Origin of the sequence: Streptomyces sp. S.PNR 29 (genome assembly GCF_030386795.1) — a bacterium.
Classification (GTDB): domain Bacteria; phylum Actinomycetota; class Actinomycetes; order Streptomycetales; family Streptomycetaceae; genus Streptomyces.
The window spans coordinates 1-57,538 of sequence record NZ_JANUQM010000002.1 but is presented as its reverse complement, the minus strand read 5'-3'; the positions used below and the strand labels follow the sequence as shown (position 1 = coordinate 57,538).

Annotated in this window: 47 protein-coding genes; 26 read left to right on the top strand and 21 right to left on the bottom strand. The window is 71.3% G+C overall.

What is annotated here, in order from left to right:
- Positions 1 to 2: 2 nt before the first annotated feature.
- From dnaG to NW895_RS04910, 4 genes are all read right to left on the bottom strand, one after another.
- Entirely contained in the window at positions 3 to 1,910 is a 1,908-nt protein-coding gene (gene dnaG / locus NW895_RS04925) for a DNA primase (RefSeq protein ID WP_289934018.1), read from the bottom strand.
- Positions 1,911 to 1,948: 38 nt separating this feature from the next.
- Positions 1,949 to 3,214, bottom strand: coding sequence for an FAD-dependent oxidoreductase (locus tag NW895_RS04920; RefSeq protein WP_289934017.1), 1,266 nt, complete (start codon positions 3,212 to 3,214; stop codon positions 1,949 to 1,951).
- A 135-nt stretch (positions 3,215 to 3,349) separates the two neighbouring features.
- On the bottom strand, positions 3,350 to 4,624 hold the full coding sequence (locus tag NW895_RS04915; RefSeq protein ID WP_289934016.1) for a deoxyguanosinetriphosphate triphosphohydrolase: 1,275 nt from the start codon (positions 4,622 to 4,624) through the stop codon (positions 3,350 to 3,352).
- Between the two features lie 141 nt (positions 4,625 to 4,765).
- On the bottom strand, positions 4,766 to 5,605 hold the full coding sequence (locus NW895_RS04910; RefSeq protein ID WP_289934013.1) for a sirohydrochlorin chelatase: 840 nt from the start codon (positions 5,603 to 5,605) through the stop codon (positions 4,766 to 4,768).
- Between the two features lie 213 nt (positions 5,606 to 5,818).
- Here NW895_RS04910 and NW895_RS04905 point away from each other — a divergent pair, with 213 nt between their 5' ends.
- From NW895_RS04905 to NW895_RS04895, 3 genes are all read left to right on the top strand, one after another.
- The gene (locus NW895_RS04905; RefSeq protein WP_289934012.1) at positions 5,819 to 6,568 is read left to right on the top strand and encodes an ElyC/SanA/YdcF family protein; all 750 of its coding nucleotides are present in this window, start codon (positions 5,819 to 5,821) and stop codon (positions 6,566 to 6,568) included.
- Between the two features lie 66 nt (positions 6,569 to 6,634).
- Positions 6,635 to 7,468 (top strand): NAD(P)H-binding protein, encoded by an 834-nt coding sequence (locus NW895_RS04900; RefSeq protein ID WP_289934011.1) that lies wholly within the window; start codon positions 6,635 to 6,637, stop codon positions 7,466 to 7,468.
- A gap of 147 nt (positions 7,469 to 7,615) precedes the next feature.
- Positions 7,616 to 9,823 carry a molybdopterin oxidoreductase family protein gene (locus NW895_RS04895; RefSeq protein ID WP_289934010.1) on the top strand — a complete coding sequence of 736 codons (2,208 nt, stop codon included), beginning with the start codon at positions 7,616 to 7,618 and terminating at the stop codon, positions 9,821 to 9,823.
- A 49-nt stretch (positions 9,824 to 9,872) separates the two neighbouring features.
- On the opposite strand, the gene NW895_RS04890 is transcribed toward NW895_RS04895, so the two are convergent.
- Positions 9,873 to 10,289, bottom strand: coding sequence for a gamma-glutamylcyclotransferase family protein (locus tag NW895_RS04890; protein ID WP_289934009.1), 417 nt, complete (start codon positions 10,287 to 10,289; stop codon positions 9,873 to 9,875).
- Positions 10,290 to 10,448: 159 nt separating this feature from the next.
- Between NW895_RS04890 and NW895_RS04885 the strand changes: the two genes are divergently transcribed.
- Positions 10,449 to 12,098, top strand: a complete 1,650-nt coding sequence (locus tag NW895_RS04885) for a M4 family metallopeptidase (RefSeq protein ID WP_289934008.1) — start codon at positions 10,449 to 10,451, stop codon at positions 12,096 to 12,098.
- Between the two features lie 55 nt (positions 12,099 to 12,153).
- On the opposite strand, the gene NW895_RS04880 is transcribed toward NW895_RS04885, so the two are convergent.
- Positions 12,154 to 13,152, bottom strand: coding sequence for a LuxR family transcriptional regulator (locus tag NW895_RS04880; protein ID WP_289934007.1), 999 nt, complete (start codon positions 13,150 to 13,152; stop codon positions 12,154 to 12,156).
- Between the two features lie 166 nt (positions 13,153 to 13,318).
- Between NW895_RS04880 and NW895_RS04875 the strand changes: the two genes are divergently transcribed.
- The 6 genes from NW895_RS04875 to NW895_RS04850 all read left to right on the top strand — a co-directional run bounded on the left by NW895_RS04875 (position 13,319) and on the right by NW895_RS04850 (position 18,319).
- Positions 13,319 to 13,681 carry a hypothetical protein gene (locus tag NW895_RS04875; protein ID WP_289934006.1) on the top strand — a complete coding sequence of 121 codons (363 nt, stop codon included), beginning with the start codon at positions 13,319 to 13,321 and terminating at the stop codon, positions 13,679 to 13,681.
- Between the two features lie 109 nt (positions 13,682 to 13,790).
- Positions 13,791 to 13,961: a hypothetical protein gene (locus NW895_RS04870; protein ID WP_289934005.1), complete on the top strand. Its 171-nt coding sequence runs from the start codon at positions 13,791 to 13,793 to the stop codon at positions 13,959 to 13,961.
- Between the two features lie 50 nt (positions 13,962 to 14,011).
- The gene (locus NW895_RS04865) at positions 14,012 to 15,019 is read left to right on the top strand and encodes a phosphoribosylaminoimidazolesuccinocarboxamide synthase (RefSeq protein ID WP_354670070.1); all 1,008 of its coding nucleotides are present in this window, start codon (positions 14,012 to 14,014) and stop codon (positions 15,017 to 15,019) included.
- Complete coding sequence (locus NW895_RS04860; protein WP_289934004.1) at positions 15,016 to 16,239, top strand: MFS transporter; 1,224 nt, start codon at positions 15,016 to 15,018, stop codon at positions 16,237 to 16,239. The genes NW895_RS04865 and NW895_RS04860 overlap by 4 nt, the downstream gene beginning before the upstream one ends.
- Positions 16,236 to 17,549, top strand: coding sequence for a glycosyltransferase family 4 protein (locus NW895_RS04855; RefSeq protein ID WP_289934003.1), 1,314 nt, complete (start codon positions 16,236 to 16,238; stop codon positions 17,547 to 17,549). The genes NW895_RS04860 and NW895_RS04855 overlap by 4 nt, the downstream gene beginning before the upstream one ends.
- A 41-nt stretch (positions 17,550 to 17,590) precedes the next feature.
- The gene (locus NW895_RS04850; protein ID WP_289934002.1) at positions 17,591 to 18,319 is read left to right on the top strand and encodes an HAD-IA family hydrolase; all 729 of its coding nucleotides are present in this window, start codon (positions 17,591 to 17,593) and stop codon (positions 18,317 to 18,319) included.
- Between the two features lie 193 nt (positions 18,320 to 18,512).
- Here NW895_RS04850 and NW895_RS04845 read toward each other — a convergent pair whose 3' ends face one another.
- Complete coding sequence (locus tag NW895_RS04845; protein ID WP_289934001.1) at positions 18,513 to 19,097, bottom strand: NAD(P)H-dependent oxidoreductase; 585 nt, start codon at positions 19,095 to 19,097, stop codon at positions 18,513 to 18,515.
- 274 nt (positions 19,098 to 19,371) lie between these two features.
- Here NW895_RS04845 and NW895_RS04840 point away from each other — a divergent pair, with 274 nt between their 5' ends.
- On the top strand, positions 19,372 to 19,890 hold the full coding sequence (locus tag NW895_RS04840; RefSeq protein WP_289934000.1) for a hypothetical protein: 519 nt from the start codon (positions 19,372 to 19,374) through the stop codon (positions 19,888 to 19,890).
- 106 nt (positions 19,891 to 19,996) lie between these two features.
- Positions 19,997 to 20,617, top strand: coding sequence for a class F sortase (locus NW895_RS04835; protein ID WP_289933998.1), 621 nt, complete (start codon positions 19,997 to 19,999; stop codon positions 20,615 to 20,617).
- Here NW895_RS04835 and NW895_RS04830 read toward each other — a convergent pair.
- Positions 20,555 to 20,962 carry a helix-turn-helix domain-containing protein gene (locus NW895_RS04830; protein WP_289933997.1) on the bottom strand — a complete coding sequence of 136 codons (408 nt, stop codon included), beginning with the start codon at positions 20,960 to 20,962 and terminating at the stop codon, positions 20,555 to 20,557. The two genes, NW895_RS04835 and NW895_RS04830, sit on opposite strands and share 63 nt — an antisense overlap.
- Before the next feature lie 181 nt (positions 20,963 to 21,143).
- On the bottom strand, positions 21,144 to 21,926 hold the full coding sequence (locus tag NW895_RS04825; protein ID WP_289933995.1) for a TSUP family transporter: 783 nt from the start codon (positions 21,924 to 21,926) through the stop codon (positions 21,144 to 21,146).
- Positions 21,927 to 22,120: 194 nt separating this feature from the next.
- Between NW895_RS04825 and NW895_RS04820 the strand changes: the two genes are divergently transcribed.
- The 5 genes from NW895_RS04820 (at position 22,121) to NW895_RS04800 (ending at position 27,776) form a co-directional block, all read left to right on the top strand.
- Positions 22,121 to 23,347 (top strand): FAD-dependent oxidoreductase, encoded by a 1,227-nt coding sequence (locus tag NW895_RS04820; protein ID WP_289933994.1) that lies wholly within the window; start codon positions 22,121 to 22,123, stop codon positions 23,345 to 23,347.
- Positions 23,347 to 25,956 (top strand): nitrite reductase large subunit NirB, encoded by a 2,610-nt coding sequence (nirB, locus tag NW895_RS04815; protein WP_289933993.1) that lies wholly within the window; start codon positions 23,347 to 23,349, stop codon positions 25,954 to 25,956. The genes NW895_RS04820 and nirB overlap by 1 nt, the downstream gene beginning before the upstream one ends.
- A complete protein-coding gene (nirD, locus tag NW895_RS04810) occupies positions 25,953 to 26,303 on the top strand; it encodes a nitrite reductase small subunit NirD (RefSeq protein WP_289933992.1) in 351 nt (116 codons plus the stop codon). The genes nirB and nirD overlap by 4 nt, the downstream gene beginning before the upstream one ends.
- Positions 26,304 to 26,349: 46 nt before the next feature.
- Complete coding sequence (locus NW895_RS04805; RefSeq protein WP_289933991.1) at positions 26,350 to 26,934, top strand: TetR/AcrR family transcriptional regulator; 585 nt, start codon at positions 26,350 to 26,352, stop codon at positions 26,932 to 26,934.
- A 71-nt stretch (positions 26,935 to 27,005) separates the two neighbouring features.
- Positions 27,006 to 27,776: a glucose 1-dehydrogenase gene (locus tag NW895_RS04800; protein ID WP_289933989.1), complete on the top strand. Its 771-nt coding sequence runs from the start codon at positions 27,006 to 27,008 to the stop codon at positions 27,774 to 27,776.
- 157 nt (positions 27,777 to 27,933) lie between these two features.
- On the opposite strand, the gene NW895_RS04795 is transcribed toward NW895_RS04800, so the two are convergent.
- The gene (locus NW895_RS04795; RefSeq protein ID WP_289933988.1) at positions 27,934 to 28,395 is read right to left on the bottom strand and encodes an excalibur calcium-binding domain-containing protein; all 462 of its coding nucleotides are present in this window, start codon (positions 28,393 to 28,395) and stop codon (positions 27,934 to 27,936) included.
- A 145-nt stretch (positions 28,396 to 28,540) separates the two neighbouring features.
- Between NW895_RS04795 and NW895_RS04790 the strand changes: the two genes are divergently transcribed.
- Positions 28,541 to 29,368: a maleylpyruvate isomerase family mycothiol-dependent enzyme gene (locus tag NW895_RS04790; protein ID WP_289933986.1), complete on the top strand. Its 828-nt coding sequence runs from the start codon at positions 28,541 to 28,543 to the stop codon at positions 29,366 to 29,368.
- 84 nt (positions 29,369 to 29,452) lie between these two features.
- Here NW895_RS04790 and NW895_RS04785 read toward each other — a convergent pair whose 3' ends face one another.
- From NW895_RS04785 to NW895_RS04770, 4 genes are all read right to left on the bottom strand, one after another.
- On the bottom strand, positions 29,453 to 30,154 hold the full coding sequence (locus tag NW895_RS04785; protein WP_289933985.1) for a VOC family protein: 702 nt from the start codon (positions 30,152 to 30,154) through the stop codon (positions 29,453 to 29,455).
- A gap of 114 nt (positions 30,155 to 30,268) precedes the next feature.
- The gene (locus tag NW895_RS04780) at positions 30,269 to 31,195 is read right to left on the bottom strand and encodes an oxidoreductase (protein ID WP_289933984.1); all 927 of its coding nucleotides are present in this window, start codon (positions 31,193 to 31,195) and stop codon (positions 30,269 to 30,271) included.
- 48 nt (positions 31,196 to 31,243) lie between these two features.
- Positions 31,244 to 33,193 (bottom strand): SulP family inorganic anion transporter, encoded by a 1,950-nt coding sequence (locus NW895_RS04775; protein WP_289933983.1) that lies wholly within the window; start codon positions 33,191 to 33,193, stop codon positions 31,244 to 31,246.
- Complete coding sequence (locus tag NW895_RS04770) at positions 33,190 to 33,795, bottom strand: carbonic anhydrase (protein ID WP_289933982.1); 606 nt, start codon at positions 33,793 to 33,795, stop codon at positions 33,190 to 33,192. Before NW895_RS04770 ends, NW895_RS04775 begins: the two co-directional genes overlap by 4 nt.
- A gap of 217 nt (positions 33,796 to 34,012) precedes the next feature.
- On the opposite strand from NW895_RS04770, the gene NW895_RS04765 reads away from it, so the two are divergent.
- From NW895_RS04765 to NW895_RS04755, 3 genes are all read left to right on the top strand, one after another.
- Entirely contained in the window at positions 34,013 to 34,867 is an 855-nt protein-coding gene (locus tag NW895_RS04765; RefSeq protein ID WP_289933981.1) for a response regulator transcription factor, read from the top strand.
- Positions 34,864 to 36,345, top strand: coding sequence for a HAMP domain-containing sensor histidine kinase (locus tag NW895_RS04760; RefSeq protein WP_289933980.1), 1,482 nt, complete (start codon positions 34,864 to 34,866; stop codon positions 36,343 to 36,345). The genes NW895_RS04765 and NW895_RS04760 overlap by 4 nt, the downstream gene beginning before the upstream one ends.
- A 159-nt stretch (positions 36,346 to 36,504) precedes the next feature.
- Positions 36,505 to 37,665 carry an alkaline phosphatase PhoX gene (locus NW895_RS04755; protein ID WP_289933979.1) on the top strand — a complete coding sequence of 387 codons (1,161 nt, stop codon included), beginning with the start codon at positions 36,505 to 36,507 and terminating at the stop codon, positions 37,663 to 37,665.
- Between the two features lie 27 nt (positions 37,666 to 37,692).
- Here the strand turns inward: NW895_RS04755 and NW895_RS04750 are convergent, their stop codons facing one another.
- The 3 genes from NW895_RS04750 to NW895_RS04740 are packed head-to-tail and all read right to left on the bottom strand — an operon-like array spanning position 37,693 to position 39,123.
- On the bottom strand, positions 37,693 to 38,079 hold the full coding sequence (locus NW895_RS04750; RefSeq protein ID WP_289933978.1) for a VOC family protein: 387 nt from the start codon (positions 38,077 to 38,079) through the stop codon (positions 37,693 to 37,695).
- On the bottom strand, positions 38,076 to 38,369 hold the full coding sequence (locus NW895_RS04745; RefSeq protein ID WP_289933977.1) for a metalloregulator ArsR/SmtB family transcription factor: 294 nt from the start codon (positions 38,367 to 38,369) through the stop codon (positions 38,076 to 38,078). The genes NW895_RS04750 and NW895_RS04745 overlap by 4 nt, the downstream gene beginning before the upstream one ends.
- A 40-nt stretch (positions 38,370 to 38,409) precedes the next feature.
- On the bottom strand, positions 38,410 to 39,123 hold the full coding sequence (locus NW895_RS04740; protein WP_289933976.1) for a TioE family transcriptional regulator: 714 nt from the start codon (positions 39,121 to 39,123) through the stop codon (positions 38,410 to 38,412).
- 69 nt (positions 39,124 to 39,192) lie between these two features.
- On the opposite strand from NW895_RS04740, the gene NW895_RS04735 reads away from it, so the two are divergent.
- Positions 39,193 to 40,398: an erythromycin esterase family protein gene (locus NW895_RS04735; RefSeq protein ID WP_289933975.1), complete on the top strand. Its 1,206-nt coding sequence runs from the start codon at positions 39,193 to 39,195 to the stop codon at positions 40,396 to 40,398.
- Positions 40,399 to 40,547: 149 nt separating this feature from the next.
- Here NW895_RS04735 and ppdK read toward each other — a convergent pair whose 3' ends face one another.
- Positions 40,548 to 43,295: a pyruvate, phosphate dikinase gene (gene ppdK / locus NW895_RS04730; RefSeq protein ID WP_289933972.1), complete on the bottom strand. Its 2,748-nt coding sequence runs from the start codon at positions 43,293 to 43,295 to the stop codon at positions 40,548 to 40,550.
- A 394-nt stretch (positions 43,296 to 43,689) separates the two neighbouring features.
- Positions 43,690 to 44,892 carry an ROK family protein gene (locus tag NW895_RS04725; RefSeq protein WP_289933971.1) on the bottom strand — a complete coding sequence of 401 codons (1,203 nt, stop codon included), beginning with the start codon at positions 44,890 to 44,892 and terminating at the stop codon, positions 43,690 to 43,692.
- Between the two features lie 122 nt (positions 44,893 to 45,014).
- Between NW895_RS04725 and NW895_RS04720 the strand changes: the two genes are divergently transcribed.
- From NW895_RS04720 to NW895_RS04710, 3 genes are all read left to right on the top strand, one after another.
- Positions 45,015 to 46,436, top strand: coding sequence for a hypothetical protein (locus NW895_RS04720; protein WP_289933970.1), 1,422 nt, complete (start codon positions 45,015 to 45,017; stop codon positions 46,434 to 46,436).
- Complete coding sequence (locus NW895_RS04715; RefSeq protein WP_289933968.1) at positions 46,433 to 48,370, top strand: glycogen debranching N-terminal domain-containing protein; 1,938 nt, start codon at positions 46,433 to 46,435, stop codon at positions 48,368 to 48,370. The genes NW895_RS04720 and NW895_RS04715 overlap by 4 nt, the downstream gene beginning before the upstream one ends.
- Before the next feature lie 144 nt (positions 48,371 to 48,514).
- Positions 48,515 to 50,311 (top strand): sulfatase-like hydrolase/transferase, encoded by a 1,797-nt coding sequence (locus NW895_RS04710; protein WP_289933967.1) that lies wholly within the window; start codon positions 48,515 to 48,517, stop codon positions 50,309 to 50,311.
- 1 nt (position 50,312) lies between these two features.
- Here the strand turns inward: NW895_RS04710 and dusB are convergent, their stop codons facing one another.
- The gene (gene dusB, locus NW895_RS04705; protein ID WP_289933966.1) at positions 50,313 to 51,446 is read right to left on the bottom strand and encodes a tRNA dihydrouridine synthase DusB; all 1,134 of its coding nucleotides are present in this window, start codon (positions 51,444 to 51,446) and stop codon (positions 50,313 to 50,315) included.
- 78 nt (positions 51,447 to 51,524) lie between these two features.
- On the opposite strand from dusB, the gene NW895_RS04700 reads away from it, so the two are divergent.
- Positions 51,525 to 52,982 (top strand): MFS transporter, encoded by a 1,458-nt coding sequence (locus NW895_RS04700; RefSeq protein ID WP_289933964.1) that lies wholly within the window; start codon positions 51,525 to 51,527, stop codon positions 52,980 to 52,982.
- A 359-nt stretch (positions 52,983 to 53,341) separates the two neighbouring features.
- On the opposite strand, the gene NW895_RS04695 is transcribed toward NW895_RS04700, so the two are convergent.
- Positions 53,342 to 57,538, bottom strand: a 4,197-nt coding sequence (locus NW895_RS04695) for a cation-translocating P-type ATPase (protein ID WP_289933963.1), incomplete at its 5' end; no start/stop codon positions are given.

Sequence of the window (57,538 nt, the reverse complement as noted above, 5' to 3'; positions counted from 1 at the left end):
CGTCACAGCGCCGCCGCACCATGCTCCCGCAGGGCCTGGTCGTACTGCTGCAGCACCCACAGTTCGTTCTGTACGGCGGCCAGCTGGGCCGGGTCGCCGTGGGTGCCGAGGCGGGTGAGCTGGCTCTGGATGTCGCGGACGCGGCGTTCCACGGCACGGCGCCGGACCCGGACCAGTACTTCGCCCGCATACGCCTCGTCGACCACGCGCCGCATGATCGCCTCCACCGCCAGCTCGGTGACCATGGCGCGTACGGAGTCGTCCGGGGCGGCCTCACGGACCCGGACCAGGTAGTCCTGCGGGTCGTGGGCGCCGAACTCGGCGCCGCCCGCGTCCAGGACGGCCTGACGTACGGCGGCGTAGGGCGGGGCGGTGAACTCGTCGACGCCGTACGCGTCGAAGGCCGGGGAGACCAGCTCCGGGCGCTGGAGGGCCAGTTTCAGCAGCTCGCGCTCGGTGGCGTAGACGGGGTTGCGGAGATTCAGCGCGGGGCCGCGCGGGGCCGCCTGGGCAGGGGCGGCGTACTGCTGCGGGGCGCGCTGCTGGTGGGTCGGGGCGGGGCCCTTGCCGCCTCGCTCCCGCGCCCAACGGGCCAGCTGAGCGACCCTCTTGACCACGAACTGGGTGTCCAGGATGCCGAGCATGCCCGCGAGCTGCACGGCCACCTCGTGCTGCGCGCCGCTGTTCTTGATGCGGGCGACGATCGGGGCCGCTTCGTCCAGCGCGGCCGCGCGGCCCGCCGGTGTGTCCAGGTCGTAGCGGACGACGATCTGGCGGAGGGCGAACTCGAACAGCGGGGTGCGGGGTTCGACCAGGTCCAGCACCGCTTCGTCGCCCTTCGCCAGGCGCAGGTCGCACGGGTCCATGCCGTCCGGCGCGATGGCGATGTACGTCTCGGCGGCGAACTTCTGGTCGTCCTCGAAGGCGCGCAGGGCCGCTTTCTGACCGGCGGCGTCGCCGTCGAAGGTGAAGATGACGCGGGCCGAGCCGTTGTCCATGAGCAGCCGGCGGAGGATCTTGATGTGCTCGCCGCCGAAGGCCGTGCCGCAGGTCGCGATGGCGGTGGTCACTCCGGCGAGGTGGCAGGCCATGACGTCGGTGTAGCCCTCGACGACGACCGCCCGGCTGGTCTTGGCGATCTCCTTCTTGGCGAGGTCGATGCCGTAGAGGACCTGGGACTTGCGGTAGATCGCCGTCTCGGGGGTGTTGAGGTACTTGGGGCCGTTGTCCGCCTCGTACAGCTTGCGGGCGCCGAAGCCCACCACTTCCCCGCCGATGTCGCGGATGGGCCACATCAGCCGGCCGCGGAAGCGGTCGATGGGGCCGCGGCGGCCCTCCTGGGACAGGCCGGACAGGAGCAGTTCCTTGTCGCTGAAGCCCTTGCCGCGCAGGTAGCGGGTGAGGTGGTCCCAGCCCTGGGGGCTGTAGCCGACGCCGAAGTGGACGGCGGCGGCCTGGTCGAAGCCGCGCTCGGCGAGGAAGACGCGACCGGTCTCGGCCTCGGGGCTGGTGGCGAGCTGCTCCGCGTACCACTCGGCGGCGATCTTGTGGGCCTCGATCAGGCGGATGCGTTCGCCGCGCTGGTGGGAGGGGTTGTACCCGCCCTCCTCGTACCGCAGGGTGATGCCGGCCTGGGCCGCGAGGCGTTCGACCGCCTCCGAGAAGGAGAGGTGGTCGATCTTCATCACGAACGTGATGGTGTCGCCGCCCTCCTGGCAGCCGAAGCAGTGGAACAGCCCCTTGCTGGGGCTGACCTGGAAGGAGGGCGACTTCTCGTCGTGGAACGGGCACAGACCCTTGAGGTTGCCTCCACCCGCGTTGCGCAGCTGGAGGTACTCGGAGACGACGGCGTCGATCGGGACCGCGTCCCGAACCGCCTTCACGTCCTCGTCGTTGATCCGTCCTGCCACGCGTGAATTCTACGGGGCCGGACCGACAGTTCCGGCGGCTACGAGGCGAGGCCGGTCAGCGGGACGTGCGGGTCGGCGAGCGCCTCCGTGTCCACCTGAGCCCTGGAGCGGATCAGCTGCTGGATCGGCTCTGTGACGTCCCACACATTCACGTTCATTCCGGCCAGCACCCGGCCCTCCTTCACCCAGAAGGCGATGAACTCCCGTTTCCCGGCGTCCCCGCGGATCACCACCTGGTCGTACGACCCGGGCGGCGCCCAGCCGGAGTACTCCATTCCCAGGTCGTACTGGTCGGAGAAGAAGTAGGGCACCCGGTCGTACGTCAGCTCGCGCCCCAGCATGGAGCGCGCGGCCGCCGGGCCTCCGTTGAGCGCGTTGGCCCAGTGCTCCACGCGCAGCCGGGTCTCGAAGAGGGCGTGGTGGAAGGAGGCCACGTCGCCCGCCGCGTAGATGTCGGGGTCGGAGGTGCGCAGCCGCTCGTCCACCACGATGCCGCCGCCCTGCTCCCGGTCGGCGATCTGCAGTCCCGCCGCCTCCGCGAGAGCGACCCGCGGGGCCGCGCCGATCGCGGCCAGGACGTCGTGCGCCGGGTGTTCCTCACCGTCGTCCGTCCGCGCGGCCAGCACCATGCCGTCCTGGCCGACGATCTCCGTCAGCCTGCTGCCGAAGTGGAAGCGGACGCCGTGCTCCCGGTGCAGCTCGGCGAAGAGCTGGCCGATCTCGGGGCCGAGCACCCCGTACAGCGGGGTCGGCGAGGGCTGGACGATGGTGACCTCGGCGCCGTACTCGCGGGCCGCGGCCGCGACCTCCAGACCGATCCAGCCGGCGCCCGCGATCACCAGGTGGCCGTTGTCGCGGCCGAGGTTGGCCAGGACGGCCTTGAGCCGCTCGGCGTGGGCGATGCGGCGCAGGTGGTGCACGCCCGCGAGGTCCGTGCCCGGGATGTCGAGACGGCGGGGCTCGGCGCCGGTCGCCAGCAGCAGCTTGTCGTAGTGGACGACGGTGCCGTCCTCGCCGAAGCGGACCGACTTCGCCGCGCGGTCGACGGCGTCCACGGTCGCGCCGAGGTGCAGCTCGATGTCGTTCTGCGCGTACCAGGCGGGCTCGTGCACGAAGACGCTGTCGCGTGCGTCCTTGCCGAGCAGGTAGCCCTTGGACAGGGGCGGACGTTCGTAGGGGTGGTCGCGCTCGTCACAGATGAGGATCACCCGGCCGGTGAAGCCCTCCGCTCGGAGCGTCTCGGCCGCCTTCGCGCCGGCCAGACCTCCTCCGACGATGACGAATGTCTGATCCGCGTCGACCACTTGATGCCTCCTCGTCAGGGTGCCGCCACATGCGAGCGTCCCGCACGGAGCGTGATGCGGGAAGAGGGAGTGGCCCGATCAGGCCACGGAGGGTCACCTTCGGGTTGTCTTGCGCCACACGTGTTGTTCCCAGTGTCACGCCTGCCCGGTCAGACGGGCATGAAGCGATCTTGCCGAGAGGTCGGTGAGGGAGGCGATCTGGTCGACGATCACCCGTTTGCGGGCGCGGTCGTCGGGGGCCTGGTCGAACAGGGCACGGAACTGGGGGTCGAGGCCGTCCGGGGCGCGGGCGGTGAGCGCCTCGGCCAGTTCGGCGACCACGATCCGCTGGTCGGCGCGGAGCCGCTCCTGCTCGGCACGCTGCATGACGTACCGGTCGGCGACGGCCTTGAGGACCGCGCACTCCATGCGGGTGCTTCTGGGGACGACGAGTTCGGCGGCGTACCGGCTGAGCCGTCCGCTGCCGTACGCCGCCCGGGTCGCGCCCTCGGCGGCGAGGCAGAAGCGGCCGATGAGCTGGCTGGTGGCGTCCTTCAGGCGGGCCTGGGCGACCGCGGAGCCGTCGTAGCCGTGCGGCCACCACTCCTGGTCCATGAGGCGGTCGAGGGCTTCGGCGAGCTCCCCGGGGTCGGTGCCGGCGGGCACGTACCGGCCGATGGCGACCTGGAACACCGCCTGGCGTTCGGGCTCGGCGTGCAGGCAGTTGGGGTCGATGTGGCCGGCGTGCAGCCCGTCCTCGACGTCGTGCACGGAGTACGCCACGTCGTCGGACCAGTCCATGACCTGGGCCTCGAAGCAGGTGCGGGTGCCGGGGGCGCCCTTGCGGACCCAGTCGAAGACGGGCCTGTCGTCCTCGTAGACGCCGAACTTCCTGGACCCCGGGTCGGTGGGGTGGGCGCCGCGCGGCCACGGGTACTTCGTGGCGGCGTCGAGGGCGGCGCGGGTGAGGTTGAGGCCGACGGAACCCTCGGCGGTGAACCGTTTGGGTTCGATGCGGGTGAGGAGCCTCAGCGACTGGGCGTTGCCCTCGAAGCCGCCGCAGTCGTCGGCGAACTCGTTGAGGGCCTCTTCGCCGTTGTGGCCGAAGGGCGGGTGGCCGAGGTCGTGGGAGAGGCAGGCGGCCTCGACGAGGTCGGGGTCGCAGCCGAGGGTGGCACCGAGTTCCCGGCCGACCTGGGCGCATTCGAGCGAGTGGGTGAGGCGGGTACGGGGGCTGGGGTCCCAGGCCGTGCTGCGCTCACCCGGGGTGACCACCTGGGTCTTGCCGGCGAGTCTTCTGAGCGCGGAGGAGTGGAGTACCCGGGCGCGGTCGCGTTGGAAGGCGGTGCGGCCGGGGCGTTTGTCGGGTTCGGGGGCCCAGCGTTCGACCGACGTCGGGTCGTAGCCGGGGAGGGGTGCGGTGCCTTCCATTCCTCGACAGTAAGCGCCTCTTCGTCTGCCGGGTTCGGTTTTGGGGCGGCGTGCGGGTCCGAGTGGCCCTTCGCGCCCACGCGGCGGAGCCGCACATTGACAAGCCCCGCGCCCCTTGGGGCGTCACCGTCACCGTCGGCTTCAAGCCGATGCCAGTGCCGGTTCCGTCGTGGCCGGGGTCGCCAGTGCCTGGTCGTAGCGGTGCAGTACCAGTCGGGCCATCGCCGGGTGGGTGCCCAGGGGTGCCGCCGCGATCCACGGGGCCGCTTCCGCGCACTCGGTCGCGAAGCGGCCCGGGGCCGTGAAATACGACGCTACGGCGATGCGATCGCGACCCCGGGAAGCCAGGGCCCGTATCGCGTCGGGCACCGTCGGTGCGGCGGCGGAGGCGTAGGCGGGGACCACGGGGACGCCGAGGCGTTCCGCGAGCAGTCGGGCGGTGCGGCCGGTGTCGACCCTGGACTCGGGGTCGCGGGAGCCGGCGGCGGCGAGGACGACTCCGGTGGCCCGGCGGGTGGCGTCGTCCAGGGGCGTGCGCCAGCCGGCCTCGACGAGGCGGGCGTGCAGGGTCTCCACGAGGAGGGGGTGCGGGCCGAGCGGGGCGGCCACGCGGGTGCGGGCCGGTGCGGCGGCGGCCATCTCGGGGATGTCCTGTTTGACGTGGTAGCCGCGGCTGAGCAGCAGCGGCACGAGGACGGCCGCGGAGTCCTTGAGGGCGGCGAGGGTGTCCGGGAGGAGCGGCTCGTTCAGCTCGATGTGTCCGAGGTGCACGGGCAGGCCGGGGCGCAGTTCGCGGACGCGGTCGAGGAGCGCGCGGACGGTGCTCAGCGCGCGCGGGTCGCGGCTGCCGTGCGCCACGACGACCAGGGCGGGCGGTGCCGGGCGGCGTCGCCCGTCGAGCGAGACGGTGCTGAGCCGGCGGGCGAGCTGGCTGCTGATCCGGTTCATGAGGTGCGCCGTACTGTCCAGGTGGGCCGTCATGCACCGATGGTGGCGGCGGGAGGTTGCCGCCCCGTTGCACGGGCGTCACGGGTCTTTTCCGGCGGTTCACGGTGGGGTGCATCGGGTGTGTGAGGTGAGGTGACCTGCGGTTTCGCGGTCCGAGTGAACCTGGTCACAGAGGCTCGGGTGAACCGGACCGCCTGACACGGCGTCCCTGACTGTCGAATCGCCGACCGGGGGAGGGACCGTCCGATGGGCCGCCTGAGACTGGGCAGACCCCGCTTTCCGCGCACCCGCGCGGGGCAGCGGCGGCTGGTGCAGGCCGTGATGGCCGCGTGCGTACTGGCGCTGCTGCCGGCGACATGGTTGTACGTGGCGACGGGCGACCGGCTGCGCTCCACGGCCGACGTGCCCCGCACCGAGGTCGCCGTCGTCTTCGGCGCGGGACTGTGGGAGGGCGAGCCGTCGCCGTACCTCGCGCACCGCCTGGACGCGGCGGCCGAGCTGTACCGGGCGGGCCGCATCGAGGTGGTGCTGGTCACCGGCGACAACAGCCGCGAGGACTACGACGAGCCGGACGCGATGCGCGCGTACCTGACCCGGCACGGTGTGCCCGACGGGCGGATCGTCAGCGACTACGCGGGCTTCGACACCTGGGACTCCTGCGTCCGGGCCAGGAAGATCTTCGGGGTCGACCGGGCGGTTCTGATCAGCCAGGGCTTCCACATCCGGCGTGCGGTGGCGCTGTGCCAGGCGGCCGGCGTGACGTCGTACGGCGTCGGGGTCGACGCCAAGCACGACGCGACCTGGTACTACGGCGGTGCTCGGGAGATCTTCGCGGCGGGCAAGGCCGCCCTGGACGCCGTGTTCCGGCCTGATCCGCGGTTCCTCGGGCCCGAGGAGCCGGGGGTGCGGCGGGCGCTGGCCACGGGTGAACAGGCGACCGCGCCCGGCGATGCCACCGGTCGCGCTGGGGTGGGTTCTGGTCAGGACTCTCCTTGACCTGAAGCGCGATTGAGCTTCTAGCGTGTCCTCCAGCTGATCACCAGGCGAGGGGAGAAGGCGCTCATGATTCTCGTGACAGGCGCCACCGGGAACATAGGAAGTGCTCTCCTGCAGGAGCTGCATGCGTGCGATGGCGGGCCCTTACGGGGCCTCACCCGTGACGCTGAGCGAGCTTCACTCCCCGAGGGGGTCGAGGCGGTTGAGGGTGACTTCGCCGACATGGCTTCACTGAAGCCTGCACTGGAAGGGGTGCGCTCGCTGTTTCTCCTGTCGCGGATGGGTTCGGATGCCGACATCCTCGATGCCGCCCGGCAGGCGGGCGTGGAGCACGTGGTGCTGGTGTCGTCCATTACCGCCCAGACCCATCCGCACCTCGGCCCCGCCGACGAGAACCTGGCTGTCGAGCGACTCCTCAAGGGCAGCGGCATGGCCTGGACGATTCTGCGGCCGACGCAGTTCGCCTCGAACGCCCTGTGGTGGGCGGCGTCCATCCGCGAGCACCAACCGGTCCGGGTGCCGTATGCGGACATCGGGCTCCCCACGATCCACCCGGCGGACATCGCGTCAGTTGCGCGGGTGGCGCTGACGGAGTCCGGTCACCAAGGCCGGACGTATGCCCTGACCGGCCCGGAGCTGGTGACGGCCCGGCAGCAGGTTATGGCCATATCCGCAGCCCTGGAGCGGGAGGTGCCGTTCGCCGAGATCAGCCGGGAGGAGGCCCACCGCGACATGGCCGCGTTCCTGGGAGACGAGGCCGCGGATGCGGTGCTCGATGTGACAGGCGGAGACGTCAACGACGAGCTTCTGAAGGTGCGCGACACGGTCTCGCGGGTCACCGGCTCCCCTGCCAGGCGATTCCACCAGTGGGTTTCGGAGAATACCGCCGCATTCCGCTGAGACGCCCGCTGTCCCCTGGTGACGAAGAACGTGCAAGTGACACCGGCCGACCTCACGGCCGTCGGCGCACCGCGGGGAGGTCACCGTCCCGGCGGCGTAACAAAGAGCCGTCACAGCACGTAACACGTACGACGCACTGTGGAAGGCATGCAGAACTCCGCGACGCCCACGCACTGCCCGTACTGCGCCCTGCAGTGCGGGATGAATCTGACGCCCGCCGCCGACGGGACCGTCGAGGTGACCGAGCGCGCGGATTTCCCGGTGAACCGGGGTGCGCTGTGCGGCAAGGGCCGTACGGCGCCGGCGGTGCTCTCGTCCCGGGTGCGGCTGACCTCCCCGTTGGTGCGCTCCGAGGGCACGCTGGTGCCCGCCTCCTGGGACGAGGCGCTGGACCGGATCGCCGAGGGCCTCACGCGCACGCGGGCGGAGCACGGGCCGGACGCGGTCGGCGTGTTCGGCGGGGGTGGGCTGACGAACGAGAAGGCGTACTCGCTGGGCAAGTTCGCGCGGATCGTCCTCGGCACCTCGCAGATCGACTACAACGGGCGGTTCTGCATGTCGTCGGCCGCGGCGGCCGGCACCAAGGCGTTCGGCCTGGACCGCGGGCTGCCGTTCCCGCTGGAGGACATCCCGAAGACCGGCTGTGTGATCCTCGTCGGCTCGAACCTCGCGGAGACCATGCCGCCCTCGCTCCGCTTCTTCAACGAGCTCAAGGACAACGGCGGCAAGCTGATCGTCGTGGACCCGCGCCGCACGAAGACCGCCGAGCAGGCCGACCTGCACCTGGCGCCCCGGCCGGGCACCGACCTGGCACTGGCGCTGGGCATGCTGCACCTGGTCGTGGCCGAGGGGCGCACGGACGAGGCGTACATCGAGGAGCGGACCGCCGGCTGGGAGGACGCCCGGGCCGCGGCCATGGCGCACTGGCCGGAGTACGTGGAGCGGATCACCGGCGTGGCCGTGCCGCAGCTGCGGGAGGCGGTGCGGATGTTCTGCGAGCCGGAGCACGCGATGGTGCTCACCGCCCGCGGGCCCGAGCAGCAGTCCAAGGGCACCGACACGGTGGGCGCGTGGATCAACCTGTGCCTGGCCACCGGCCGCGCGGGCCGGCCGCTGTCCGGCTACGGCTGCCTGACCGGGCAGGGCAACGGGCAGGGCGGGCGCGAGCACGGCCAGAAGGCCGACCAGCTGCCCGGCTACCGCAAGCTGACCGACCCGGCGGCGCGGCGGCACGTGGCCGAGGTGTGGGGCGTGGACCCCGACAGCCTGCCGGGACCGGGCCGCAGCGCGTACGAGCTGCTCGACGCATTGGGTACGGACATCAGGTCGCTGTTGCTGATGGGCTCCAACCCGGTGGTGTCAGCGCCGCGCGCGGCCCATGTCGAGGAGCGCATCAAGGCGCTGGACTTCCTCGCGGTCTGCGATGTGGTGCTGTCGGAGACGGCCGCGCTCGCGGACGTCGTCCTCCCCGTCACCCAGTGGGCGGAGGAGACGGGCACGACGACCAACCTGGAGGGCAGGGTGCTGCTGCGGCGGCGCGCGATCACCCCGCCGGAGGGCGTCCGCAGCGACCTGGAGGTCATGCACGAGCTGGCCGCCCGGCTGGGCGGTGAGAAGGGCCTGGAGAAGAGCTTCCCGACCGACCCCGAGGAGGTCTTCGAGGAGCTGCGCCGGGCTAGCGCGGGCGGCCCCGCCGACTACTCGGGCATCACCTACCGCAGGCTGGCGGAGGAGAACGGGGTGTTCTGGCCGTGCCCGGCGCCGGACGGCTCCGCCGGGGCCGCCGGGTCCGCGGAGTCCGTCGCATCCGCCGATGCCGCCGACTCCGAGGACGCCGCGCTGGACGTGACCCCGGAGGACCCGGCGCGGGATGTCGCCGAGGACGGGGTCCACCCCGGCACCCCGCGCCTCTTCCTCGACCGCTTCGCCACGGAGGACGGCCGGGCCCGCTTCGCCCCCGTCTCGCACCGGGCGGTCGCCGAGGAGCCGGACGACGAGTACCCCGTCCTCCTCACCACGGGGCGCGTCGTGGCCCAGTACCAGTCCGGCGCCCAGACCCGCCGCGTCGACGAGCTGAACGCCGCCGCGCCCGGCCCGTTCGTGGAGCTGCACCCGAGGCTGGCGGCACGGCTGGGCGCGTCCGAGGGCGACCCGGTGGCGGTGGTGTCCCGCCGCGGCCGCGCGGTGGCACCGGCCCGCATCACCACCGGCATCCGCCCCGACACCGTCTTCATGCCCTTCCACTGGCCGGGCGAGGGCCGCGCCAACACCCTGACCAACCCGGCGCTCGACCCGACCTCGCGGATGCCGGAGTTCAAGGCGTGCGCGGTGCGGCTGGAGGCGGTGCAGTCGTAGGCGGCCGGTTCCCGGACCGGCCGATGGCGTCGTTCATGCGCAGTCCGTTTCACCGCCGCGTCAGCCAGTCCCCGCCCTCGATCCGCTTCCCGCGCGCCCGCAGCCGGGCCGCGACGGCCGGTGCGGCGACGTACACCCATGCCCGGACGACGCCGCCGTCGGCGACGCATGTCACCTCGCGTTCGACGCGTTCGTAGAGGTTGCGCGGGTCTCCGGGCACGTACTCCTCCAACCGGTCGAGGGCGGTGAGCAGTTCGCCGTACTCCTCGGGCCGGGCGGTGACCACCTCCCCGTACACCACGCCGGCGCCCGGCTCCTCCACGACGTACGGGTAGCCGGGCCCGTCGTACAGCGCCGCCCCGCTGAGCCGCCCCGGCTCCTCGGAGCACGTGCGGCCGCGCAGGAAGAGGTCGTGGTTGGGCTCGCCGGGGCGGAGGGTGCCGTAGACGAAGAAGGGGAGTCGCACGCGTTCACCTGCACAGGAGCGCTACCTAAGCCTTGCAGGAACGATTCTCACCCCTCACACACCGGCACATGCGCGCTATGGACACCGCCTTGTCATGCCTTCTTAAATCTCAGTCAAGATCGCGGTCGCCCCCCACCCACTCCAACCTTACGGAGACCGATGCGCCGGATACGCCCCGCCCGAGGGTCCCGTCTCGCCACCGCCGGCATAGCCGCCACCACCGCCGCCCTCCTGGCCGCCGCCCTCTCCCCCGCCGACGCGGCCGACGCACCGGCTCCGACCCGCGCCACCGCCCTGGAGAACGCGGCGGCGGCCCTCGTGGAGCACGCCGCGAAGCTGGGTCTGACCTCCGCGCAGGACACCAGCGTCCGGGACGTGGTGGTCGACAAGGACGGTACCCAACACGTCCGCTACGACCGTACGTACCGTCAACTCCCCGTCCTCGGCGGCGACTTCGTGGTCCATCTGAACCGCAACGGCGGCTACCGCACCGCGAACCGCGCGACGAGAACCCCGATCTCGCTCGCGAGCATCACCCCGAAGCTCTCGGCCCCCGAGGCGGCCGGCCTCGCGGTCGACGCCCTGCGTGCCGCGCACCTCGGCGAGACGCTGTCGAAGATCACGGCCAAGCCCCTGCTGGTCGTCGACGCCACGCACGGCACTCCGAAACTGGCCTGGCAGACCAACGCCGTCGCCCGCGACTCCCTCGGCAATCCGGTCGCCCGCACGGTGCTGACCGACGCGGCCACGGGCGATCGGATCGACGCCTGGGACACCATCGAGACGGCGTCGGGCGACGGGCAGTCCCTGTACGGGGGCAAGGTCCCCCTGGAAACGACCCTGTCGGGATCGACGTACCAGCTCAAGGATCCGACGCGCGGGGGCACGTACACCGGCGACGCGGCGAACAAGACGGACCTGTGCGCGCTGGGGACGGTCTGCGTCAGCCGGGCGCCGTCGACGGTGTTCACGGACGCGGACAACCACTGGGGCACGGGCACGGCTTCGGACCGCAGCTCCGCCGCCGTGGACGCCCAGTACGGCACGGACGTCACCTGGGACTACTACAAGAACGTCCACCGCCGCAACGGCATCGCGGGCGACGGCAAGGGCTCGTTCAACCGGGTGCACTACGGCACCAGGTACAACAACGCCTTCTGGGACGACAACTGCTTCTGCATGACGTACGGCGACGGTGACGGGACGACGTTCGGCCCGCTGGTGTCGCTGGACGTGGCCGCCCACGAGATGTCGCACGGCGTGACGTCGAAGACGGCGGCACTGCGGTACTCGGGCGAGTCCGGGGGCCTGAACGAGGCGACCTCGGACATCTTCGGCACGCTGGTGGAGTGGTACGCGGACAACTCGGCCGACCCCGGTGACTACCTGATCGGCGAGAAGATCGTCCGCTCCGGCTTCGGCCGCGAGGCCCTGCGGTACATGGACAAGCCGTCGAAGGACGGCAAGTCGGCGGACTGCTGGACCTCGAAGGTCGGTTCGCTCGACGTCCACTACTCCTCCGGCGTCGCCAACCACTTCGCCTACCTGCTGGCCGAGGGCAGCGGCCCGAAGACGCTGAACGGCGTCGGCTACAACTCCCCCACCTGCAACGGCTCGACGGTGCCGGGGATCGGCCGCGCAAAGCTCGGCAAGATCTGGTACCGGGCACTGACGGTCTACATGACGTCGACGACGAACTACGCCGGCGCCCGGACGGCGACGCTGAACGCGGCGCGGGATCTGTACGGGGCGGGGAGCGCGGAGTACGGGGCTGTGGGGGCGGCCTGGAAGGCGGTGGGGGTGGGCTGACCACTGCGGTGCGTGCGACGGCCGCTCCCGGGGAGACGGGGCGCGGCCGCCGCTCCTACTCCTGTCCTGTAAGCCAACCTCGTGCCACGGCCCGAGCACCTGCTTGAAACCGGCTGCGAGCATCCAGTCTCTCCATCAGGTCAGCGGCGATCCGGCGGGCCGTGCGGGGCGACACGCCAAGCCGCTTCCCTATTGCCTCATCGGTGAAGCCCTGCCCCAGGAGGCGAAGCGCTTCGGACTCCTGGCTCGTCAGACCGTGCCCGTCCCGCTGACCGGCGGGCGCTCCGAGAGGCCTGCCGTTCTCCCAGACGATTTCGAAGAACGCGCTGAGCGCGATCAGCGCCCCGCTACCCGTAAGGATCAGGGCTCCGGCCGCACTGTTGTCGCCATCCGTGGGCAGGACGGCGAACTTGCGGTCCAGGAGCATCAGGCGAATGGGCAGAGACGGCACCGTGCGCACGTGGCCCCCGAGTTCGGTGAGCCACTTCGCGTACCTCAGCGTCGGCGGATCGTTGCGGACACTGTCAAGGTAGACCGTCCGCATGGTCACGCCCCGTCTGAGCAACTCGGCATCCTGCGGCCTGGCGGCTTCCATACTCGCGGTGCTCTGGCCACCGCCCGGGGCCAGCGTCATCACCTCGCTCTGCACCTCACGGCACAGCACGTTGATCCGATCACGGATCTCGTCAATCCCGTCGAGCTGTTCGACATCGGCGGGGTGCTTTCGAGGTCTGGACGCCGCGAAGTCCGCCATCAGCTTGGCGGCAGCGAGTCTGGTCTGTTCGACCCGCTGTTGCTCTGCGGCCAGCCGTTCCTCCTGACGGGCAACCAGAACCTGCATGCTGACCGCAGGATCCACGGCCCGGAAGCATCGCGGATCATCCAGCGCTTGACGCACCAAGGCGAGCTCGCTGAGGCGGTCGAGTGCCGCCCTCAGAGATGCATCGGAGATACCAAGGTGTCTTCGGAGGTCGGCTAAGTCGGCCTGGGGTCGGCCGAGCATCGCCCGGTAGACGCTCTCAGCTGTTTCATCCAGCCCCAAGGTCTCCAGCACAACAGATCCCTCCCCTCGGGGACGCAGAAGCAAGCATGATCGAGCGCCAAGAGGTTGTAAACAACTCCAAGGCGACTGACCGCGGACATGACCGGTTCCGGCTAGCGCATAAAGCGTCCTGGTATGCGCCTTGTCACCCTTTGTGTCGCTCTCCGAGAGTGGGTGGATGTATCTCATCCACGTCCGCATCGCTACGCCCCATAACTTTGTCCCGCCTGAGCAGCTAAGCCACCTGTTTCTCGCCCAAGCCTCGTCCGAGGATGCGATCGGCCATGTCAGTGTGCACACCACGCAGCCGGGGACCGTCACCGTTGGTCTGTTCGTTGCGACGCACTCCCTGTTGAGCGCCGAGAGGGCCGCACTCGAAGTTGCGACGCGAGCCGTGAGCACGGAACCGACCTTGGACGGTTGCCGCGTCACGAGTTGTTCCGGCGCCTTGGTCGGCATGTTCTTCGACCGGGAGGCGGGATTCAGTGGAGCGGACGGTGGACGGACTATGCAACTGCCTGATCAGGCCAGCGACGAGTGATGACAACCGGCAGCCGCGACGACGAAGCTGAATCCGGAGCGGCAAGGGTCGCTCAGTCCGCCTCTTCGGTTCCCGTCCGTCCTTCTGGTCCTGCCATGGAGGTCCGACCATGTCCCGCACCTACAAGAGCATGAAGAAGACCACTCTCGTCCTCGGTCTCGCCGGGCCCGTTGCGACGGCCATGATTGACGGCGTGGACCATCGCCACTTTTCCGCGCCCATCGTTCCTCTGGCCATCAAGGAAGTCACCTCTGACTCGGATACCACGGGGTGGGACTGACGGCCCGAAAGAAGTCGATTCTCGCCTTCCATCCGCAGAGGTGACGGTATATGGAGAAGCATCAGGCCCGGTCGGGGGCATCGGCGGTGACTGAGATATCCGCTCCCGACGTTCGGGAGAGCCCTCGCTTGAGCATGCCGCGACCGTGGAGTGAGACAACGAGGAATCAGTTGCGGTTCCGCTCGTCAGGAAAGGTTCGTGACATCTACGAGGTAGTGCCCCCGCACCGCCCAGGCGCGCACGGCAAGCTCGCCCTCATAGCAAGCGACCGCATGTCGGCGTTCGACAGGGTGCTCAGTGACGAGGTTCCGGGCAAAGGGCTGGTGGTTACGGCACTGACGAAGTTCTGGCTGGACAACCTGGACAGTGCCCCCCACCATCTGCTCGCATGGCGGGCATCGGAACTGCCGGACCGGATTTCCCATCTCGCCGGCCGCGCGGTTGTCGTGAGGAAACTCAGGATGATTCCCCTGGAATGTGTAGTGCGTGGGCACATTACCGGATCCGCCTGGGACGAGTACAGGAGCACCGGGCGAGTCGGGGGTGACGTAATGCCCAAGGGAATGAGGTTGGCCGACCCCTTTCCCGAGCCACTGTTCACGCCCGCACTCAAGTGCGCGGACGGTGATCAGAACATTTCGTCCAGGGCTGCGCTCGACCTGGTGGGACGCAACGTCTTCGATACCCTCAGGAAACGCAGTCTCGATCTCTACAAGCAGGCCGCCCGCATTGCCAGGACCCGGGGCATCGTCATCGCCGACACCAAGTTCGAGTTCGGTTTCGACGAGATGGGGCGGATCACCCTGGCCGACGAAGTCCTCACTCCTGACTCAAGTCGTTTCTGGCTTGCGGGCTCCTGGCGTCCTGGTGAGGTTCCGCTGTCTTTCGACCGGCGCGCGATCAAGGAGTGGTTGACATCGCAGCGATGGAATCGTTCCCTCCCTGCTCCGCAGATCCCCCGCCGGATCATCCAGAGAACAGCAGACCTCTATCGGGAAGTATACGTGCGCCTATCGAATCATTCGATTCAGGACTGGATTGATGCGGCCCGTGGATGAGCCGACGCTATAGCAAGTTCCTTGTGTGCCAGTCGACCAGCATGCTGGGCGACCAGATCGCGGAATCGGCTCTCCCTGCGATCGCGATCTTGGTGCTGAATGCCTCGGCCCTCGAGGCCGGGGCACTCAATGCCGTGATCAATCTCGGCTACCCCCTTGCAGGGCTGTTCGCCGGGGCCCTGACCGATCGATTCTCGCGCCGACGAATGATTGTCTGTGCCGACCTGATCCGCCTGCTGAGTGTCGCCTCGATACCATTGGCTGCCGCGTTCGACTTGCTCCACCTGGGTCAAATGTACATTGCCGGATTCATCATCGGTACGGCTGCGGTCTTCTTCGAGGTCGCCGTACAGGCCTACGTCCCTGCGATTGCGGGCACCCGGAATCCGCATACGGCTTATGCCGGTCTCGAAGCGAGCCGTTCAGTCTCCCAGGTCATGGGACCCGCTGTCTCCGGCCTTCTCATCAAGATGTTCGGTGCACCCTTTTCGCTGATTGCCAATGCCGCGACGTCCGCGGTGTCCGTTCTTGGCCTACCGAGGGCTCCTGAGACACATCTCAGAGTGCAACCTCGTTCGAGGATCGTGGACGAGATAAGAGCAGGGCTGATCATGGTCAGGAAAGACGCTGTGCTGCTCCCTCTCGCTCTAAAATCAACTACATCGAACTTCGGCTTCGCCGTCATATTGGCGGTACTTCCGGTGTTTGTTTACCGCGGGCTACGGCTCGAGCCCTTGTGGCTGGGAATAATTCTTACCTCAGGAAGCCTGGGCGCCTGTCTCGGAGCACTCTCCTCCAGGAAGGTCACCAGGGCGCTCGGGCTGGCGCGCACCATGATCCTTGGCTCGGTCATGCTCGGGGCGCCATGGGTCTTTGTTCCGCTGTCACTGACAGGCGCGAAGGTCTCACTGATGTGTCTCATTGCGGCCACCTCAGCCTTCTTTCTGCCTGTTTGGAATATCAACGCCGCCGCCATTCGTCAGTCCATCGTCGACGAATCCAGCATGGGACGAGTGGTGGCGACGATGAAGACGCTCACCTGGACGGCCCATCCCACGGGGGCCATTTTCGGAGCGGTCCTCGCAGATTGGCTAACCGGCGTTTTCGGCGACGGCCTGGGGCCTGCCCTGGCTCTTGTGGCGGGTGGAACGATCCGCGGTTCGGCCACGTTGCTGGTCCCCAGCCGGGAAGATATGCAGGCAAGGAATCTACAGGTGTGACTCACCAGTCCGAGGTGACTAAAGTGAAGCGCGGTATTCTTTATTGCACCTATAACGGTGTTTGCAACAACACCAACGGCATCGGCAGGCAAACGAAGACGCTCCTGGGGGGAATGGATAAGCGTCGGGCTGACATCGAGAGTGAATTTGGTTCTTTCGCCCTCGACGTCGCCTTCCCGGCACCCGGCAGCCAGACCCTTGCCTACAACGAAGACGATCTGCTGTGGGCTCAGCGCATCGTCAAGAACATGGGCGGACGACTCTTCGGGTTGCCTTCTGGCGCGACATCCGGTCTGTGGTCCGTCGACACGTGGGAGGCTCTGTCCAAGGAGGCTGCCGAAGCCGCGATCCGTTTTTCCAAAGAAGTGGATGAGTTGGCCGTCATCGCCGTCGACACTCCTTTTGCCGGTGTTTCCCGCTACATCGCCGACAGCGCTCGTCCCTATGGCGCTCATATCAAGACAGTCCATGCCCTGTACAGCACGGACGCGATTCACGGCACCAGGCCAACCACAGGGAGAAGGGCGTGGGAACAGGAATGCATTGAGCATGTGAACGGTTCTCGTCACGCCTGGGTGGCGGATATTGGCCAGTTTTTCACATCCCACCTTCGTGATGTGTACGGTCTGCGCACGGATCGGTTGATTCCTTTTCGATCCAGCCTTGATCTTGCGAGCTGCGACCTTCAGGCGTGCGGTCAGGAAGAAGCGCGCCGTACCGTTGCCAAGTGGGGTGTCCCGACTGACCGTCCGATTGTTCTGTCCTTTGGCCGGGCGGACCCCATCAAGGGGGTTGACACACTGATTCGGGCTCTCGGTCCGCTCCGGGACCAGGTGCATCTGGCGCTGGTCGCAGTCCCTTACAGTCACTCGGGGCCGATCCTGGACGAGTACCGGAGGCTCATCGCCGAGCACGGAGTCAGGGCGACACTTGTCCCTCGCTTCACGCGCGAGCTTCCGAGAGCCCTGTGTGCGCTCGAGGAGACACGGATCGTTGCCTGCACATCGCTCGGTGAGCCGTTGGCCAACGTGCCCTTCGAGGTGGCCATGTGGGCCAGGAACGGAGGCCCCGTCGTGGTAGCGCCGGCCTGCGACGGCTTCCTCGAACAGATAGAGGACGGCCAGACAGGGCTCTTCTACGCGCCTACCGAGGCCGGATCCCTGACAGACGCGATCAGGCGTGCGCTCAACTATTCGATTGAGGAGACGCGGAAGATCTGCCAGTCGGCACACGAGAAGGTGGCGCGCGACCGGGACATTGTTCCGAATCTCGTCGAGTCGCTACATCACCTGTGGGGGCGGCGACTTTGACGTCTTTTCGGGCATCTGGCCAAAGGCGGTGGGATCACAGCATGAAACCCGACATCAGAGCGAGGTCGTTGGGCGACGGTATCGCTGTCCGAGCCATAGTGTTCGACTTCGACGGTGTCATTGTGGACACGGAGACATCACTGCTTCAGTCGTGGATGGATCTGTTTGCCCACCATGGATGTCCGCCTCCATCGCTCGTCGAGTGGAAGCGGCGAATCGGCTCGTCGCTGAACCGTGACTTGATGCCGAACCTATTGAAGTATTGTCCGGAGATAGACGAACACGAGGCCCGGCGCTGGCGAGTGCAGCGGAGCAGAGAGCTCTGTGCGCAGGAGAATGTCATGCCGGGAGTGACGAATTGGCTGAGAGACGCGGGCGAACAGGGGGTGCTGCTTGGTGTGGCCTCCAGCTCTCCGTCCGAGTGGGTCCTGGGCAACCTGCGCCGTCTGAGCGTGTCCGACAGCTTCACGGCCATCTCATGCGCTGGGCCACGAATCCCGGGCAAGCCTGCGCCTGACCTCTACCTGAGAACATGTGCGGCGCTGGGAGTGCCTCCTGAGGCTGCCCTTGCCGTCGAGGATTCCCCCAACGGCATCCGCGCGGCCAAGCTGGCAGGGCTCTTGTGCATAGCCGTCCCGAACAAGCTCACGTCCGACATGGACTTGTCCCAGGCTGATCTGGTGATTCCGTCTCTGGCCGACTGCACCTTCGAAGAGGCGGTCGGCCGATTGGCCGCGGATCAACGGCTTCGGGCGCAGGGCCGGACATGAGTCTCACTTTCTCTGCCGCGGCGTCGACGGACATGACGGCCAGGAAGGCATGCGCCGGCATGGGCAGGGTGATGTGCCGAATCCAGCCGGTGCAGCGGCGGGGTCAGAACCGAAGTGGCGGTAGAGGGAACCGGGAACCCCTGGTGCCGGTGCCGGACCACGACAGCCAGACCGGCTTGTTCACCGGGCCGCCTCACCCCGCATACGGCCGCCTCCCACGCGCCTCCCGCAACGCCTCCCCCCACCACACCACCTGATCCAGCATCGTCTTCAGCGCCGCGTCCGGTCCCGACGGGTCCTTGAGCCGGCCCGCGTCGTCGAAGGACGCGCCCGCGTTGTGGAAGGAGACGGTGTCGCGGACGGTGACGGCGTGGAGTTCGGCGAAGACCTGGCGGAGGTGTTCGACGGCGCGCAGGCCGCCGGAGATGCCGCCGTAGGAGACGAGGGCGACCGGCTTGGCGCGCCACTCGGCGTAGTGCCAGTCGATGAGGTTCTTCAGGCCGGCCGGGAACGAGTGGTTGTACTCGGGGGTGAGCACGACGAACGCGTCGGCGCCCGCGAGTTTCGGGGTGATCTCGGCCAGTGCTGCGGTCGCCTCCGGGGTGCGGGCGAAGGTCGTGGGCAGGTCCGTCTCGGCGACGTCCACGACTTCGGGGACCAGGTCGTCCCGGTCCCGGACGTGGCCGAGGAGCCAGTCGGCGACGACGGAGCCGAAGCGGCCGTGGCGGTTGCTGCCGACGACGACGGTGACGTGAAGGGGTGATGGCGTGGTCTGCATGCGGGACAGCCTGCTACCTCAACTTTGATTGAGGTCAAGCGTCGGTCCGCGGAGCCCCCGGGTCACCCGTTCACCCGCGCGCCCCGCCCCCTTCGGGTTCTTTCCGCGACACACCCTCCACCAGCCGTTGACCTGCTGAAATGGCACGTCGGTCGGCGTCCGGGCCGCACGTCCGCCACCCGTTCACACCATTTCTGACACACCTTCAGGAAGCGCGCGGGGCCCGGTGCCACTTACCTCGGAAGGGCAGGTACGCGACCCCGAAGGAGCACCGATGCGACGCACCGCCCGCCTGCCGGCCGCCGCCGCGCTCGCCGTCGCCATCGCCGGTCTCACCCCGTCCGCCCACGCGGTGGACGCCGACGGCCTGGAGATGTTCCCCTCCTCGGTCGTGCCGGGCGGCCCCGTCACGGTGAGCACGGCGGCCTGCGGCGACGGCGGTACGGCGGCGGGTGACGCCAGCGCGGTGGGCGCCGGTGCCTTCGCCCTGGCGCCGAGCGCGCACGAGGGCGGGGCGACCGGGCGGTTCCGGGTGCCGCCGAGCGCGCATCCGGGGACGTACGAGATCGCCGTCACCTGCGCCGAGGGCGGTCGGCGGGTGACCGGCGACCTGGTGGTCACGCTGACGCCCCTCCAGGAACGGGTGCATCCGCGAGGAAGCGTGAAGACGGGGGTCGGGGGCGCTCTGGGTCCCGACCCCGTACAGACCGCGGCCGGTGTGGCGGCCCTCGCCGTCGCCGCCGCGGGCGGTACCTGGCTCCTGCATCGCCGGGCGAGAGGCGGCGGGATCTGACGGACACCCTCCGCTGTCCGTCCGCCGGTACCGCAACTCCCCTCCCCTCCGGGTCCGACGCCCCTCTCGGCCCGGAGGGGCAGGGGCCTTCGAGGAGAGGGTCGTCATGGGCAGGGTCGGCACCACCGCCACAGCGGCCGTCACCGTGGCCGCCCTGTGCTGCGGCGCCTGGCTGCTGGTGGACGGCGCCGGGACGCACGCCCCGCCGCAGCCGTCCGCCGCGCAGGCCCGCTCCGGGCAGGACCACGAGCCGCCCGCAGCCCCGACGTTGCCCGCCGCCCCGCCGGACCGCATCCGCATCCCGTCGATCCGCGTCGACGCCCCGCTGACGGGCCTCGGCCTCACCCCGGGCGGCGGCCTCGACGTGCCGCCCGCCGCGCGGGAGAACCTCGCCGGCTGGTACGAGGCCGGTTCCACGCCCGGCGAGACGGGCACCGCGATCGTCGCCGGGCATGTCGACAACGCCGACGGTCCCGCCGTCTTCTACGACCTCGGCGCCCTGAAGAAGGGCAGCACCGTGGAGGTGCACCGGCGCGACGGCACAGTGGCGGTGTTCACGGTGGACGCGGTCGAGGCGTACACCGCCGAGGACTTCCCCGACGAGAAGGTGTACGGGGCGGCCCGACGGCCCGAACTGCGGGTGATCACCTGCGGCGGGGACTACTCACGAAGCACCGGTTATCAGGGCAACGTCGTCGTCTTCGCGCATCTCACCGGCAGCCGCTGAACCGTGCGGCGCCGGCGGACCGGCGATGATGTTCGCCTTGCCCCACGCCTCCAGCGGGACCAGCGCCTCGTTGAGGGCGGCTCCGCGCGGTGTCAGCGAGTACTCCACGCGCGGCGGCACCTCGTCGTACGCCTCCCGGTGGACGATGCCGTCCGCCTCCAGTTCCCGCAGCTGCGCGGCGAGCACCTTCTCCGTCACCCCCGGCACCTGCCGGCGCAGCTCACCGAAGCGGCACGGACGCAGGGACAGCTCCCAGATGATGAATGTCTTCCACTTGCCCCCGATCACGTCGATCGCCGCGTCGACCCCGCAGACGTACGAACCCGGCCGCCGCGTCGTCCCCATACCCGTCGTCCCCCTCTCCTGCTGCCTGCGACGAGCCTAGACGGCGGCACTGACAGAACAGTTGCCTCGTACGCCCCGCGCTCCCCCCGATACCGCCAGGCCCTGTCGTTTGGATCATCCCGGCGTCGCGGGGTCTGGCACGCACCGCACCTCACGGCCGGCCTGATCCAAACGACAGGGCCTAGGCCAGCCACTGCTCGTACGCCAGATCGGCCACCAGGGCGAAGACGACCGTCAGCAGCACGAGCCGCACGAAGCGGCTGCCCTTCTTCAGGGCCGTGTGCGCGCCGAGGGTGCCGCCCGCCAGGTTGAACACGGCCATCAGGGCGGCCGGCTGCCACAGCACGGCGCCCTGCCAGGCGAACATGGCGAGCGCGCCCGCGTTGGTGCAGCAGTTGACGATCTTGGCGGTGGCGGAGGCGGTCACCAGGTCGAGGTGGAGGACGGCGGTGAGCGCCAGGACGAGGAACGTGCCGGTGCCGGGCCCGATGAGCCCGTCGTAGAAGCCGATGCCGAGGCCCGCGAGGCCGATCGCCGCGAGGACCTGGCGGCGGGTGGCCGGGCCGGTCGCGGGGGCCGTGCCGAAGGCGGGGCGCAGGATCACGAAGGCGGCGACCCCGAGCAGCACCACCATGATCACCGGCTTGAGCACGTCCGTGCTCATGCCGGCCGCGAAGAACGCCCCGGCCGACGATCCGGCGAGGGCGGCCAGCCCGATGCGCACGGCCGTCCCGACATCGACCGGGGCCTTGCGGGCGTAGGTCACCGCCGCGCCGGTCGTGCCGACGATGGCGACCGCCTTGTTGGTGCCGAGCGCGTGCGCGGCCGGCGTGCCGGCCGGCAGCCCGAGCAGCAGCACCGGCAGCAACAGGAGCCCGCCCCCGCCGACCACGGCGTCGATCCAGCCGGCCGCGAGCGCCGCGAGGCAGAGCAGGGCGACCATGGTCAGCGGTATGTCGGGCATGATCGCGACTGTATCCCGGTCGTAGACGATGCCGCCTGCACGGAACCCGGCGCCCGGCCGTCCCGCCTCACAACGCGCCCCCGGCGCCCGTCCCGAACCCTCACATCCGCCCCGCACCCTCGCTGAGGGCAGCGTTCCTCTCGGGAAACAAAGGTGATGCTGCCGGGAAACACCGGCACCGCACGCTCAAGTGCATGACCTCGAATACGCGTGTGGTGGTGATCGGCGCCGGCCTCGCGGGCGTACGTCTCGCCCGGCGGCTCGGTGAGTTCGGCACGCCCGTCACGCTGATCAGCGATGAGGAGCACCGCCCGTACAACCGGGTCCTGCTCGCCGAGGTGCTGGCCGGTCGGTACAGCCCCGACGTGATCGCCCTGCCGGAGCCCGCGGAGCTGACCCGCGCCCGGGTGACCGGCATCGACCGCGCCGAGCGGACCCTGAGCTGCGCCGACGGCTCGACGATCGCCTACGACACGCTGGTCCTCGCGACCGGCTCCAACCCCGTCCTGCCGCCCCTGCGCGGCCTGTTCACCCCCGACCACGTACTTCCCGAGGGTGTGCACGCCTTCCGCACCATGGACGACTGCCTGGGCCTGTCCAAGGCCGTACGGCCGGGCGTGCGGGCGGTCGTCATCGGTGGCGGACTGCTCGGCGTGTCCGCGGCCCGCGCGCTGGCCGTGCGCGGCGCGCAGGTCGTGCTCGCCCAGCAGTCCGAGCGGCTGATGGAGCGGCAGCTCGACCCGGCCGCCTCCAAGCTGGTCAAGCGGCACCTGAAGGACCTGGGCGTCGAGGTGCACACCGAGTGCCGGGTACGTGACGTGCGCTGCGTCGGCGGCGCGGTCCGCTCGGTGGAGATGCACGACGGGTACGCCCTCGACGCCGACCTGGTGGTCCTGGCCTGCGGCGTCCACCCGCGCGTGGGGCTCGCCCAGACCGCCGGCCTGGACGTGCGCAAGGGCATCGTCGTCGACGACGAGCTGCGCACCTCCGACCCGCACATCCACGCCATCGGGGACTGCGCCCAGCACAACGGCACGCTGTACGGGCTCGCCACCCCGGCCCTGGAACAGGCCGACGCGCTGGCCGAGCTGCTCGCCGGTGACGCCGACAGCCCGGCAGCCCGCTACACCGGCACCCGTTCCCTGACCCGGCTCACGCTCACGGGTCACGACAGCCCCTTCGACCTCGCCGCGTTCGGCGAGACCGAGGCGCTGCCGGGCGACGACGTCGTCCAGCTCGCCGACGCCACCCGTGGCACCTACCGCAAGGTCGTCGTCCGCGACGACCGCCTGGTCGGCGGGGTCCTCGTCGGCGAACTCGGCACCGTCGGCGCGCTCGCGCGCGCCTGGGAGGGAGCAGAGCCGCTCCCCTCTGACGGCGGCCCCCTGCTCCACCTGCTCACCAACGACGGAGGCTCCTGATGTCCAAGGACACCCCCACGATCGTGCTCGTCGGCCACGGCATGGTCGGCCAGCGCTTCCTCGAAGCGCTCGCCGAGCGCGGCCTGACCGCCACGCACCGCGTGGTCGTGCTCTGTGAGGAGCCACGTCCGGCCTACGACCGCGTCCAGCTCACCTCCTACTTCTCGGGGAAGACGCCCGAGGACCTGTCCATGACGGACATGCAGTTCATCAAGGACCACGGCATCGAGCTGTACGTCGGGGACCCGGCGGAGACGATCGACCGTGAGGCGAAGAAGGTGACCGCCCGCTCCGGGCTGGTCGTCGACTACGACGTCCTCGTCCTGGCCACCGGCTCGTACCCGTTCGTGCCGCCGGTGCCGAACAAGGACGCGACGGGCTGTTTCGTCTACCGCACGATCGAGGACCTGCTCGCGATCGAGGAGTACGCGAAGACCAAGGCCACGACGGGCGCCGTCGTCGGCGGCGGCCTGCTGGGCCTGGAGGCCGCGGGCGCGCTGAAGGGTCTCGGACTCACCAGCCACATCGTGGAGTTCGCACCGCGTCTGATGCCGGTGCAGGTCGACGAGGGCGGCGGCGCGGCGCTGCTGCGCACCATCGAGGACATGGGCCTGACCGTGCACACCGGCGTGGGCACGCAGGAGATCGTGGTCGGCGAGGACGGCGCCGTCACCGGCATGAAGCTGTCCGACGGCTCCGAACTGGCCACCGACATGGTGGTGTTCTCCGCCGGTGTCCGCCCCCGTGACCAGCTGGCCCGCGACTGCGGCCTGGCGGTCGGCGAGCGCGGCGGCATCACGGTCGACGAGCAGTGCCGCACGGTCTCCGACCCGCACGTGTTCGCGATCGGCGAGTGCGCGCTGGCCGCCGACGGCCGGGTGTACGGCCTGGTCGCCCCCGGTTACGAGCAGGCCGAGACGGCCGCGGCCACCATCGCCGAGGACGAGGCGCAGTTCACCGGCGCGGACCTGTCCACCAAGCTGAAGCTGCTCGGCGTGGACGTCGCCTCCTTCGGTGACGCGCACGGCACCACCGAGGACTGCCTGGACGTCGTCTACTCCGACTCCCGCGCGGGCCTGTACAAGAAGCTGGTCATCGGCCGCGACGGCACGCTGCTCGGCGGCATCCTGGTCGGCGACGCGGAGGCGTACGGCACCCTGCGCGCCCTCACCGGCTCCGTCCCGCCCATCTCCCCCGAGTCCCTGGTGCTGCCCGCCGGCGCCGGCGCCCCGGCCCAGCTCGGCCCGTCCGCGCTGCCGGACGAGGCGGTCATCTGCTCCTGCCACAACGTCACCAAGGGCACGATCCGCGGCGCGGTCACCGAGCACAAGTGCACCACCGTGCCCGAGGTCAAGAAGTGCACCAAGGCCGGCACCGGCTGCGGCTCCTGCGTCAAGGTCCTCGGTCAGCTCGTCAACGCCGAGCTGGAGGCCAGCGGCGTCGAGGTCGACAAGGGCCTGTGCGGCTGCTTCTCGCAGACCCGTGAGGAGCTGTACGAGATCGTCCTGGCCCTGCGCATCAACTCCTACCAGGACCTGCTGGACCGTTACGGCCGCGAGGGCGCACGCGGCGGCGACGGCTGCGAGGTCTGCAAGCCGGCGGTCGGCTCGATCATCGCCTCCCTCGCCCCGACGATCGGCGCGAGCGGCTACGTCCTGGACGGTGAGCAGGCGGCCCTGCAGGACACCAACGACCACTTCCTGGCCAACCTGCAGAAGAACGGCTCGTACTCGGTCGTGCCCCGCATCCCCGGCGGCGAGATCGCCCCGGAGAAGCTGATCGTGATCGGCGAGATCGCCCGCGACTTCGGCCTCTACACGAAGATCACCGGCGGTCAGCGGATCGACATGTTCGGCGCGCGGGTCGAGCAACTGCCGCTGATCTGGGCCCGGCTGGTGGACGCCGGCTTCGAGTCCGGCCACGCGTACGGCAAGTCGCTGCGCACGGTGAAGTCCTGCGTGGGGCAGACCTGGTGCCGGTACGGCGTCCAGGACTCCGTCCGCATGGCGATCGACCTGGAGCTGCGGTACCGGGGCCTGCGTTCCCCGCACAAGCTGAAGTCGGCGGTCTCCGGCTGCCAGCGCGAGTGCGCGGAGGCCCAGTCGAAGGACTTCGGCGTGATCGCCACCGCCAACGGCTGGAACCTGTACGTCGCCGGCAACGGCGGCGCGACCCCGCGCCACGCGGACCTGCTCGCACAGGACCTGAACGACGAGGAACTGATCCGCCTCATCGACCGGTTCCTGATGTTCTACATCCGCACCGCCGACCGCCTGGAGCGCACCTCCACCTGGCTGGAGCGGATCCCCGGCGGCCTGGACCACGTCCGGGACGTCGTGGTGAACGACTCGCTCGGCATCTGCGAGGAGCTGGAGTCCCTGATGGCCGCGCACGTGGCGCACTACCGCGACGAGTGGGCGGAGACCATCAACGACCCCGAGAAGCTCGCCCGGTTCGTGTCCTTCGTCAACGCGCCCGACACCCCCGACCCGGTGGTCGCCTTCGTGCCCGAGCGCGACCAGATGAAGCCCGACCTGCCGCTGCTGACCATCGGCATGCGGCCCACGGAATCCAAGGAAGCCGCCCTGGAAGGAAGCGCCCAGCGATGACCCTGGCTATCGAGACGACCGATCTGAAGGTTGAACTGCAGCTGACGGACGGCTGGTTCCCGGTCTGCGACCTGAGCGCGCTGCTCCCGGGCCGCGGGGTGGCCGCCCTGCTGCCGGACGGCCGCCAGGTGGCCCTCTTCCGGGACCGCAACGGCTCGCTGTACGCGATCGACAACCGTGACCCGTTCACCGGCGCCGCGGTCCTGTCCCGCGGCCTGACCGGCACCCACCAGGGCCGCCCGTTCGTGGCCTCCCCGCTGCTGAAGCAGCGCTTCGACCTGGTCTCCGGGCAGTGCCTGGACGACGAGGCGGTGCGGGTGGCGGCGTACGAGGTGCGGGCCGCGTAAGAGGTTTTCTTGACCGGTCGTTCTGGACGCACGTAGTCTGCGCCACGTGGCCAGAACCAAGGAGTTCGATCCCGAAGCCGCGCTGCAGGCAGCCCTGGAGCTGTTCTGGCAGCGCGGCTACGAGGCGACGTCGATGTCCGACCTCGTCGAGCATCTCGGCATCGGACGCGCCAGCATCTACGCCACCTTCGGCAACAAGCACGAGCTGTACCTGAAGGCGCTGGAGCGCTACGACCGGGCAGGGCTCCCGCCGATCGTGCGGGAGCTGTCCCAGCCGGGGCCGGCCCTGCCGGCCGTCCGCGCGGTCGTACGGCGTTACGCCGCCGAGGCCGCCGACGCGCAACTGCGCCTGAACGGCTGCCTGGTCACCAATACGGCGAGCGAGCTCGCCCCGCACGACGCGACCGCCGCACGGCGGGTCGAGCGGAACTGGGACCAGCTGGAGACCGTGCTGCACTCGGCGCTGGTCCGCGCGCAGGCGCAGGGCGAACTGCCCGGCGACCGCGATCCGCTCACCCTCGCCCGCATGCTGCTGGTGCTGCTGCAGGGCCTGCGGGTCGTCGGCAAGGCGTCCGGCGACCCGGCCCGGGTGCGGGACGCGGCGGAGCAGGCGCTGGCTCTGCTCGACTGAAACGCCCTTCACGCGAGGGGCGTTTTTATGTGCCACGATACTGGACCGATCGGTCAGAAAAAGGGGAGACCATGACCACCACCGCCCGCTTCACCGACAGGACAGCCCTCGTCACCGGCGCCGGCTCCGGCATCGGACGGGCCGTCGCGCTCGCGTTCGCGGCCGAGGGCGCGAACGTGGTCGCGGCCGGCCGCACCCGGGAGCCGCTCGACGAGACGGTGGCCCTGATCGAGCAGGCGGGCGGCAAGGCGCTGGCCGTCACCGCCGACGTCTCCCGGGCCGCCGACGTGCAGGCCCTGGTCGACACCGCCGTCGACCGTTTCGGCTCGCTCGACGTGGCGGTCAACAACGCGGGCGTGTTCCGCGGCGGCAGCCCGCTGGCCGATCTCCCCGAAGAGGACTGGCACACGCAGCTCGCCATCAACGTCACCGGTGTCTTCCTCGCCCTGCAGGCCGAGATCCGCCGGATGCGCACCCAGCCGGCCGGCGGCGCGATCGTGAACATCGCCTCCACCTTCGGCATGCACACCCGCCACCCCGGAGCAGCCGCGTACGCCGCCACCAAGGCCGCTGTCTCCACGCTCACCAGGGGCGCCGCCCGCGACCACATCCGTGACGGCGTCCGCATCAACGCGGTCAGCCCGGGCGCGACCGACACCTCCATGTCGCTGCGACCGGGCGAGGCGGAGGCCGACCGGGCGGAACGCATGAAGGCGACCGTCCCGCTCGGCCGGGTGTCCGCGGTCGAGGAGGTCGCGGCGGCGGTGCTCTACCTGGCGTCGGACGACGCGGCGTCGGTGGTGGGCACCGACATGGTGGTGGACGGCGGCCAGACCGCCTGACCACCGGACGAACAGCCGGGCCGGCCCGTCGCGGCCACCTCCCGCGCGATACCCCCGCTCGTCCGTCGCCCCGCGCACGGTCTCGGCGGGCAACCCGCCGGTCCTGCAGCCACACCCACGGCGCTCGCGCACACGGCGGTGCCGAAGCCTCCGCCCGTCAGGTGTCGCAGGCCACGCCGTCGTTGTCGCGGTCCAGGTGGGAGGCGTATCCGGGCTCACCACGACGGATGGGGGCGGCGCCGGCCGCTCGGACCTCGCTGCAGTTGGCGTAGAAGACGTCGCCCCCGTCGTCGTCATCGCCCGAGCCGCCGCCGACCGCGGGAGCGGCGGTGATCGTTCTGGTGACCTTGACCGTCTTCGTGGCCGTCACCGTGGGCGCCGGTTCCGGCTCTTGCGCCGGTGGCGTCGCGGTGGTCGTGGCGGTGACCGTGACGGTCGGCCGCGGCTTGGCGGCCAGCGGCTTCGGGTCCGTCCTGGTTCCGTCCCGGTCGCCGGCTCCGGCGCCGACGCCGAGGAAGAAGGCCAGGCCGAGGGCCGGCAGCACGTAGCGCTTGCGCGCCCACCGCGGGGCCGGGCGGATGGGCTGCGGCACGGGCGGTGCGGTGTACGGATCGGTCATGTCGTCCCCCCAGGTCGTGCGTGAGGGGATGACCGTAAGGCCGACCGGCCGGAGATGGCAGGAAGGTGACCATTCCGTGATGGTCATGTGAAGACCGTCATCGCCGACGGAGCACGGTCGCCCGCTGTCCGGGGAGGCTTGAGCAATGGCTACCGATCTTTCCTGGCTCGGCGACCCCATCGACGCCCGCCCCCTGTTCCGGCAGGAACTGGACGCGCTGCTCGGGTTGCTGCGTGGCCTGAAGCCCGGGGAGTGGGGCAGGGCGGCGGTGCCGGGCTGGACCGTGCACGATGTCGCCGCTCATGTCCTCGGCGATCACCTCGCACGCCTCGGCCGCCGTGAGCCGCCGCCCGTGTTCGCTCCGGGAGAGACGCTGGAGGCGTTCATCCACCGTGCCAACCAGGAATGGGTGGACCTCCACCGAGACGTCGCCCCCGGCGCGCTCGTCGACGCCCTGGAGCGGGCCGGGGCCGAGCTGGTGCACCACTTCGAGAACGTGGACCTCGACGCGCCGTCCCTGGGCGTGTCCTGGGCCGGGGTCGATCCGTCACCGATGTGGCTGGACAGCGCACGGGAGTTGACCGAGTACTGGACCCACCGCCAGCAGATCCGCCACGCCGTCGGCCGGGCCACGGACCTCGAACCGCGTGCCCTGTCCCTGGTCCTGGACACCTTCATGCGAGCCCTGCCGCACACCCTGCGCGACACGGCGGCACCCGCCGGCACCCAGGTCGCGCTGACGGTCGTCGGCCCGGGAGGCGGCACCTGGACGGTGACCGCCGGTTCGGACCGCTGGTCCCTGGCCGAACCGCCCGAAGGCCGGCCGGCGGCCACCGTGCGGCTGGACACGGAGACCGCCTGGCGGCTGTGCACACGCGGCATCACCCCGGCCACCGCCCTCCCCCTCGCCGACCTCCACGGCGACCACCGGCTCGCCGAAGCCGCGTGCCGGATCGTGTCCGTCGTGTACTAGGCACTGTCGTTCGGATCATCCCGGCGTCGCTCGGCTGCACCGCACCGCACCTCACGGCCGGCCTGATCCACACGACAGTGGTGCCTAGGCCCGCAAGTCCTCCAGGCGCCTGAGGGCGTCCCCGGCCGCGTTGCGTTCCTCGGCGGTGAGGTGGATCTCCGCGGCCCGGGTGAGCGCGGACGCCTTCGTCTCCTCGTCCCCGAGCCGCCCCGCGACATCCGCGCGCAGCACCAGGAGCTGGAGCAGCTGCACGGGCGTCGGCCTCTCCTCGTCGAGGCCCAGCGCACGGTCGACGATCTTCGCCGCGCCTGCCGGGTCCTCCTTCGAGTCCGCGAGGAGGGACGCGTGATGCAGGGCCCGCGCGAAGGTCTCCTCGGGGGCGGGGCGGTGGTGCATGTCATCGCTCGTCGGCCGGCCCACGCGGATGCAGTTGCCGCCCGGATCCGTCATGAGGAACTGCCGCATGCCGTAGGACATGTCCTTCAGCGGCCCGATACGCGGCAGTCCGCGGGTCGGGATCTTCCCGTACGCCGCCTTGAGACCGGCCCGGAACTCCTGGTACAGCCCGTCGACGTCATCGGTGATGACGTAGCAGGTACTGATCGAGTGCGCCGGCTCGTACTGCTTCAGCCCGAAGAACTGGAGGTGGATGCCGCCGCGCTCGACGACCGCGTACGGGTTGGGGCTCCGCTGCCGGAACGTCACCTCGAATCCGAGAGCGGTGTAGAAGTCGAGCACGGGCTGGAGGGTCCGGCACGGCAGGATCGTTATCGTCTTCTCGGCCATGCCGCCCACAGTAGTCAATTTTGACCACTGTGGCTGTCGAATTCCTGGCGCCCATCACCTGAAGCGGGACAGGAGACGACGTTCGACGCGGTGGCCGTGCCGCTGCAGGGCCCCTCAGGCCTTCAGCGCGTCGAACGTCACGCCCGTCAGCCGCTCGGAGACGGTCCACAGCCGTTCGCCCATCGCGTCGTCGACGGTCCAGGGCGCCCGCCAGGACGGTGCGGGCGCCCCGCGCCACATCGCGAAGGACGGGCCGGTGAAGGAGTCGGGCCGTACGCCGGGGGCGGTCGCCGCGTACAGGATCGGCAGCGCGCCCGCCTCGGCCGACTGGGCGACGACCCGGTTGCCGATCTGGATGAACCGCTCGGCGATGGTGCGCTCCTCGATCCGCACCCCGGCGGTCTGCAGGTTGGTGGCCGCGTACCCCGGGTGGGCCGCGGCCGCCACCACGTCCGCGCCCCGCGCCGCCAGCCTGCGCGCCAGCTCGTGCGTGAACAGCAGGTTGGCGGACTTGGAGCCGGCGTAGGCGACCCAACGCCGGTACCGGCGGCCGCTGCCCGGGCCGGCGAGGTCGACGTTGGCCAGCGCGTGCATCCCGCTGGACACGGTCACCACCCGGGCGTCCGGCGCGGCGAGCAGCGCGGGCAGCAGCAGGCCGGTGAGGGCGAAGTGCCCCAGGTGGTTCACGCCGAACTGGGTCTCGAACCCGTCCGCCGTCGTGCCGTACGGCAGCGCCATCACCCCGGCGTTGTTGACCAGCAGACCGAGCCGCTCGTACGGGAGCCCGCTCGCGAACTCCCGTACGGAGGTGAGGTCGCCCAGGTCGAGCAGACGCAACTCCGCTTCGGCGCCCGGCACTTCGGTGGTGAGCCGGTCCAGGGCCGCCTTGCCCCGCGTCCTGCTCCGGCACGCGAGCACCACCCGCGCCCCCTTGCGGGCCAGTTCCCGCGCCGTGACGTACCCGATCCCGCTGTTGGCACCGGTGACGACGGCGGTGCGTCCGCCCTGGTCGGGGATGTCGCTCGTGTTCCAGCCGGACATGGGCGAACTCCTCAGCTGTCGCGTTCGGGTGTGCCTGCGGCCTCCAGGCTACGAAAGGTAGGAGCGGGCGTACTCCTCCGGAAGGGGGCGCGTGTCCAGGTAGAACCACTCGGCGTCGGGGCCGGGCGCCGAAGGGGCCGGCGTGTCCCAGTGGGGGCCGGTCGCCGAGGAGGCGGGTGCTTGTCGGTCGGAGCCGTGAGCCGAGGGGGCAGACGCGCCCCAGTCGGCGTCGGGCCCCGAGAAGGCCGGGGCGCTCCAGTCGGCGCCGTCCTGCCGGAGGGGACCGGTGTCCTCGGCCGGTGCCGGGCGGCGCCTGGGCAGCGGTACGGTCCGTCCGGAGGCCGTTTCGCCCCCCTTGCCGGAGGTCTCCGTCCGCGTGTCCTGCGCGCCCTTCGCCGGGCCCGGCATCAGCAGCTCCACCCGCAGCCCGCGTTCCCGCTGCTGCGCGGTGAACTCCTCGACCTGGTTGCGGCAGGCGTGGTCCAGGTGGGTCACGCCGGTCAGGTCCAGGCGGATGCGGGGCTTGCCGGACGCGGCGGCGGCCTCCAGCGCCTCGATGACCTGCGGCAGCCGCAGGAACGTGGCGTTGCCGGCCATGACGACCTTGGCGGTGTCCTCCTCCAGGTGCTGCCTGATGACGGTCTGCGACATCCGTACGGCGGCCAGGACGATCCCGGCGGCCAGCCCGAAGAGCACGCCCTCCAGCAGCGCGGTCGCCACGATGACCAGCGTGGTGAGGGTCATGACGGCGAACTCGCCGCGGTCCTGACGCCACATCTTGGGGAACTCGCCGGGCGAGAAGAGCTTCCAGCCGCTGTGGATGAGGACGCCCGCGAGCACCGAGATCGGGATCAGCGCGAGCACCTGCGGCAGCAGCAGCGCGAAGGCGAGCAGCCACAGGCCGTGCAGGGCGCGGGAGAGCCGGGTCTTGGCGCCGGCCTGGACGTTCGCCGAGCTGCGCGCCACGACCGCCGTGATGGGCAGTGCGCCGAGGATGCCGGCGACCGTGTTGCCGGCGCCCTGGGCGATGAGTTCGGTGTTGTAGCGGGTGCGCGGGCCGCTGTGCATACGGTCCACGGCGGCGGCGGTGAACAGGCTCTCCGCGGAGGCGATCACCGTGAAGGTGAGGATGGCGGTGATGATCGCCGGGTCCGCCAGGCCCGCGAACTGCTCGGCGCCCGGCACGTCCACGGAGGCGAGCAGATTGCCGACCTGGAGGGTCTTCACGTCCACGCCCGGCAGCGCGGCGACCGCGATGCCGATGCCGACGGCGACCAGCGCGGCCGGGATCTTCTTCACCGGCTCCGGCAGCGGCAGCGACTTCCACAGGAAGCTGAGCGCGATGGTGACGATGCCCAGCCCGGCGGCGATCAGGGCCTGCGGGTTCGCGAAGGTGTCGGCGAGCAGTCCGGGGATGCCGAGCATGTTCTCGACGGGCACGCCCGGTGCCTTCGCGTCGGCCATCGGGTAGGCCTGGCTGAACATCAGCGGCAGGCCGATGCCGGCGAGCATGCCCTGGACGACGGCGAGGGAGATCGCCTGGAACCACCGGCCGAGCTTGATCAGGCCGAGCACGATCTGCAGGATGCCGGCGAACAGCACGATCACGCCGAGCATGGCCACCCCGTGCTCCAGCACCGTCTCCGCCACCAGCGCGGCGAGCCCGGCGGCGGGTCCGCTGACCTGGAGCGTGCTGCCCCGGGCCACGCCCACCACGAGCCCGCCGATCACACCGGAGATGATCCCCAGCTCCGCCGGGACGCCTGAGGCGACCGCGACGCCGATGCACAGCGGCAGGGCGACGAGGAAGACGACGAGGGAGGCGGTGATGTCGGTGCCGAGGTCGCCCTTGGGGAGCTTGGCTCCCGCCAGCCCCATGATCCCCTGAGCCGCCCGGGACTCCCGGGACTCCGGTGGTCCCCCGGCCGTTCCGCCGTACTCCCTCCCGGCGGTACGGCCGTGCGCGGGCACCCGGCCGCGTGCGTGCATCCCGCTCATGCGGCGTGCACCCGGAACCGCTCGTCCTCGTCCAGCTCGTGGACCCGGCCGGTGTCGACCTCGTAGTACCAGCCGTGCAGCCGCAGCCGGCCCGCCTCCAGCCGCTTCCGCACGACGGGGTAACCCCGCAGTGCGGCCAGCTGGTTGACGACATTGAGCTGGACCACGTCCCGCAGGGTCGGGTCCTGGGGCGGTCCGCCGAGCACCGGGGCGAGCCGCGGGCGGGCCAGCTCCAGCCAGGCGCCCACACCGGGCAGCGCGGACAGGTCGTCGCCCGACATGATCGCGCCCATCGCGCCGCAGTGTGAGTGGCCGCACACCACGACGTCCTGAACGCCGAGCACCTCCAGTGCGTACTCGATGGTGGCGGCCTCACCGGAGGCCCCCGGTTTTCCGTGCGGCGGAACGATATTGCCCGCGTTCCGTAGCTCGAATATTTCTCCGGGCCCCGCGCCCGTGATCAGGGCGGGAACGACCCGCGAGTCCGAGCAGGTAATGAAGAGCGCCTCGGGATACTGCCCCTCGGCCAGTTTCCGGTATTCACCGCTCTCGAAATCAATGCGGTTCCTGAGTGAGCGGGCACGGTTGAGCAGCGTCTTCACGACACCTCCTGAGCTGGGGGTTCGTCCAGGTGCTGCCACCGTAGAGGGGTGATGCACAAAGAAAGGTTAAGCGAACACCAGAGCACGGACAGGCGCAGCACATTTTTTGTGCGACATTCCCCGGGACACCTGAGTCTTGTACGGTGTCGACCGGGTGGTACGGAAATTGAATTAGTGCTGCCCGGATTCCTGCCGGTTTCATGGAGAGACAGGACGTATGGGCATACGAGTGCTGCTCATCGAGGACGACGAGACGATCGCCGAACCGCTCACCCAGGGTCTGAGCAACTTCGGACTGGCGGTGACCCACGTGGCCACCGGAGCCGACGGCCTGAGAGGCCCGTACGGCGATGTCGTCCTGCTCGACCTGGGGTTGCCGGACATGGACGGGATCGACGTCTGCCGCGGCATCCGTCAGACCTCCGACGTGCCCGTCATCATCCTCAGCGCGCGCGGCGAGGAGACCGACCGGGTGCTGGGGCTGGAGCTGGGCGCCGACGACTATCTGGCGAAACCGTTCAGCATGCGGGAGCTCGTGGCCCGGGTGCGGGCGGTGACCCGGCGGACGCAGCGCACGACGGCGGCCCCGGAGCCGGCGTTCACGGCACCGGCACCGGCGTACGAGCCGACGCCCCCGTCCGTGGCCGCGTACGGCGGTTCTTCGCAGTCGTACGGTTCTTCGCCGTCGTACAACGCCCCGCCCGCGTACGAGCCCGAGGACCCGTTCTCCTACGACGCCCCGCAGGACCCCTCCTACGAGCCCGGGCCGCTCGTCGTGGACCGGCGCACACGGCAGGTCTGGGTCGGCGACGAGGCCGTGAACCTCACGCCGAAGGAGTTCGAGCTGCTGGCGCTGCTCACCGAGGACCCCGGGGCGGTGTACTCGCGGCAGCAGATCCTGGACCGGGTGTGGGATCCGCACTACGAGGGCCCCACCAAGACCCTCGACGTCCATGTCGCGGCGCTGCGGCGCAAGCTGGGCCACCCGGCGTGGATCCAGACGCTGCGCGGGGTGGGCTTCCGGCTGGCGGTGCACTCACGGCCGGGCGAGCCGCAGGTGGCCCACCCGTGACCCGGCGGCTGCTGCTCAGCTATCTGAGCCTGGCCGCGCTGGTGCTGCTCTGCCTGGAGATCCCGCTGGGCTTCGTCTACTCGCGGGGCGAGCGGGAACGGATCGTCAACGCGGCGAAGGACGAGGCGGAGTCGGTGTCCGCGTACGCCTCGCTGTCCATCTCCGCGGGCCGGGCCGCGCAGGACCTGCCGACGCGGGCGGCCCACTGCGCCGAGCGCATCGGCGGCAAGGTGGTCATCGTCGACACGACGGGCACGCTGCTCGCCAGCTCGCACCCGCTGTCCACGCGGGCGTCCCGGGAACTGGTCGACCGGCCCGGGATCGCGGCCGCGCTGGGCGGCACGTCGACGGTGGACGTACGGACCTCCACCATCGGCGGGGTGCAGTACCTGTCGGTGGCCGCGCCGGTGAAGCACGACACGCTGCAGGGCGCGGTCTGGCTGACGCTGCCCACGCGGGTGGTCGAGGGCCGCGTCCACCACGTGTGGCTGCTGCTCGGCCTCGGCGGGCTCGCCGTCCTCACGGCCACCGCCGTCGTCGGCTTCGGCATCGCCCGCTGGGCCGGCCGCCCGATCCGGGAACTGGAGCGCGCCACGCACGAGCTGGCCGACGACGGCCGGGCCACCCCGGTGGAGATCACCCAGGGCCCGCCGGAGGTCCGCAGCCTGGCCGCCGCGTTCAACCGCACCGCGGCCCGCCTCGCCCACCTCCTGGCCTCCCAGCGCGCCTTCGCGGGAGAAGCCTCCCACCAGCTCAAGACCCCGCTGGCCGCGCTGCGCCTGCGCCTGGAGAACCTGGAGCCGGACATCGCGCTGGACGCCCGGCCCACGCTCACCGCCGCGATGACCGAGACCGACCGGCTGGCCAAGATGGTCGAGGGACTGCTGGCGATGGCCCGGCTCGACGAGGGCGCGGTGACGCGGGAACCGGTCGAGCTGGTACGCGTGTGCGGCGAACGGCACCGCGCCTGGATCTCCCTCTACGAGCAGCACGGCGTCCGGCTGGTCCTGCTCGGCGACTTCGGCGGTCAGGTCCTCGTGGTGCCCGGGGCCGTGGAGCAGATCCTGGACAACCTGCTCTCCAACGCCCTGCGGGTCTCCCCGCCCGGCTCCGCCGTCTCCATCGACGTACGCCGCCCGGCGGTCCCCGAGCGCCGCTTCCATCCCCGCCCGGCCGGCCCCACGCGGGTCGAGCTGCACGTCATGGACGAGGGTCCCGGCATGACCGACGAGCAGCGCCGCCGCGCCTTCGACCGCTTCTGGCGCGCCCCCGACGCGCCGAAAGGCGGTACGGGGCTCGGTCTCGCCCTGGTGCAGCGGCTGGCCCACGCGAGCGGCGGCGAGGCCGAGTTGCGGGCCGCGCCGGACGGCGGCCTGGACGCGGTGGTGCACCTGCCCTGCGCGGATCCGCCGGCGCCGAGCCACCCCTTCGGCAGACCGGGCGCACGCCGCCGCGAGGCACCGGCGCTGCCCGCTTGACCTGCCGTTGACCGGCCCTTGACCGTAACGATCTGTCCATGCCCCGTCCACCCCGCGTCACCGAGGGGGATAACCCCGCGCCCCTAGGGTCCCTGACCGCACCCCCCGCAACCCCGCCGCCAACCGGCGGCGGGGCGGTCCAGCACCCCTGGAGCAGAAGTGGAACGTCGTACCCTCCTGCGTGCGGCCGTCATCGGCGGCTCCTCCGCCGTCCTCGGCGGAACCCTGTGGCGCGGCGCCGCGTACGCCGCCCCGGCCCAGCCGGGCACGGGCCCGTACGGGGCGCTCGGCGCCCCCGACGCCAACGGCATCCGGCTCCCCAGCGGTTTCACCAGCCGCGTGATCGCCCGTTCCGGCCAGAGGGTCTCCGGAACGTCGTACACCTGGCACAACGCCCCTGACGGCGGCGCCTGTTACGCGGACGGCACGGGCTGGATCTATGTCTCCAACTCGGAGATCAACCCGTCCGGCGGTGCGAGCGCGGTGAAGTTCTCCGCGACCGGCGCGATCACCGGCGCGTACCGCATCCTCTCCAACACCCGCCAGAACTGCGCGGGTGGCAAGACCCCCTGGAACACCTGGCTGTCCTGCGAGGAGGTCTCCCTCGGCTACGTCTACGAGACGGACCCGTGGGGCACGAAGGCGGCGGTCCGCCGCGACGCGATGGGCCGCTTCAAGCACGAGGCCGCGGCCGCCGACCCGGTGCGCAAGGTCGTCTACCTGACCGAGGACGAGACGGACGGCCGCTTCTACCGCTTCGTGCCGACGACGTGGGGCGACCTGTCCTCCGGCAGGCTCCAGGTCATGGTCGCCGGCAGCGGCACTTCGGGCTCCTTCAGCTGGGCGGACGTCCCCGACCCGGACGGCTCCCCGACGACCACCCGCACCCAGGTCTCGGGCTCCAAGTCCTTCAACGGCGGCGAGGGCTGCCACTACGCCGATGACACGGTCTGGTTCACGACCAAGGGCGACAACCGCGTCTGGCAGCTCAATCTGACCACCAACACCTACGAGCTGGCGTACGACGACTCCCTGGTCACCTCGGGCACCGCGCCTCTCACCGGCGTCGACAACATCACCGGCTCCTCCTCCGGCGACCTGTTCGTCGCGGAGGACGGCGGCAACATGGAGATCTGCCTGATCACCCCGGACGACGTCATCGCCCCGTTCCTGCGGATCGACGGCCAGTCGGGGTCGGAGATCACAGGGCCCGCCTTCTCCCCGGACGGCACGCGGCTGTACTTCTCCAGCCAGCGGGGGACGACCGGGAGTTCGTCGGGCGGGATCACCTATGAGGTGAAGGGGCCGTTCCGCTCTTAGCCCCCGACGGAGCAGCCCTCCGGCGCCTCACTCGCTGTGCACGAGCTGGATCAGGTTGCCGCAGGTGTCGTCCAGGACCGCGGTGGTGATCGTGCCCATCTCCAGCGGCTCCTGGGTGAAGGTCACGCCGAGCTCGCGCAGCCGGTCGAACTCCGCCCGTACGTCGTCCACGGCGAAGGAGGCCGCCGGGATGCCGTCCTGGACCAGTGCCGTCTTGTACGGCTGCACCGCGGGATGACCGGAGGGTTCGAGCAGCAGTTCGGTCCCGTCGGGATCCTCCGGCGAGACCACGGTCAGCCACCGGTCCGCACCCAGCGGGACATCGTGCTTCTTCACGAAGCCCAGCACGTCGGTGTAGAAGCGCAGGGCTTTGTCCTGGTCGTCGACGAAGACGTTGGTGAGGTGGATCTTCATGGGGTGCTCTCCGGTGCATCGGGCTTGAGCCATCGGGTCACGATGCGCTCAAGGGGTTCGGTGGTGAGGTCGTGGAACTTGTAGCGGCCCTGGCGCCGGGTCCGGATCAGACCCGCGGATTCCAGCACGGCAAGGTGCTGGCTGATCGCCTGACGGGACGATCCCAGACCGTGCTTGGTCGTGAGCCGCGCGCAGATCTCGAACAGGGTCTGCCCGTTCCGCTCGGTCAGCTCGTCGAGGATCTTTCTGCGGGTGGGGTCGGCCAGGGCCTTGAAGACGTCGTCCGGCACCACCCCAGCATAGGCAAGTAACGGCTTGCCTATCAAGCACTCATCCGCGCTCGCGGAGGTACGCCTCCAGCTCCGCGGCCCCGGTCAGCATCGCCCGCCCGCGGGCGGACAGCCGGCCGTGCCAGTCGTGCAGCGCCGCCTCCAGCGGCTCCAGCCCGCCGGCCGACCGCACCTGGGCGATCAGCGGGGCGATCTGCTCCAGCAGGTAGCCGCCCCGCCGGAGCTGGTGGGCCAGCCGGGCGTCCCGTACGTCGGCCTCGTCGTAGACGCGGTACCCGGTCCGCGGGTCGCGGCGCGGGCGCACCAGCCCGGCGCGCTCCCATTTGCGCAGCGTCGCGGGCCGGATTCCGAGCTTGCGGGCCAGTGGCCCGATGAACGTGCCGCCGGGCTCGGACACCGTGGTGGGCTCCAGGTCGCGCAGGGCGCTCTCCACGGCCCGGAGGGTCCGCCGGTCGTCGAGCAGCTGTGCATGACTCTCGTCGATGAGGCGGAACGCCTCGTCGACCGCGCCCTGGTTCACGGCCCGCATGATCGACGTCGCCGTCCGGTGGCCGTGGCCGGGCACCAGGGCGAGGAACGCGCGCAGGGCCCCCGCGTGCAGCGAGGTGTAGGTGCGGTAGCCGTGGGGTGTGCGACCGGCTGCCGGAAGGATGCCGGCCTCCTCGTAGTTCCTGACCGCCTGCGTGGACAGACCGTGCCCGCGCGCCAGATCGATCGGCCTGAGTCGTTCACCGCTTTGAAGGTTTCTCCCCATGGGCCGACGATATCCGGGGCGTTGTCGCGGCCAGGTTTCCACCGAAGGTTCAACGATAGCGTTGAAGGCATGGCGACTGACATCAAGGACACCGCCCATGCCGTCGAGGCTGCCGCAGTCATGCGGCTGCTCCCGGCCCGGCCCCGGCTGCTCGCCCTGGGCGAGCCCACCCACGGCGAGGACACTCTGCTCGACCTGCGCAACGAGCTGTTCCGGCAGCTCGTCGAGCAGGAGGAGGGCTACCGGACGATCGCGATCGAGAGCGACTGCCTGATGGGCCTGGTCGTGGACGACTACGTCACCTCGGGCACGGGCACGCTGGACGAGGTCATGGAGCGCGGCATCAGCCACGGCTGGGGCGCCCTTGCGGTCAACCGCGAGCTGGTGCGCTGGATGCGCGCCTACAACGAGGGCCGGCCCGCGTCCGAGCAGCTCCGCTTCGCCGGTTTCGACGGCCCGCTGGAGATCACCGCCGCGGCGAGCCCCCGGCAGGCCCTCACCGCTCTCCACGGTTACCTCGCGGCCCGGGTGGACGCTGACCTGCTCCCCTGCACCGCGGAGACACTCGACCGCCTGATCGGCACCGACGACCGGTGGACCGATCCCGCCGCGATGATGGACCCGGCCCAGTCCGTGGGGCAGTCCGCCGAGGCCGGCCGGCTGCGGCTGCTCGCCGACGATCTGGTGGCGCTGCTCGACGCACAGACGCCGCACCTGATCACGGCGGCCTCGCGGGAGGACTGGGACCGGGCGCGCCTGTACGGGCGCACCGCGACCGGCCTGCTGCGCTACCACCACTGGATGGCCGACACCTCACCGGCCCGCATGACGCGGCTGTGCGCGCTGCGGGACGTGATGATGGCCCACAACCTCCTCGCCCTCGCCGAACGCGGCCCGGCACTCGTCCACGCCCACAACTCCCATCTCCAGCGGCGGAAGAGCACGATGCGGATGTGGCAGGGGCCGGTGGAGTGGTGGAGCGCCGGTGCGCTGGTGAGCGCCCGGCTCGGCGAGGAGTACGCCTTCGTGGCCACCGCCCTCGGCACGATCCGGCACCAGGGGGTGGACACGCCGCCGCCGGACACCGTCGAGGGGCTCCTGTACGCGCTCCCGGAGGACCGCTGCGTCATCGACGCCCCGGGGCTGGCCACCGTCCTCGGCGACACGCGCCCCGCGCCCCGCGAGTCCCCCTGGTTCGGCTACGCCCCGCTCGACCCGGCCCACCTGGCGGACAGCGACGGCATCGTGTTCGTCAAGGACGTCCCGCAGAGCTAGTGCCACCCACCGCAGGTGTGCGGACAGCACAAAGGGGGGCGGCACCCCCGCACAGGGTGCCGCCCCGTCCTGCACACCGGAACCGTCATCGCATCGGTGAGGGTCGGGGTGTCCGACAACAGCTCCGGAGATCCCCGCCGGTGGTCGCCCTACCGGTGGTCGCTGCCCTTCGCCTGCACGGCCGCCCGGCCCGCCTCCAGCCGGGCCACCGGGATGCGGAACGGTGAGCAGGAGACGTAGTCCAGGCCCACCTGGTGGAAGAAGTGGACGGACTCGGGGTCGCCGCCGTGCTCGCCGCAGACGCCGAGCTTCAGGTCGGGGCGGGTGGCGCGGCCGGCCTCGGCGGCGATCTTCACGAGGGAGCCGACGCCGTCCTTGTCGATGGTCTCGAACGGGCTGACGCCGAAGATGCCCTTCTCCAGGTAGGCCGTGAAGAAGCTCGCCTCCACGTCGTCACGGGAGAAGCCCCACACCGTCTGGGTCAGGTCGTTGGTGCCGAAGGAGAAGAACTCCGCCGCCTCGGCGATCTGACCGGCGGTCAGCGCGGCACGCGGCAGCTCGATCATGGTGCCGACGGACAGCTTCAGCTTCGTCCCCGTCGCCGCCTCGACCTCGGCGATCACGTGGTCGGCCTCCTCGCGCACGATCTCCAGTTCCTGGACCGTGCCGACGAGCGGGATCATGATCTCGGCGCGCGGGTCGCCCTTGGCCGCCTTCCGCTCGGCCGCGGCCTCGGCGATCGCCCGTACCTGCATGGTGAACAGGCCGGGGATGACCAGGCCCAGGCGGACGCCGCGCAGGCCCAGCATCGGGTTCTGCTCGTGCAGGCGGTGGACCGCCTGGAGCAGGCGCAGTTCGTTCTCGTGGGGCTCCTGGCGGGACTCCGCCAGCGCCACGCGGACCGACAGTTCGGTGATGTCGGGCAGGAACTCGTGCAGCGGCGGGTCCAGCAGGCGGATGGTGACCGGGAGGCCGTCCATCGATTCGAAGAGCTGCACGAAGTCCTGCTTCTGCAGCGGAAGCAGCTCCTTCAGCGACTCCTCGCGCTCCGCCTCCGTGTCGGCCAGGATCAGGCGCTCCACCAGCTCGCGCCGGTCACCGAGGAACATGTGCTCGGTACGGCACAGGCCGATGCCCTGCGCGCCGAAGCGGCGGGCCCGCAGCGCGTCCTCGGCGTTGTCCGCGTTGGCCCGCACCCGCAGCCGGCGCTTGCGGTCCGCGAACGCCATGATGCGGTGGACCGCCTCGACCAGCTCGTCCGCGTCCTCGGCGCCGGCGTGCATCCGGCCCTCGAAGTACTCCACGACCGGAGACGGGACGACCGGGACCTCACCCAGGTAGACCTTGCCGGTCGAGCCGTCGATGGAGACCACGTCGCCCTCCTCGACGACGTGGCCGCCGGGCACCGTCATCCGGCGGCGCTTGGTGTCGACCTCCAGCTCCTCCGCACCGCACACACAGGTCTTGCCCATGCCGCGGGCCACCACGGCCGCGTGCGAGGTCTTGCCGCCGCGCGAGGTCAGGATGCCCTCGGCCGCGATCATGCCGTCCAGGTCGTCGGGGTTCGTCTCGCGGCGGATCAGGATGACCTTCTCGCCGGAGCGGGACCACTTCACCGCCGTGTACGAGTCGAAGACCGCCTTGCCGACCGCCGCGCCCGGTGAGGCGGCGATGCCCCGGCCGACCTGCTCCACCTTCGCCGACTCGTCGAAGCGGGGGAACATCAGCTGGGCGAGCTGGGCGCCGGTGACCCGCTGGAGCGCCTCCGCCTCGTCGATGAGGCCCTGGTCCACCAGCTGGGTCGCGATCCGGAAGGCCGCGCCCGCGGTGCGCTTGCCGACGCGCGTCTGGAGCATCCACAGCTGGCCGCGCTCGATGGTGAACTCGATGTCGCAGAGATCCTTGTAGTGGTTCTCCAGGGTCTCCATGATCTGCATCAGCTGGTCGTACGACTTCTTGTCGATCCGCTCCAGGTCCGCGAGCGGGACGGTGTTGCGGATGCCCGCCACGACGTCCTCGCCCTGGGCGTTCTGCAGGTAGTCGCCGTACACGCCCTGGTGGCCCGAGGCGGGGTCACGGGTGAAGGCGACACCGGTGCCGGAGTCGGGGCCCAGGTTGCCGAAGACCATGGAGCAGACGTTGACCGCGGTGCCGAGGTCGTGCGGGATGCGCTCCTGGCGGCGGTACAGCTTGGCGCGGTCGCCGTTCCAGGAGTCGAAGACCGCCTTGATGGCGAGGTCCATCTGCTCGCGCGGGTCCTGCGGGAAGTCCCGCCCCGCCTCGGCCTTGACGATCTTCTTGAACTTGGTGACCAGCTTCTTCAGGTCGGCGGCCTCCAGCTCGGTGTCGACCGTGACCTTCTTGGCCTCCTTGGCCTTCTCCAGCGCGTCCTCGAAGAGCTCGCCGTCGACGCCGAGGACGGTCTTGCCGAACATCTGGATGAGGCGGCGGTAGGAGTCCCAGGCGAAGCGCTCGTCGCCGGCCTGCGCGGCCAGGCCCTGCACGGACTTGTCGGAGAGGCCGATGTTCAGGACGGTGTCCATCATGCCGGGCATGGAGAACTTGGCCCCGGAGCGGACCGAGACGAGCAGCGGGTTGTCGGGCTGGCCGAGCTTCTTGCCCATCTTCTCTTCGAGGGCGGCGAGGTGCGCGCTCACCTCGTCACGGAGTGCCGCGGGCTCTTCGCCGCTCTCCAGGTAGACCTTGCAGGCCTCGGTGGTGATGGTGAAGCCGGGCGGGACCGGGAGGCCCAGGTTCGTCATCTCGGCGAGGTTCGCGCCCTTGCCACCCAGGAGGTCCTTGAGGTCCTTGTTGCCCTCGGTGAAGTCGTAAACGAACTTCACGCCCTCAACGCTCTTGCCGTGCTCAGCTACCTGGGGATCTTTGTTTTCCGACACGGGTCTCGACTCCTCGAGGACGCGGTGGCTGCCCTGACGGCGAGGAACATACCCAGATCAAAGGCGTCTGGGTACGTCTACTTGCGCGTCATACGCCTGTAACCACTCGTCCGCCAGCGGATCGAAAGTCAAGGCTGGGCAAGCAACTGACCGTGGATGTTTTCACTTCTTGAACGAATCAACCCCTGCAGCCCTCTCCAGCCGCTCATCTGAGCGTCTTTCGCTACGTCTGATTTCGCTCGATGAACGATCACAGGGTGGCACTCAGTGCCACCCTTTGGAGAAGTGCAGTCGCTCAAGATCCGCTCATCTGAGCGCAACCCTTATCAAGGGTGGCGAGAATCACGCTGCCACAGACCGCGGGATTTCACCATGCGGACGCCGCCGGACGCCGTCACACACCGAGCGCCCGCAGCCGCTCCTCGACCCGCTCCGGCGCGTACAGGTGCTCCACGACCAGCGCCCCGGCCCCCACCAAACCAGCCCGTTCACCGAGCCGCGAGGTGACGACGTCCAGGTGGGCGGTGGAGCGCGGCAGCGCCCGCTGGTACAGCAGTTCCCGTACGCCCGTGAGGAACGGCGTCCCGGCCAGGTCCCCGGCGATCATCAGCACCCCGGGGTTCAGCAGCGTCACCACCGTCGCCAGCACGTCCCCGACCCGGCGACCGGCCTCCCGGGCCAGCGCCGCCGCCTCGGGATGCCCGGCCGCCAGCAGGTCCCGTACGTCCGAGCCGGAGGCCGCCGGCACCCCGGTCTCGGCCAGCCGCCGCGCCACGGCACCACCGCTCGCGAGTGCGGCCAGACAGCCGTACGAACCGCACCGGCACAGCGCCTCGGCCCCCTCCGGCACCCGGATGTGCCCGATGTCCCCCGCTCCCCCGTCGGTCCCCCGGTAGACGGAGCCGTTCACCACCACCCCGGCGCCGATGCCGGTGGACACCTTGACCAGCACGAACGCCGAGCAGTCGGCGTACGAGGTGCGCTGTTCGCCGTACGCCATGAGGTTCGCGTCGTTGTCCACCAGGACCGGCACGGCCTGCGCGCCCGTGTGCTCGGTGAAGGCCCGGGCCAGCCGGCCGCGTATGTCGTAGCCGTCCCAGCCCGGCATGATCGGTGGCTGCACCACCCGGCCGGTCTCGCTGTCGACAGGGCCGGGCACCGCGAGGCCGATGCCGCAGACCTCCTCCGCCCGGTGGCCGGCCTTCTCCAGCAGCTCGGCGAACCAGCGGCCCAGCTCGCCCAGGACCGCGTCGGGGCCGTCCTCGACGACCAGCGTGCCGGAGTGCTCGGCCAGGATCTCGCCGGTCAGCGACAGCACGGCCGCACGCGCGTGCCGGGTGTCGAGGTCGGCGGCGAGGACGACGGCGTGAGCGTCGTCGAACTCCAGGGTGATGGAGGGGCGTCCACCCAGCGGGGAGTCCACGGGGCCGCCCGCCCCCTCGCGCAGCCAGCCCGCGCGGAAGAGCCGGTCGAGGCGCTGTCCGACGGTGGCGCGGGACAGTCCGGTGGCCTGCTGGAGCGCGCCGCGGGTAGTGGCGCGGCCACTGCGGACCAGTTCGAGCAGATCGCCGGCGCTGGCCTGACCACGTCCGGACATGTGCACCCCCTTGCGTTTCCCAACCCTGCGTTACACATTAGGTTCTGCGTGTTAAATAGACGTAACTCAACGATGCTCAGGACCGAACCGGTCCGGCTGGACGTCTTTTCGGGGAGCCCCGAGTGGATCGCTCTGTCCAACTCACCGCCCGTCCCGCGGAACGCACCGTGGCATCCGATCCCTCCGCCCCGGTGTCCTCCCTGCACGCCAGGGCCGCCCGGGTACTGGAGGACAACTGGACCGGCACCTCCACGGTCCCCTCGCGCAGCCTGTATCCGCACCAGTGGTCCTGGGACTCGGCGTTCATCGCGATCGGCGTCAGACACCTGTCGCCGCTGAGGGCGCAGACGGAGCTGGAGACGCTGCTGGACGCCCAGTGGGCCGACGGGCGCATTCCGCACATCGTCTTCAACCCCTCCGTGCCCCCCGACGCTTACTTCCCGAGCCCCGACTTCTGGCGCTCCTCGACCGCGGGGCGCGCTGCGGGCGCCCCGCGCACCGTACAGACCTCCGGGATCGTGCAGCCACCGGTGCACGCGCTGGCCGCGTGGCTGGTGCACTGCGCGGACCCGGGTCTGTCCCGGGCGCGCGGCTTCCTCGCCCGGATGCATCCCCGGCTGGCCGCCTGGCACCGGTATCTGCTGCACCGGCGGGACCTGGGCGGCGGCGGGCTGGTGTCCGTGGTGCACCCCTGGGAACAGGGTATGGACAACAGCCCCTGCTGGGACGCCCCGCTCTCCCGCGTCGCGCCCGCCCCGGCCCGCTCCTTCCGCCGCGCCGACCTCGACCACGGCGCCGCCGAGGACCGGCCGACCGACCTGGACTACGGGCGGTACGTGCGGCTGGCGGCGGACTACCGGGACGGAGGGTATGCCGACGGGCCCGGCGACTTCGTCGTGGAGGACCCGGCGTTCAACGCCCTGCTCATCGCCTCCGAGCACGCGCTGGCCCGGATCGCGCACGAGCTGGGCGCCGCGGGCACGGCCCGGCACGCCCGCGCGCAGCGGCTGACGGCGGCCCTCGTCGAGCGGCTGTGGGATCCGGCGGAGGGGATGTTCTTCTGCCGGGACGTCCGGGGCGGGGAGCTGATCGGCGAACGCGGCGTCTCCGGGATCGTCCCCCTGATGCTGCCCACGCTCCCCCGCGACCTCGCCGCCACCCTGGTCCGCACGCTGTGCGGGCCGCACTTCGGGCTCGGCGGCACGACCCGCCTCGTACCGAGCTACGACCTCCTCGGCGAGGCGTTCGACCCGCACCGGTACTGGCGGGGCCCGGCCTGGTTCAACACCGGCTGGCTGCTGGAGCGCGGCCTGAGGCTGCACGGCGAGCACGGCCGGGCGGACGCCCTGCGCAGGGCGGTCCTGGACACCGCAGGCACCTCCGACTTCGCGGAGTACGTCGACCCGTACACCCGCGAGGCCTGCGGCGCGACCGGCTTCAGCTGGACCGCCGCGCTCACGCTCGACCTGCTGCACGACCGGCCCGCACGGGACAAGAACGGCGTCAACGCGATCACGGCGGCCAAGGGAGGGGACCGGGAATGACGGACCGGCATCATCTGCTCGTGCACGGTGGGACGTTCGCCGTCGTGGGCGACCACGGGGACATCAGCGGTGTGCGGGCGGGCAGTTCCCCGGACGGGCTGTTCGTACGCGACGCCCGGCACCTCAGCCGGTGGCAGCTCACCGTCGACGGTGCCGTACCGGAGGCCCTGACCCCGGTCGCCGACGGGGACACCGCCCGCTGCGTGCTCGTACCGCGCGGCGGACGCCAGGAGCCGCCCGCGTACACGCTCTTCCGTGAACAGGCCGTCGGCGACGGCTCGTTCGTCGAGTCGCTGCGGGTGACCAGCAACCGCCCGGTGCCGACGACGGTCCGCCTCGCCCTCACCGTCGACGCCGACTTCACCGACCAGTTCGAGCTGCGCTCCGACCACCGCACCTACCCCAAGCCCGGCGCCACCCGCGCCCGCCAGGTCATGGACGACGGCGTGGAGTTCACCTACCGGCGTGGCGAGTGGCGCTCCTGTACGACCGTGACGGCCGAGCCCAAACCGGACGCCGTGGAGGAGACCGGCACCGGCGCCCGCCGCCTCGTATGGGCCCTGGAGCTCGCACCGCACGGCTCGGCCGAGCTGGTCCTGCGCGTGATGGCACGGCCGCACGGCGACAGGCGGGCGCTGCGGGTGCCGCGCTCCCCGGCCTCCGTGAACGAGCAACTCCTCGCCGAGGAAGGCCGGTTGGTGGAGGGCATCGCCTTCCCGACCGGCTGGCCGGAGCTCGCCGCGGCCTGCGCCCGGGGCCTCGCCGACCTGGCCGCGCTGCAGGTCCGGGCCACCGGACCGGACGGTGAGGAGCTGCGCGTCCCGGCGGGCGGCGCCCCCTGGTTCCTGACCCTGCTGGGCCGTGACGCGCTGCTGACGTCGTTGTTCGCCCTCCCCTACCGCCCCCGGCTCGCCGCCGCCACGCTGCCCGCGCTCGCCGCGACCCAGGCGACGGGCACCGGCTCGGGGGCGGTCGCCCAGCCCGGCAAGATCGTGCACGAGGTGCGGCACGGCGAGCTGGCCCACTTCGGGCAGGTGCCGTACGGCCGGTACTACGGCTCGGTCGACGCCACCCCGCTGTTCCTCGTCCTCCTCGGCGCGTACGTCGAGCAGACCGGCGACACGGCCCTGGCCCGCCGCCTGGAGCCCCACGCCCGCGCGGCCGTCGGCTGGATGCTGGACCACGGCGGGCTCACCTCGCGCGGCTACCTGGTCTACCGCGCCGACCAGGGCGGCCTCGCCAACCAGAACTGGAAGGACTCCCCCGGCGCCATCTGTTCGGCCGACGGCACCCGCCCGGGCGGCCCGGTGATGGCGGCGGGCGCCCAGGGGTACGCGTACGACGCGCTGCGCCGCACGGCGTGGGTGGCGCGCACGGTGTGGGCGGACGAGACCTACGCGGCTCTGCTGGAGCAGGCGGCCGGCGACCTCCGCGACCGCTTCCAGCGCGACTTCTGGATGGAGGACCGCTCCTTTCCGGCGCTCGCCCTGGACGGCCACGGCCGGCAGGTGGACGCGCTGGCCTCCGACGCCGGGCACCTGCTGTGGTCGGGGCTGCTGGACAAGGAGTACGGCGAGCTGGTCGGCCGGCGCCTGCTGGAGCCCGACTTCTTCTCCGGCTGGGGCGTACGCACGCTGGCGGCCGGGCAGCCCGCGTACCACCCCCTGTCGTACCACCGCGGTTCGGTGTGGCCGCACGACAACGCGCTGATCACGCTGGGCCTGGCCCGCTACGGGCTGCACGACGAGGCCCGCTCGGTCGCGCACGGCCTGGTCGACGCGGCGACGGCGACCGGCCACCGCCTGCCCGAGGTCCTCGCGGGCTACGGCCGCGACAACCACCCGGAGCCGGTGCCCTACCCGCACGCGTGCGTACGGGAGTCCAGGTCGGCGGCGGCTCCGCTGGCACTGCTCACGGCGGTCGGGGGCGCTTAGGCCCTGTCGTTTGCCGGGTGTTTGCCGAGCGCTGGTCCGGCGGGCTGAACGCACCTGGAGGACCGGCCGTACGGAACTGCGGCGGGCTCGATTCCCCCACGTCGAGTCCGCCGTCCAACGGGTTTCGTACGGAAGGACCTTCGGGTGCCTGTCTTCACGCGCTCACGTCAGCTGCCCGACTCGACCGACACGACGACCGACGGGGCGGCCGCCACCGGGGACGACAGCCCGGAAACCGAAGGGGCGTCCACCCGTCCTTCCCTCAAGGCCCGCCTCACCCACTGGCGCACCTGGCGCACCCGCCACCCGTTCGCCGCCCGCGCGCTCAGCTGGACGGCCACCGCCCTGGCCGCCGCCCTCGTCCTCGGCGCGCTCCTCCTGCCGAACGCCGTCTACGCCCTGCAGCCGAACCGGTTCACGCGCATCCCGGCCGAGGCGATCATCGGCGCCGTCGTGATGCTCGGCCTGCCGCGCCGGCCGCGGCTGGTGGCGGCGGTGCTGTACGGGGTCGGCCTCGCGCTGCTGACCCTGGTCAACCTGCTGGACATGGGCTTCAACGAGTACCTCGGCCGGGGTTTCAACGCCGCGCTCGACTGGGGACTGCTCGACGACGCCCAGTCGTACGTGGCGGACACCATGGGCGGGACCGTCGCGACCGCTGCCGCCGTCGGCGCGGTCGTCCTCGTCCTGCTCCTGATGGCCGTCATGGTCCTGGCGACGATCCGGCTGAGCGACCTCCTGGTCCGGCACCGGTCCCGGGCGACCCGGGGCACGCTGGTCGCCGGCACCGTCTGGATCAGCTGCACCGCCCTCGGCCTCCAGTTCGCCGGTATGCCGATCGCCTCCGACCGGGCCGCCGGGGCCCTGAAGATGCACGCCAAGCGGACCCTGGACTCCTACCGGGACGAGGCGGCGTTCGAGAAGGAGGCCAAGGCGGACACCTTCGGCAACACACCGGGCGACCAGCTACTGCCCGCCCTGCGCGGCAAGGACATGATCTTCACCTTCATCGAGAGCTACGGCCGCAGCGCCATCGAGGACCCGATCATGGCTCCCGGCGTCGGCCGGACGCTCGACACCCGCACGAAGGCCCTCGCGAAGGCGGGCTTCCACGCCAAGAGCGGCTGGCTGACCTCGGCGACGTACGGCGGCAGCAGCTGGCTCGGCCACTCCACCACCATGTCCGGCCTGTGGATCGACAACCAGCGCCGCTACCGCACCGTCACCGCCGGCGACCACCTCACCCTCACCAAGGCGTTCCAGAAGACCGGTGCCTGGGACACGGTCGGCGTCATGCCGGGTGTGCAGAAGGGCTGGCCGGAGGAGAAGTGGTACGGCCTCGACAAGGTCTACGACGCCTTCCACCTCGGCTACAAGGGACCGAAGTTCAGCTGGTCGACGATGCCGGACCAGTACGCGCTGGAGGCCTTCGAGCGCCAGGTGCACGGCAGGAAGCGCGACAAGCCGCTGATGTCGATGGTCATCCTGACCTCCAGCCACCAGCCCTGGGCGCCGATCCCGAAGACGGTCGGCTGGGACCAGCTGGGCGACGGATCGGTCTTCGGACCGATCCAGAAGGCCGGCAACAAGCCCGCGGACATCATCGCCGACACGACCAGGTCCCGCGAGGAGTACGGCAAGTCGATCCAGTACTCCGTCACCAGTCTCACCCAGTGGCTGGAGCGCTACGGCACCAAGGACACCGTTCTCGTCTTCCTGGGCGACCACCAGCCCATCGCCCGGGTCAGCGGCAACCACGCCAGCCGGGACGTGCCGGTGTCGATCGTCGCGAAGGACCCGAAGGTCCTGGACAGGATCGCCGGCTGGAACTGGACGGACGGCCTCAAGCCCGCCAAGGACGCCCCGGTGTGGAAGATGAGCTCCTTCCGCGACCGCTTCCTGACGGCCTACGGCTCCACCCCGCACCCCTCGAAGGGCTGATTCACCCTCCGGAGGTGTCCAGCTCCGCGTCCTCGCCGATCCCCGCGCAGTCGTACGGGTCCTTCAGCCAGCCGTCCGGCAGCACCACCCGGTTGTTGCCGGACGTACGGCCGCGGGGCCCGTCGGCGCCGGACGGCCACGGCTGGTCGAGGTCCAGTTCGTCCAGCCCCGAGCGGAGCTCCTCCAGCGAGGAGGTGATCGCGAGCCGCTTGCGCATCTCGGAGCCGACGGCGAAGCCCTTGAGATACCAGGCGACATGCTTACGAAAGTCGATCACTCCGCGGGCCTCGTCCCCGATCCACTCACCGAGCAGCGTGGCGTGCCGCACCATGACGTCGGCGACTTCGCGCAGGGTCGGCTTCCGGTAGTCGTCATGGCGCCCCTCGAAGGCGGCCACCAGGTCCGAGAAGAGCCACGGCCGCCCCAGGCACCCGCGCCCGACCACCACACCGTCGCAGCCGGTCTCCCGCACCATCCGCACCGCGTCCCCGGCCGACCAGATGTCACCGTTGCCGAGCACCGGGATCTCCGGGACGTGCTCCTTCAGCCGGGCGATGGCGTCCCAGTCGGCGGTGCCGCCGTAGTGCTGGGCGGCGGTGCGGCCGTGCAGGGCGATGGCGGTGACGCCCTCCTCGACGGCGATGCGCCCGGCGTCCAGATACGTGATGTGGTCGTCGTCGATGCCCTTGCGCATCTTCATCGTCACCGGCAGGTCCCCGGCGCCGCTCACGGCCTCGCGCAGGATCGCCCGCAGCAGGTTCCGCTTGTACGGCAGCGCGGAGCCGCCGCCCTTCCGTGTGACCTTCGGCACCGGGCAGCCGAAGTTCAGGTCGATGTGGTCGGCGAGGTCCTCCTCCGCGATCATGCGGACGGCCTTGCCGACGGTCGCGGGGTCGACGCCGTACAACTGGATGGACCGGGGCCGCTCGGTCGCGTCGAAGTGGATGAGCTGCATGGTCTTCTCGTTGCGCTCGACCAGCGCCCGGGTGGTGATCATCTCGCTCACGAACAGGCCCTTGCCCCCGCTGAACTCCCTACAGAGGGTGCGGAAGGGCGCGTTGGTGATCCCGGCCATGGGGGCCAGGACGACGGGCGGCTGGACGGTGTGCGGACCGATCTGCAGGGGCGTGGACATTCCTCCATTGTGCCGCGCAATGAGTTCGTAAAATTCATTAGTTAGACGCACTATCGAAATCGGCGTACCCTGGGCCGCATGCCCGAGCTCAGCCCCCGTCGACGCCTGCTCGTGCTCGCGATCTGCTGTATGAGCCTGCTGATCGTGAGCCTCGACGTCACGGCCCTGAACGTCGCCCTGCCCGCCATGCAACGCGGGCTCGACGCGTCGACGTCGGGCCTGCAGTGGACGATCGACGCCTACACGCTCGTCCTGGCCTCGCTGCTGATGCTCGCGGGCTCCACAGCCGACCGGATCGGCCGCAAGCGGGTCTTCATGGCGGGCCTGGTCGTCTTCACGACCGGCTCGGCCCTGTGCTCCCTGGCCCCGAACCTGGACGCGCTGATCGCCTTCCGCATGGTGCAGGCGGTGGGCGGCTCGATGCTCAACCCGGTCGCCATGTCGATCATCACCAACACCTTCACCGACCCGCGCGAGCGCGCGCGGGCGATCGGCGTGTGGGGCGCGGTGGTGGGCATCTCCATGGCCGCGGGCCCGCTGATGGGCGGCCTGCTGGTGGAGTCCGTCGGCTGGCGCTCGATCTTCTGGGTCAACCTTCCGGTGGGCCTCACCGCCCTCCTGCTGACCCTGCGCCACGTCCCCGAGTCCCGCGCCCCGCAGGCCCGCCGCCCCGACCCGGTCGGACAGGTCCTGGTGATAGCGCTGTTCGGCGCGCTGACATACGCGATCATCGAGGCGCCGAACTCGGGCCTCACCGCCGTCCTGCCCTTCGCCGGGGTCGCGCTGGCCGCGCTGCTCGGCCTGACGTGGTACGAGCCGCGCCGTACGGAACCCCTCATCGACCTGCGCTTCTTCCGCTCGGCTCCGTTCAGCGGGGCCACCGTGATCGCGATCAGCGCGTTCGCGGCACTCGGCGGTTTCCTCTTCCTGTCCACGCTGTACCTGCAGAACGTGCGCGGCCTGGACGCCCTCCACGCGGGCCTGTGGATGCTGCCCATGGCGGTGCCGACCTTCCTGTGCGCCCCGCTGTCCGGCCGTCTGGTCGGCAGCCGGGGCCCGCGCCTTCCGCTCCTGATCGCCGGTTCGGCCATGACGGCGAGCGGCATCCTCTTCGCCGCCTTCGAGGCCGAGACGTCGAACATCGCGCTCTTCCTCGGCTACGTCCTGTTCGGCATCGGCTTCGGCTTCGTCAACGCGCCCATCACCAACACCGCCGTCTCCGGCATGCCCCGCACCCAGGCCGGGGTCGCCGCCGCCGTCGCCTCCACCAGCCGCCAGCTCGGCCAGACCCTCGGCGTCGCGGTGATCGGCGCGGTGCTGGCGGCGGGCGTCGGCGCGTCGCCGTACCGGTCCGCCTTCGTCTCCGCCGCCCGCCCCGGCTGGTGGATCCTCGCCGGGTGCGGGCTCGCGGTGCTGCTCCTGGGCGCCCTGACGAACGGGCGGTGGGCCCGAGGCACGGCGGAGCGGACGGCTGCGCGGCTGGAGGGGGCGGAGCGGAACAGCGGCACGCCGGCTTCCACCACCCCGGCGCTGTAGTCCCGGGGGTCGCGCAGCCCGGCGCGACGGGGTACCCCCAGCGCCCACCCGGGCCGCCGAGGCGGCACGACTGCCCGCGGCCGAACGCACCCGCACCCGCCCACGGCGCGAAGGGGCCGTGCCGGGGGGTGTCCGCCCGCAGCGGCCGGCGTCCATCACCGCCCACCCTCCAGCCGACAGCCCCGCCGGACCGAGGACGGACACCCCCCGGCGCGGCCCCGACCCACCACCCGCCCGTAGGCGCAACGCGCACCCCCCACCGAACCCGCACAGGCCGCCGCAGGCATCCGCACTCCCACGCACCGCGCGAGCGTCAGTCAACGCCGCATCCGCACTCCCACGCACCGCGCGAGCGTCAGTCAACGCCCCAGCGCCGGCACAGCCTCCCGAAGCTGCGGCCAGCGCTTCATCACGGCCTCCTCCACGTGCGGCAGCGCCCGCTGCCCCGCCAGCGCGAGGGCGATCGCCGCCGCCACACCGACCCAGGCGAACGGGCCGAGAGGCGTGCAGCCGAAGGCATGGCTGGCCCCCGGGGTCTCCACCAGCGCGACGAGGGCGGCGGCGGAGCCCAGGACCGTGAGCCGGACCAGGGGGCTCTCGCGGCGGTCGGCCAGCGTCTGGGCGAGCTGCGTGCCGACCACCGCGCACAGCGCCATCGTCGTCGAACGACGCGCCGTGCCCGGCGTGAAACGGCCGAACAGCCAGGCCGCCGTCGCACCGAGGCAGGTCGTCAGCGCCCGGTGCCTGATCTGGCGGATCAGCGGCTCGCCGAGCACCGCCGTACCCAGCGGCTCCTCCGTACCGTCGCTCACCGCCCCCTCGCCGTCCGCCGTCTCCTCGGCCTCCTTCGGCGTCACCGCCACCGCCATCGCCGGGAACAGGTCGGTGAACAGGTTGACCAGCAGCATCTGACGGGTGGACAGCGGCGCCGCACCCGACAGGACGGTGCCGACGATGCCGAAGCCGACCTCGCCCGCGTTGCCGCCGATCAGGATGGCGATGGCGTCGGCGACGCTGTGCCACAGAGCCCGGCCCTCCCGGACCGCCTCGATGAGGACGAGCAGGTCGTCACCGGTGACGACCAGATCCGCGGCGTTCCGGGCGGCGGCCGAACCACGGGCGCTGATGCCGACGCCGATGTCGGCGGCGCGGATGGCGGCGGCGTCGTTGGCCCCGTCACCCACCATGCCGACCACCCGCCCGGCGTCCCGCAGGGACTCGACGACCTGGAGCTTCTGCTCGGGCGCGACCCGGGCCACGATGTCGGCGTCGCGCAGCATCCGGGACCGTGCCGACCGGTCCGCGGCGGCCAGTTCGTCACCGGTCACCACGGTCGCGTCCTCGGGCCAGCCCAGCTCGGCGGCGATGGCACGGGCGGTCTGCGGGTGGTCGCCGGTCAGCACCACGGGTCGTACGCCCGCCTCGCGCAGCCCGCTGACCAGGGCCGGGGACGTCTCACGCGAGACGTCGGCCAGCGCGAGCAGCCCGGTGAACCGCAGCCGCTCCAGGGGGCTCGCGAGGACGTCGGACGCCTCCTCACCGTCGCCCAGCGGGCGCGTGGCGACCGCGATGATGCGCAGCCCGTCGCGGGCCAGCGCGTGCGCCGTCTCGGAGGCGTGGGACGGCAGGTCGGCGCAGGCGGGCAGCACGGTCTCCGGGGCGCCCTTGACCACGAGGACGGGTGAGCCGTCCCCGGCGCGGCCGACGGCGGCGGCGTAGCCACGGGAGGTCTCGAACGGCAGCCCCTCGTCCTGCGTCCACTCCGGGTCGGCCCCGGCGGCGTCCAGGATCGCCTCGTCGGTGGCGTGGGTCGGACGGGCACCGTCACCGTTGAGCCGGGGGCACGCGCGCGCGGCGGCCCGCACCACACCGGCGGCGTCGGGTTCGCCGGCCCTGCGGACCGTGCCGTCCACGCCGGCCACCCGCACCAGGCGCAGCTGGTTCTCGGTGAGGGTGCCGGTCTTGTCGAAGCAGATGGTGTCCATGCGGCCCAGCGCCTCCAGCGTGCGCGGGGTGCGGACGAGGACGCCGCCCCGGCCGAGCCGGCGGGCGGCCGCCAGCTGCGCCACCGTCGCCACCAGCGGCAGTCCCTCGGGGACGGCGGCCACCGCCACCGCCACGCCGCCGCTCACCGCCTGCCGGATCGGCGCGCCGCGCAGCAGGGACAGGCCGGTCACGGCGGCGCCGCCCGCGAGCGTCAACGGCAGTGCCTTGCGGGTGAGCTCCTGCAGCCGGGCCTGGACGCCGGCGGCCGGCGGGGTGCGCGCGGCGAGGGAGACGGCCCGGGCGGCCTCGGTGTGCTCGCCGGTGTCGACGACGACGGCCTGGGCGCGCCCGGCGACGACGGTCGTGCCCTCGAAGACCATGCAGTGCCGTTCGGCGACGGGGGCGGACGGCGTGGGGTCCGTGCACTTGTCCACCGGCAGGGACTCGCCGGTCAGCGCGGACTCGTCGACCTCCAGGCCGTCCTCCCACAGCAGGCGGGCGTCGGCGGGCACGACGTCGTCCGCCTTGAGCTCGATGATGTCGCCGGTGTCCAGTTTGGCGGCGTCCACGACGTGTGCCTCGGCCGACGCGTCCGGCCCGGCCTCGTCGGCGACCCGGGCCTTCTGCTTCTGCCCCGCGAGCAGTCCGGCCAGCGCCCGCTCGGCACGCAACCGTTGCAGGCCGCCGACCAGGGCGTTGAGGTCGAGTGCGCCGACGACCAGCAGGGCGTCCACGGCGGACCCGAGGATCGCCTCGGCGGCCGACCCGACGGCCAGGACCGGCGTGAGGGGATCGTCCAGTTCGCCGCGTACGGCCCGCGCCAGTTGCAGGGTCCAGCGTGCCGGGGAGAGCGCGGGCAGCTCGCCGGCCTTCTCGGCCAGCGCCCGCATCCGCGCCCTCGCCTGCTCGACGGTGCTCGGCTCCGGCTCGTGGGCGTGCTCGTACTCCAGCCGTTCCCGTACGTCCGCCGGGTCCAGGGCGTGCCAGGCCACCCGCGGCCGGGGGTGCGGTGCGCGGGCCAGCGCCACGCCGACGGCCGCGCGCGCCCCGCTCAGCAGGGCCGCCGCCGCGCTCACGTCGACCGGCATGTGCCGCAGCCCGGGCAGCGGCGACGCGCCGCCCTGCCGCTCGCCGACGGCCACGAGCAGTCCGGACAGCGCGGCGCCGGACCGGGCCAGGACCTGCGACCGGCGCCCGACCTTGCGGGCCGCCGGCACCGCCCGCAGCAGCCGCCACACGTCGGCCAGGCCGTGCGGGGCGAGGACGTCGGCGCCCCAGGCCACCGGGCAGCCCCCGTCGGCGAGGGCGACCGCCACGTCGCCGCCGAGGAGCCCGGCCAGCACCTCGTCGTCGTCGGGCCCCGGGCGGACGACGGTGACGACGCCGCCCTCCTCGCGGAGTTGGCGTACCACGTCGCTCAACGGCCGCTTCGCGCTGACGACCTGGTCGGCGAGGCCGGTGAAGTCGGCGAGCGCCGGGTCCTCCACCATCACGACGCGCAGACCGGCGCGCCGTGCCGCGTCGAGGACGGACTCGGTCCAGGGGTCGGCGCCCGCGCCCGGTGTGCGCAGGGCGCTGGGGTGCAGCACGACGGTGCCGGCCATCTCCAGCTGCCGCAGCCGGTCCGGGTCGCGGACCAGCACGCCCGTGCGGGACAGGGCGCCGCTGAGGACGGCGTGGAAGGCGGCGGGCCCGTACCGGGCGGCCTTGGGCGAGCCCGCGAGCACCGCCTCCGCGGCCTCGGCGACCTCGTGCTTGACGAGCAGGGTCGCCACCGCCCCGATCACGCTGCCTGCGGAGGCGTGGGCGGCGTACTCGTGGGCCGGGGACGTGCGCAGGGGCGGGCGCTGGGACGGGTCCGCGGGCAGGCTGCCCCGGTCCGGCAGGCACAGCTCGTCGTGCACCACCTCGAACGTCGCCGTCCGGGCCACCGCCTCCGCCAGCTGGCAGGCGCGCAGTGCCCCGTCGAGCACCAGTGAGGTCGGGCTCTGGCCCGCGCCGTGGACGGCCGCGTTGGCGATGGCCAGCACGCGCTCCCTGCGAGCGGTACCGAGCCGGGCGCGCAGCCAGGCCCGGAAGGTCGGGTTCTCCCGCAGCATCGTCGCCACGGCGGTCACCAGCCGCGGCGAGGGCGGCAGCCGCAGCGCGGACGCGGTCATGGCCGCCCCGATGCCCACCACGTCGGCCGCGAGGGTCGTCGCGGCGGTGCGCACCGAGGCCGGGTCGCCGGGGTGCGCGAGTTCCTCCACCAGGTCGTCCTCGCGGACCAGCCCGTGCCGTTCGGCGAGTTCGGTCGCCCGCTCGACCACCCGGTCGCTGAGCGCTTCCTCGGTCGCGGTCACCACCAGCCGGGACAGCCCGTGGTCCCAGTACGCGAGGGCCACATCCGGGTGCTCGGCCAGGGCCGCCGCCACCCGTCGTGCCGCGTGCTCCGTCCCGCCCGCCCGCCGTACTTTCTCGGCCACGGCCGGCCGCAGCGCGAGGTGCGCCCGCGGCCCCGCCCGCCAGTGACGGGGGCGGCCGGGCAGCGCCGACCGGGCGACCCGTGCCGCCCGCGCAGCGAAGTCCGC

Bases quoted from the DNA above. Each gene is read 5' to 3' on its own strand.
- NW895_RS04915 (WP_289934016.1), bottom strand. From the start codon at position 4,624: ATGGAAGGCACCGCACCCCTCCCCGGCTACGACCCGACGTCGGTCGAA.
- NW895_RS04910 (WP_289934013.1), bottom strand. From the start codon at position 5,605: ATGACGGCCCACCTGGACAGTACGGCGCACCTCATGAACCGGATCAGC.
- NW895_RS04905 (WP_289934012.1), top strand. From the start codon at position 5,819: ATGGGCCGCCTGAGACTGGGCAGACCCCGCTTTCCGCGCACCCGCGCG.
- NW895_RS04900 (WP_289934011.1), top strand. From the start codon at position 6,635: ATGATTCTCGTGACAGGCGCCACCGGGAACATAGGAAGTGCTCTCCTG.
- NW895_RS04895 (WP_289934010.1), top strand. From the start codon at position 7,616: ATGCAGAACTCCGCGACGCCCACGCACTGCCCGTACTGCGCCCTGCAG.
- NW895_RS04885 (WP_289934008.1), top strand. From the start codon at position 10,449: ATGCGCCGGATACGCCCCGCCCGAGGGTCCCGTCTCGCCACCGCCGGC.
- NW895_RS04875 (WP_289934006.1), top strand. From the start codon at position 13,319: ATGTATCTCATCCACGTCCGCATCGCTACGCCCCATAACTTTGTCCCG.
- NW895_RS04870 (WP_289934005.1), top strand. From the start codon at position 13,791: ATGTCCCGCACCTACAAGAGCATGAAGAAGACCACTCTCGTCCTCGGT.
- NW895_RS04865 (WP_354670070.1), top strand. From the start codon at position 14,012: ATGGAGAAGCATCAGGCCCGGTCGGGGGCATCGGCGGTGACTGAGATA.
- NW895_RS04860 (WP_289934004.1), top strand. From the start codon at position 15,016: ATGAGCCGACGCTATAGCAAGTTCCTTGTGTGCCAGTCGACCAGCATG.
- NW895_RS04850 (WP_289934002.1), top strand. From the start codon at position 17,591: ATGAAACCCGACATCAGAGCGAGGTCGTTGGGCGACGGTATCGCTGTC.
- NW895_RS04845 (WP_289934001.1), bottom strand. From the start codon at position 19,097: ATGCAGACCACGCCATCACCCCTTCACGTCACCGTCGTCGTCGGCAGC.
- NW895_RS04840 (WP_289934000.1), top strand. From the start codon at position 19,372: ATGCGACGCACCGCCCGCCTGCCGGCCGCCGCCGCGCTCGCCGTCGCC.
- NW895_RS04835 (WP_289933998.1), top strand. From the start codon at position 19,997: ATGGGCAGGGTCGGCACCACCGCCACAGCGGCCGTCACCGTGGCCGCC.
- NW895_RS04830 (WP_289933997.1), bottom strand. From the start codon at position 20,962: ATGGGGACGACGCGGCGGCCGGGTTCGTACGTCTGCGGGGTCGACGCG.
- NW895_RS04825 (WP_289933995.1), bottom strand. From the start codon at position 21,926: ATGCCCGACATACCGCTGACCATGGTCGCCCTGCTCTGCCTCGCGGCG.
- NW895_RS04820 (WP_289933994.1), top strand. From the start codon at position 22,121: ATGACCTCGAATACGCGTGTGGTGGTGATCGGCGCCGGCCTCGCGGGC.
- nirB (WP_289933993.1), top strand. From the start codon at position 23,347: ATGTCCAAGGACACCCCCACGATCGTGCTCGTCGGCCACGGCATGGTC.
- nirD (WP_289933992.1), top strand. From the start codon at position 25,953: ATGACCCTGGCTATCGAGACGACCGATCTGAAGGTTGAACTGCAGCTG.
- NW895_RS04800 (WP_289933989.1), top strand. From the start codon at position 27,006: ATGACCACCACCGCCCGCTTCACCGACAGGACAGCCCTCGTCACCGGC.
- NW895_RS04795 (WP_289933988.1), bottom strand. From the start codon at position 28,395: ATGACCGATCCGTACACCGCACCGCCCGTGCCGCAGCCCATCCGCCCG.
- NW895_RS04790 (WP_289933986.1), top strand. From the start codon at position 28,541: ATGGCTACCGATCTTTCCTGGCTCGGCGACCCCATCGACGCCCGCCCC.
- NW895_RS04785 (WP_289933985.1), bottom strand. From the start codon at position 30,154: ATGGCCGAGAAGACGATAACGATCCTGCCGTGCCGGACCCTCCAGCCC.
- NW895_RS04780 (WP_289933984.1), bottom strand. From the start codon at position 31,195: ATGTCCGGCTGGAACACGAGCGACATCCCCGACCAGGGCGGACGCACC.
- NW895_RS04775 (WP_289933983.1), bottom strand. From the start codon at position 33,193: ATGAGCGGGATGCACGCACGCGGCCGGGTGCCCGCGCACGGCCGTACC.
- NW895_RS04765 (WP_289933981.1), top strand. From the start codon at position 34,013: ATGGGCATACGAGTGCTGCTCATCGAGGACGACGAGACGATCGCCGAA.
- NW895_RS04750 (WP_289933978.1), bottom strand. From the start codon at position 38,079: ATGAAGATCCACCTCACCAACGTCTTCGTCGACGACCAGGACAAAGCC.
- NW895_RS04740 (WP_289933976.1), bottom strand. From the start codon at position 39,123: ATGGGGAGAAACCTTCAAAGCGGTGAACGACTCAGGCCGATCGATCTG.
- NW895_RS04735 (WP_289933975.1), top strand. From the start codon at position 39,193: ATGGCGACTGACATCAAGGACACCGCCCATGCCGTCGAGGCTGCCGCA.
- NW895_RS04725 (WP_289933971.1), bottom strand. From the start codon at position 44,892: ATGTCCGGACGTGGTCAGGCCAGCGCCGGCGATCTGCTCGAACTGGTC.
- NW895_RS04715 (WP_289933968.1), top strand. From the start codon at position 46,433: ATGACGGACCGGCATCATCTGCTCGTGCACGGTGGGACGTTCGCCGTC.
- dusB (WP_289933966.1), bottom strand. From the start codon at position 51,446: ATGTCCACGCCCCTGCAGATCGGTCCGCACACCGTCCAGCCGCCCGTC.
- NW895_RS04700 (WP_289933964.1), top strand. From the start codon at position 51,525: ATGCCCGAGCTCAGCCCCCGTCGACGCCTGCTCGTGCTCGCGATCTGC.